The sequence below is a fragment of the Microseira sp. BLCC-F43 genome (assembly GCF_041929235.1).
Classification (GTDB): Bacteria; Cyanobacteriota; Cyanobacteriia; order Cyanobacteriales; family Aerosakkonemataceae; genus Microseira.
On sequence record NZ_JBHFNP010000209.1, the window covers coordinates 1 to 54,514 of the forward strand.

Annotated in this window: 54 protein-coding genes and 2 pseudogenes; 31 read left to right on the forward strand and 25 right to left on the reverse strand. The window is 44.7% G+C overall.

What is annotated here, in order from left to right:
• Positions 1 to 210: 210 nt before the first annotated feature.
• Together ACE1CM_RS28455 and ACE1CM_RS28460 are read right to left on the reverse strand one after the other, a co-directional pair.
• Positions 211 to 978, reverse strand: a complete 768-nt coding sequence (locus ACE1CM_RS28455) for a peptidase (RefSeq protein WP_374882274.1) — start codon at positions 976 to 978, stop codon at positions 211 to 213.
• 71 nt (positions 979 to 1,049) lie between these two features.
• On the reverse strand, positions 1,050 to 2,603 hold the full coding sequence (locus tag ACE1CM_RS28460; protein WP_374882224.1) for a hypothetical protein: 1,554 nt from the start codon (positions 2,601 to 2,603) through the stop codon (positions 1,050 to 1,052).
• Between ACE1CM_RS28460 and ACE1CM_RS28465 the strand changes: the two genes are divergently transcribed.
• The gene (locus tag ACE1CM_RS28465; RefSeq protein ID WP_374882225.1) at positions 2,575 to 6,012 is read left to right on the forward strand and encodes an alpha-mannosidase; all 3,438 of its coding nucleotides are present in this window, start codon (positions 2,575 to 2,577) and stop codon (positions 6,010 to 6,012) included. The two genes, ACE1CM_RS28460 and ACE1CM_RS28465, sit on opposite strands and share 29 nt — an antisense overlap.
• A 340-nt stretch (positions 6,013 to 6,352) precedes the next feature.
• Here ACE1CM_RS28465 and ACE1CM_RS28470 read toward each other — a convergent pair whose 3' ends face one another.
• Entirely contained in the window at positions 6,353 to 6,970 is a 618-nt protein-coding gene (locus ACE1CM_RS28470; protein ID WP_374882226.1) for a hypothetical protein, read from the reverse strand.
• A gap of 107 nt (positions 6,971 to 7,077) precedes the next feature.
• On the reverse strand, positions 7,078 to 7,887 hold the full coding sequence (locus ACE1CM_RS28475; protein ID WP_374882227.1) for a hypothetical protein: 810 nt from the start codon (positions 7,885 to 7,887) through the stop codon (positions 7,078 to 7,080).
• A 350-nt stretch (positions 7,888 to 8,237) separates the two neighbouring features.
• Here ACE1CM_RS28475 and ACE1CM_RS28480 point away from each other — a divergent pair, with 350 nt between their 5' ends.
• Complete coding sequence (locus ACE1CM_RS28480; protein ID WP_374882228.1) at positions 8,238 to 8,381, forward strand: hypothetical protein; 144 nt, start codon at positions 8,238 to 8,240, stop codon at positions 8,379 to 8,381.
• A 74-nt stretch (positions 8,382 to 8,455) separates the two neighbouring features.
• Here ACE1CM_RS28480 and psbN read toward each other — a convergent pair whose 3' ends face one another.
• Positions 8,456 to 8,587 carry a photosystem II reaction center protein PsbN gene (gene psbN / locus ACE1CM_RS28485; protein ID WP_226580412.1) on the reverse strand — a complete coding sequence of 44 codons (132 nt, stop codon included), beginning with the start codon at positions 8,585 to 8,587 and terminating at the stop codon, positions 8,456 to 8,458.
• 85 nt (positions 8,588 to 8,672) lie between these two features.
• Here psbN and psbH point away from each other — a divergent pair, with 85 nt between their 5' ends.
• The 3 genes from psbH (at position 8,673) to pth (ending at position 9,987) form a co-directional block, all read left to right on the forward strand.
• Positions 8,673 to 8,876 carry a photosystem II reaction center phosphoprotein PsbH gene (gene psbH, locus ACE1CM_RS28490; RefSeq protein WP_226580415.1) on the forward strand — a complete coding sequence of 68 codons (204 nt, stop codon included), beginning with the start codon at positions 8,673 to 8,675 and terminating at the stop codon, positions 8,874 to 8,876.
• Between the two features lie 171 nt (positions 8,877 to 9,047).
• A complete protein-coding gene (locus ACE1CM_RS28495; protein WP_374882229.1) occupies positions 9,048 to 9,320 on the forward strand; it encodes a TatA/E family twin arginine-targeting protein translocase in 273 nt (90 codons plus the stop codon).
• A gap of 10 nt (positions 9,321 to 9,330) precedes the next feature.
• Positions 9,331 to 9,987 (forward strand): aminoacyl-tRNA hydrolase, encoded by a 657-nt coding sequence (gene pth, locus ACE1CM_RS28500; protein WP_374882230.1) that lies wholly within the window; start codon positions 9,331 to 9,333, stop codon positions 9,985 to 9,987.
• 110 nt (positions 9,988 to 10,097) lie between these two features.
• On the opposite strand, the gene rpsU is transcribed toward pth, so the two are convergent.
• The gene (gene rpsU, locus ACE1CM_RS28505) at positions 10,098 to 10,277 is read right to left on the reverse strand and encodes a 30S ribosomal protein S21 (RefSeq protein WP_190471310.1); all 180 of its coding nucleotides are present in this window, start codon (positions 10,275 to 10,277) and stop codon (positions 10,098 to 10,100) included.
• Between the two features lie 526 nt (positions 10,278 to 10,803).
• Complete coding sequence (locus ACE1CM_RS28510; RefSeq protein WP_374882231.1) at positions 10,804 to 12,102, reverse strand: hypothetical protein; 1,299 nt, start codon at positions 12,100 to 12,102, stop codon at positions 10,804 to 10,806.
• A 688-nt stretch (positions 12,103 to 12,790) separates the two neighbouring features.
• On the opposite strand from ACE1CM_RS28510, the gene ACE1CM_RS28515 reads away from it, so the two are divergent.
• From ACE1CM_RS28515 to nrtS, 5 genes are all read left to right on the forward strand, one after another.
• The gene (locus ACE1CM_RS28515) at positions 12,791 to 13,582 is read left to right on the forward strand and encodes an alpha/beta fold hydrolase (RefSeq protein WP_374882232.1); all 792 of its coding nucleotides are present in this window, start codon (positions 12,791 to 12,793) and stop codon (positions 13,580 to 13,582) included.
• Positions 13,575 to 15,212, forward strand: a complete 1,638-nt coding sequence (locus ACE1CM_RS28520) for a Mur ligase family protein (RefSeq protein WP_374882233.1) — start codon at positions 13,575 to 13,577, stop codon at positions 15,210 to 15,212. The genes ACE1CM_RS28515 and ACE1CM_RS28520 overlap by 8 nt, the downstream gene beginning before the upstream one ends.
• Positions 15,213 to 15,413: 201 nt before the next feature.
• Complete coding sequence (locus ACE1CM_RS28525) at positions 15,414 to 16,592, forward strand: D-alanine--D-alanine ligase family protein (protein ID WP_374882234.1); 1,179 nt, start codon at positions 15,414 to 15,416, stop codon at positions 16,590 to 16,592.
• Between the two features lie 336 nt (positions 16,593 to 16,928).
• Positions 16,929 to 17,531 carry an exonuclease domain-containing protein gene (locus tag ACE1CM_RS28530; protein ID WP_374882235.1) on the forward strand — a complete coding sequence of 201 codons (603 nt, stop codon included), beginning with the start codon at positions 16,929 to 16,931 and terminating at the stop codon, positions 17,529 to 17,531.
• Between the two features lie 167 nt (positions 17,532 to 17,698).
• On the forward strand, positions 17,699 to 17,935 hold the full coding sequence (nrtS, locus tag ACE1CM_RS28535; RefSeq protein WP_374882236.1) for a nitrate/nitrite transporter NrtS: 237 nt from the start codon (positions 17,699 to 17,701) through the stop codon (positions 17,933 to 17,935).
• Here nrtS and ACE1CM_RS28540 read toward each other — a convergent pair.
• The 3 genes from ACE1CM_RS28540 to ACE1CM_RS28550 are packed head-to-tail and all read right to left on the reverse strand — an operon-like array spanning position 17,932 to position 20,772.
• Positions 17,932 to 18,612: a response regulator transcription factor gene (locus ACE1CM_RS28540; protein WP_374882237.1), complete on the reverse strand. Its 681-nt coding sequence runs from the start codon at positions 18,610 to 18,612 to the stop codon at positions 17,932 to 17,934. The genes nrtS and ACE1CM_RS28540 overlap by 4 nt on opposite strands.
• Positions 18,609 to 20,105 carry a sensor histidine kinase gene (locus ACE1CM_RS28545; RefSeq protein ID WP_374882238.1) on the reverse strand — a complete coding sequence of 499 codons (1,497 nt, stop codon included), beginning with the start codon at positions 20,103 to 20,105 and terminating at the stop codon, positions 18,609 to 18,611. Before ACE1CM_RS28545 ends, ACE1CM_RS28540 begins: the two co-directional genes overlap by 4 nt.
• Positions 20,089 to 20,772 carry a cupin gene (locus tag ACE1CM_RS28550; RefSeq protein ID WP_374882239.1) on the reverse strand — a complete coding sequence of 228 codons (684 nt, stop codon included), beginning with the start codon at positions 20,770 to 20,772 and terminating at the stop codon, positions 20,089 to 20,091. Before ACE1CM_RS28550 ends, ACE1CM_RS28545 begins: the two co-directional genes overlap by 17 nt.
• Positions 20,773 to 21,203: 431 nt before the next feature.
• Between ACE1CM_RS28550 and ACE1CM_RS28555 the strand changes: the two genes are divergently transcribed.
• From ACE1CM_RS28555 to ACE1CM_RS28575, 5 genes are all read left to right on the forward strand, one after another.
• Positions 21,204 to 21,725 (forward strand): TlpA family protein disulfide reductase, encoded by a 522-nt coding sequence (locus tag ACE1CM_RS28555; RefSeq protein WP_374882240.1) that lies wholly within the window; start codon positions 21,204 to 21,206, stop codon positions 21,723 to 21,725.
• Positions 21,726 to 21,971: 246 nt separating this feature from the next.
• Positions 21,972 to 22,544 carry a TlpA family protein disulfide reductase gene (locus ACE1CM_RS28560; RefSeq protein WP_374882241.1) on the forward strand — a complete coding sequence of 191 codons (573 nt, stop codon included), beginning with the start codon at positions 21,972 to 21,974 and terminating at the stop codon, positions 22,542 to 22,544.
• 135 nt (positions 22,545 to 22,679) lie between these two features.
• Positions 22,680 to 23,531, forward strand: coding sequence for a cytochrome c biogenesis protein CcdA (locus tag ACE1CM_RS28565; protein ID WP_374882242.1), 852 nt, complete (start codon positions 22,680 to 22,682; stop codon positions 23,529 to 23,531).
• A 4-nt stretch (positions 23,532 to 23,535) separates the two neighbouring features.
• Positions 23,536 to 24,501, forward strand: coding sequence for a thioredoxin-disulfide reductase (trxB, locus tag ACE1CM_RS28570; RefSeq protein WP_374882243.1), 966 nt, complete (start codon positions 23,536 to 23,538; stop codon positions 24,499 to 24,501).
• Positions 24,502 to 24,535: 34 nt separating this feature from the next.
• Positions 24,536 to 24,877, forward strand: a complete 342-nt coding sequence (locus ACE1CM_RS28575; protein WP_374882244.1) for a thioredoxin family protein — start codon at positions 24,536 to 24,538, stop codon at positions 24,875 to 24,877.
• Positions 24,878 to 25,009: 132 nt separating this feature from the next.
• Here the strand turns inward: ACE1CM_RS28575 and ACE1CM_RS28580 are convergent, their stop codons facing one another.
• Positions 25,010 to 25,285 (reverse strand): zinc ribbon domain-containing protein, encoded by a 276-nt coding sequence (locus ACE1CM_RS28580; protein ID WP_374882245.1) that lies wholly within the window; start codon positions 25,283 to 25,285, stop codon positions 25,010 to 25,012.
• A 59-nt stretch (positions 25,286 to 25,344) separates the two neighbouring features.
• On the opposite strand from ACE1CM_RS28580, the pseudogene ACE1CM_RS28585 reads away from it, so the two are divergent.
• From ACE1CM_RS28585 to ACE1CM_RS28620, 8 genes and pseudogenes are all read left to right on the forward strand, one after another.
• Positions 25,345 to 25,551: pseudogene (locus ACE1CM_RS28585) on the forward strand (transposase); the annotation flags it as partial.
• 1,452 nt (positions 25,552 to 27,003) lie between these two features.
• Positions 27,004 to 27,195: a hypothetical protein gene (locus ACE1CM_RS28590; RefSeq protein WP_374882246.1), complete on the forward strand. Its 192-nt coding sequence runs from the start codon at positions 27,004 to 27,006 to the stop codon at positions 27,193 to 27,195.
• Between the two features lie 144 nt (positions 27,196 to 27,339).
• Positions 27,340 to 27,543: a hypothetical protein gene (locus ACE1CM_RS28595; RefSeq protein WP_374882247.1), complete on the forward strand. Its 204-nt coding sequence runs from the start codon at positions 27,340 to 27,342 to the stop codon at positions 27,541 to 27,543.
• A 461-nt stretch (positions 27,544 to 28,004) separates the two neighbouring features.
• Positions 28,005 to 29,576 (forward strand): glycosyltransferase, encoded by a 1,572-nt coding sequence (locus tag ACE1CM_RS28600; RefSeq protein ID WP_374882248.1) that lies wholly within the window; start codon positions 28,005 to 28,007, stop codon positions 29,574 to 29,576.
• Between the two features lie 62 nt (positions 29,577 to 29,638).
• Positions 29,639 to 31,099, forward strand: a complete 1,461-nt coding sequence (locus tag ACE1CM_RS28605) for a radical SAM protein (RefSeq protein ID WP_374882249.1) — start codon at positions 29,639 to 29,641, stop codon at positions 31,097 to 31,099.
• A 210-nt stretch (positions 31,100 to 31,309) separates the two neighbouring features.
• Positions 31,310 to 32,143 (forward strand): class I SAM-dependent methyltransferase, encoded by an 834-nt coding sequence (locus tag ACE1CM_RS28610; RefSeq protein WP_374882250.1) that lies wholly within the window; start codon positions 31,310 to 31,312, stop codon positions 32,141 to 32,143.
• A gap of 495 nt (positions 32,144 to 32,638) precedes the next feature.
• Positions 32,639 to 33,085: a GNAT family N-acetyltransferase gene (locus tag ACE1CM_RS28615; RefSeq protein WP_374882251.1), complete on the forward strand. Its 447-nt coding sequence runs from the start codon at positions 32,639 to 32,641 to the stop codon at positions 33,083 to 33,085.
• Positions 33,086 to 34,206: 1,121 nt separating this feature from the next.
• Positions 34,207 to 35,679, forward strand: a complete 1,473-nt coding sequence (locus ACE1CM_RS28620) for an MATE family efflux transporter (protein ID WP_374882252.1) — start codon at positions 34,207 to 34,209, stop codon at positions 35,677 to 35,679.
• Positions 35,680 to 36,300: 621 nt separating this feature from the next.
• Here the strand turns inward: ACE1CM_RS28620 and ACE1CM_RS28625 are convergent.
• Positions 36,301 to 36,456 (reverse strand): hypothetical protein, encoded by a 156-nt coding sequence (locus ACE1CM_RS28625; protein ID WP_374882253.1) that lies wholly within the window; start codon positions 36,454 to 36,456, stop codon positions 36,301 to 36,303.
• Positions 36,457 to 36,928: 472 nt separating this feature from the next.
• Between ACE1CM_RS28625 and ACE1CM_RS28630 the strand changes: the two genes are divergently transcribed.
• Positions 36,929 to 37,498, forward strand: a complete 570-nt coding sequence (locus ACE1CM_RS28630) for a hypothetical protein (protein ID WP_374882254.1) — start codon at positions 36,929 to 36,931, stop codon at positions 37,496 to 37,498.
• 180 nt (positions 37,499 to 37,678) lie between these two features.
• Here ACE1CM_RS28630 and ACE1CM_RS28635 read toward each other — a convergent pair whose 3' ends face one another.
• The gene (locus ACE1CM_RS28635; protein ID WP_374882255.1) at positions 37,679 to 38,725 is read right to left on the reverse strand and encodes a pentapeptide repeat-containing protein; all 1,047 of its coding nucleotides are present in this window, start codon (positions 38,723 to 38,725) and stop codon (positions 37,679 to 37,681) included.
• A 14-nt stretch (positions 38,726 to 38,739) separates the two neighbouring features.
• Here ACE1CM_RS28635 and ACE1CM_RS28640 point away from each other — a divergent pair, with 14 nt between their 5' ends.
• The 3 genes from ACE1CM_RS28640 (at position 38,740) to ACE1CM_RS28650 (ending at position 40,284) form a co-directional block, all read left to right on the forward strand.
• The gene (locus ACE1CM_RS28640) at positions 38,740 to 39,294 is read left to right on the forward strand and encodes a GNAT family N-acetyltransferase (protein WP_374882256.1); all 555 of its coding nucleotides are present in this window, start codon (positions 38,740 to 38,742) and stop codon (positions 39,292 to 39,294) included.
• Between the two features lie 14 nt (positions 39,295 to 39,308).
• Positions 39,309 to 40,007, forward strand: a complete 699-nt coding sequence (locus tag ACE1CM_RS28645; protein WP_374882257.1) for a hypothetical protein — start codon at positions 39,309 to 39,311, stop codon at positions 40,005 to 40,007.
• A 100-nt stretch (positions 40,008 to 40,107) separates the two neighbouring features.
• A complete protein-coding gene (locus ACE1CM_RS28650; protein ID WP_374882258.1) occupies positions 40,108 to 40,284 on the forward strand; it encodes a hypothetical protein in 177 nt (58 codons plus the stop codon).
• 49 nt (positions 40,285 to 40,333) lie between these two features.
• Here the strand turns inward: ACE1CM_RS28650 and ACE1CM_RS28655 are convergent, their stop codons facing one another.
• The 3 genes from ACE1CM_RS28655 to mutL all read right to left on the reverse strand — a co-directional run bounded on the left by ACE1CM_RS28655 (position 40,334) and on the right by mutL (position 42,699).
• The gene (locus ACE1CM_RS28655) at positions 40,334 to 40,606 is read right to left on the reverse strand and encodes a hypothetical protein (protein ID WP_374882259.1); all 273 of its coding nucleotides are present in this window, start codon (positions 40,604 to 40,606) and stop codon (positions 40,334 to 40,336) included.
• A 3-nt stretch (positions 40,607 to 40,609) separates the two neighbouring features.
• A complete protein-coding gene (locus tag ACE1CM_RS28660) occupies positions 40,610 to 40,834 on the reverse strand; it encodes a hypothetical protein (protein ID WP_374882260.1) in 225 nt (74 codons plus the stop codon).
• Positions 40,835 to 40,896: 62 nt separating this feature from the next.
• Entirely contained in the window at positions 40,897 to 42,699 is a 1,803-nt protein-coding gene (gene mutL, locus ACE1CM_RS28665; protein ID WP_374882261.1) for a DNA mismatch repair endonuclease MutL, read from the reverse strand.
• 164 nt (positions 42,700 to 42,863) lie between these two features.
• Between mutL and ACE1CM_RS28670 the strand changes: the two genes are divergently transcribed.
• Positions 42,864 to 43,442 carry a rhodanese-like domain-containing protein gene (locus tag ACE1CM_RS28670; protein WP_374882262.1) on the forward strand — a complete coding sequence of 193 codons (579 nt, stop codon included), beginning with the start codon at positions 42,864 to 42,866 and terminating at the stop codon, positions 43,440 to 43,442.
• A gap of 432 nt (positions 43,443 to 43,874) precedes the next feature.
• On the forward strand, positions 43,875 to 44,255 hold the full coding sequence (locus ACE1CM_RS28675; protein ID WP_374882263.1) for a rhodanese-like domain-containing protein: 381 nt from the start codon (positions 43,875 to 43,877) through the stop codon (positions 44,253 to 44,255).
• 584 nt (positions 44,256 to 44,839) lie between these two features.
• On the opposite strand, the gene ACE1CM_RS28680 is transcribed toward ACE1CM_RS28675, so the two are convergent.
• The 5 genes from ACE1CM_RS28680 to ACE1CM_RS28700 form a co-directional block, all read right to left on the reverse strand.
• The gene (locus ACE1CM_RS28680) at positions 44,840 to 45,472 is read right to left on the reverse strand and encodes a ribonuclease D (protein ID WP_374882264.1); all 633 of its coding nucleotides are present in this window, start codon (positions 45,470 to 45,472) and stop codon (positions 44,840 to 44,842) included.
• Positions 45,459 to 46,067: a CAP domain-containing protein gene (locus tag ACE1CM_RS28685; RefSeq protein WP_374882265.1), complete on the reverse strand. Its 609-nt coding sequence runs from the start codon at positions 46,065 to 46,067 to the stop codon at positions 45,459 to 45,461. The genes ACE1CM_RS28680 and ACE1CM_RS28685 overlap by 14 nt, the downstream gene beginning before the upstream one ends.
• A 30-nt stretch (positions 46,068 to 46,097) precedes the next feature.
• On the reverse strand, positions 46,098 to 46,466 hold the full coding sequence (locus tag ACE1CM_RS28690; protein ID WP_374882266.1) for a hypothetical protein: 369 nt from the start codon (positions 46,464 to 46,466) through the stop codon (positions 46,098 to 46,100).
• Between the two features lie 36 nt (positions 46,467 to 46,502).
• The gene (trpB, locus tag ACE1CM_RS28695; RefSeq protein ID WP_374882267.1) at positions 46,503 to 47,759 is read right to left on the reverse strand and encodes a tryptophan synthase subunit beta; all 1,257 of its coding nucleotides are present in this window, start codon (positions 47,757 to 47,759) and stop codon (positions 46,503 to 46,505) included.
• Between the two features lie 546 nt (positions 47,760 to 48,305).
• The gene (locus ACE1CM_RS28700) at positions 48,306 to 48,713 is read right to left on the reverse strand and encodes a hypothetical protein (protein ID WP_374882268.1); all 408 of its coding nucleotides are present in this window, start codon (positions 48,711 to 48,713) and stop codon (positions 48,306 to 48,308) included.
• A 219-nt stretch (positions 48,714 to 48,932) separates the two neighbouring features.
• Here ACE1CM_RS28700 and ACE1CM_RS28705 point away from each other — a divergent pair, with 219 nt between their 5' ends.
• Complete coding sequence (locus tag ACE1CM_RS28705; protein WP_374882269.1) at positions 48,933 to 49,301, forward strand: translation initiation factor; 369 nt, start codon at positions 48,933 to 48,935, stop codon at positions 49,299 to 49,301.
• Positions 49,302 to 49,422: 121 nt separating this feature from the next.
• On the opposite strand, the gene ACE1CM_RS28710 is transcribed toward ACE1CM_RS28705, so the two are convergent.
• The 4 genes and pseudogenes from ACE1CM_RS28710 to ACE1CM_RS28725 all read right to left on the reverse strand — a co-directional run.
• Positions 49,423 to 49,818 carry a hypothetical protein gene (locus ACE1CM_RS28710; protein WP_374882270.1) on the reverse strand — a complete coding sequence of 132 codons (396 nt, stop codon included), beginning with the start codon at positions 49,816 to 49,818 and terminating at the stop codon, positions 49,423 to 49,425.
• A 94-nt stretch (positions 49,819 to 49,912) separates the two neighbouring features.
• Positions 49,913 to 51,778 carry a CheR family methyltransferase gene (locus ACE1CM_RS28715; protein WP_374882271.1) on the reverse strand — a complete coding sequence of 622 codons (1,866 nt, stop codon included), beginning with the start codon at positions 51,776 to 51,778 and terminating at the stop codon, positions 49,913 to 49,915.
• On the reverse strand, positions 51,775 to 52,395 hold the full coding sequence (locus tag ACE1CM_RS28720; protein ID WP_374882272.1) for a chemotaxis protein CheB: 621 nt from the start codon (positions 52,393 to 52,395) through the stop codon (positions 51,775 to 51,777). Before ACE1CM_RS28720 ends, ACE1CM_RS28715 begins: the two co-directional genes overlap by 4 nt.
• Before the next feature lie 83 nt (positions 52,396 to 52,478).
• Positions 52,479 to 52,645, reverse strand: a pseudogene (locus tag ACE1CM_RS28725) (transposase); the annotation flags it as partial.
• Between ACE1CM_RS28725 and ACE1CM_RS28730 the strand changes: the two are divergent.
• Positions 52,604 to 53,929, forward strand: coding sequence for an RNA-guided endonuclease InsQ/TnpB family protein (locus ACE1CM_RS28730; RefSeq protein ID WP_374882273.1), 1,326 nt, complete (start codon positions 52,604 to 52,606; stop codon positions 53,927 to 53,929). The pseudogene ACE1CM_RS28725 and the gene ACE1CM_RS28730 overlap by 42 nt on opposite strands.
• Positions 53,930 to 54,514: the final 585 nt, after the last annotated feature.

The window sequence follows — 54,514 nt, forward strand, 5'->3', positions numbered from 1 at the left end:
CAAGAAATTGTCAAATATGCTCGAGAAAACTTTGATTTTAGTCTGGTTATTCAAAATTATATTAAGATCGTAGAGGAGTTTAAAAACTTTTATTCTTAACAAGGGATTTACGATTGTTTCTGTGCCAGTACAATACACAAATTTGGCAAGGAGGAATTGGGGAGACCGCGAGCATAATTATTGCTAACCTATGTTGGCGATGCTTCCCCATCAATCAGTAGAAACAGCTTCCGTACCGTTTTCCCGATAATATTTCCACTCGACATCGGGCATATTATCAAACGCTTTTCTCAGGGATTCTTCCCACAATTTGCGAATTTTGAGCAAATAAGGATCTCCGGGTGGTAATTGCAATTGATGTTTGATCGTAAAAGTATCGGTTTCGTACATTATCATGCTAATCGGTGGCCCTACAGAAATATTAGATTTCATCGTAGAATCAATCGATAGCAACGCACATTTTGCCGCCGATTCTAAAGGGGTATCGTACTTCAACGTCCGGTCTAAAATCGGCTTGCCGTACTTGGTTTCACCTAACTGTAAAAACGGCGTTTCTGGCGTGGCGTGAATAAAGTTACCTTGGTTGTAAACTAGATAAATTTGCGGTTCTTCTCCTCTAATTTGACCGCCAACTAAGAAGCTACATTTATAATCAATTCCGTCTTTTTGCAGCCATGTTCCATCTTTTTGTTGAATTTGTCGGATTGTAGCGCCGACGTAGCTGGCGACTTCATAAAGCGTGGGTAAGGTATGAAGGTTGATAGTTTCTTGTGCTTTTAGATCCTTTTGCAGACAAGCGATAACGCTTTGAGTAATAGAAAGATTTCCAGCAGTACAGATAACAATAACCCTTTCTCCTGGTAACGAAAAATCGAACAGTTTTTGGTAATTGGAAACATAGTCAACTCCGGCATTGGTGCGGGAGTCGGAAGCCATAACCAGACCAAATTTTGTGATGATACCAAGGCAATAAGTCATATCTTTTGCATGAACGAACCGCAGATACGCAGAGGACTCAGAGAAAGAGGAGAAAGAGAAGATTTCACGGGTCATTTTTTATTATTAATATTATTAATTTGTTGCTCTAACCATTCCCAAGCTTTTATTAATAGATCTTCTAGCCAAACCATTGCCCGATCTAGCCATTCTAAGATTTGCTCTAATGGGTGTTTGACGTAACCGACTGGTTTTGCTTCGGTTTCTATCCATGCGGTTTCTGGATTTGCAGCGACGCGGGTGGATGCTACAGATTTTTGAGAGGTAGAAGTAGTATTTAAAGACGAGACGCTGTCGGGAACTTTTGTTATTTCCTTGGGTGATTTTTGATGCACCGCTAAATCTGATTGTTGTTGAGGTCTTACTGCAAGTGCTTGTTTGGGTTGCAGGTGACGCTTAATCAGGTTTTGGATGCTATTGACCCTAGGGATATCCGTTAGTGTAGAAGGCGGGAGAGCAACTGCTGAAGCCGGGTTTTTCTGGGCTAGTATTCGGTTATTATTTGGCTGTGGTTTGCCAAATAGGTCGTTTGTTGTCAACCAAGGGTCTTCTATATCTTCTGAAACCGCTGTTTGAGGATTAAGCAATCTCGTTTTTACCTGGTGCAGTAATTTTTGGGCGCTATGGACAACCGACTGGGTAATTTTGCCGGTTTCTATTTGAGCGATCGCTCTGTCTATGCTAGAAATCAAATCGGGTTTACTTTCATCTGAATTCAGATGAATTTTGTGGGTTAATTCCTCGTGCCGGTGTTTTAATTCCTCACTTTTAGCTTTTAACTGTTGCCGCCTATTTTCAAATTGATTCAGTTGCTGGTTTTCTGACTGTAATAAATTAACAACCGTCGCCACCGGGCCAGTTTTTACCCAATCGATCGCATTCTGCAATAGTCCTCCCGGTGCAATATTGGCTGGTTCTTCCGGTGGCGCTAAAGTAATGCTGGATGTTTCCTCTACTTGGTCGATTGAGTGGCGCTGGTGCAAGTAGCTTTCAACTTCAAAAATAATTTTCTCGTTGAGTTGTTGCTGTTGCTCTGGAGTTAAAATATCCAAAATTTCATTTTCGTCATTCACCAATACTAGATGGCGCTGTTCTTGCTGCGTAGCAATTCCAGTAATCGGGGATGGGTTTTTGCTTCCTTTAACCTGGAAAGAGATCGGTTTGGCATTTTCTGTCAAAGCTGCCTTGTTTGCTGGGGCACCAGGCAGGTAAAATGATTGGGCCACCTCTAGCACTCGCCTCACTGGCATATCCGAGGGTGGTAGTTGGGTTGGCGGGGGTGAATTAGAGAGTCCCAAGAATTGCTGCAAGCGCCTTCCCGCGAGTTGGGTGGATTGAAACAGCATGAAAACGGGGTAAAGTAGTACTTGCGCTCCCCAGGTCGTAGCAACTTGTCCGTGTCGAATCGCGCGATCGCGGCGATCGCTCCACCGGATATACTGCCGGTTAAGATAACTGAACAACCTGCTTTGATAGCGACCTGGGAATTTAGTAGGCATATATCTAGTCTGAAGGACGCGGTTTATTTTCCCCGCCGCATCCTGAAATAAAGATTTCTCACCTGATTGTACCGAAAAGATGAACCATCCCGTGACATCTTCTGCCACCAACCAAATTTCCGCATCTATCGCCAGACTGCGCCAGCTAACTCAAGTTGATACCTTAGCAAGTTGGCGATACTGTGCTGCTGACTTACCGATCGAGGAAATAACCCCAAGCAAGTTTTTGAACTGGTCGTTAGTCCAGCTTAATCCCAAAGGCCACATCGCTTGGTCTGGGGGTTGTCAAGTTTTATGGCTAGCTCAACAATTGGTTATTCCCTATGCTTTACAAGAATATCCTTTAACTAATTTATGCTTGCGGCTGGCATTGACTTGGTGGGTGGAAGATGTTCAGATTTTTATCAATGGTACTTTGGTACAATCTGGGGATTTATTAGATTATTTCACGCGGGTACTGTTGAGCGAATCCGTCACCCCAGGGGAAGAAATTATCGTCGCGTTGCGCCTGGTCAGTCCGAGTCATTGCGATGGGGCGTTGATGCGTTCTGTTTGTATTTATGAATCTACCACTCCAGACCGCCTCGAACCCGGTTTTATTGCCGATGAATTAGACGTATTGCAGCGTTATTTAGCAGCATTTAATCCAGAACATCTCGATATCCTGGCAGCAGCTATTTCCCAAATAGATTGGCAAGTGTTGCAGGATAGGGAATTGTTTGATCGCTCGCTTACCACCCTCCGCCAAACTCTCCAATCTTCAAAACCAGTCGCCGGACTATGGGATAAGGAAGATAAGGAAGATAAGGAAGACTTTTCTTGCCTACCAAATACTGGCGATCGCATCCAATCCAAAATATACTTACTCGGACACGCCCACCTCGACATGGCTTGGTTATGGCCTGTTGCAGAAACTTGGAAAGCCGCCCAACGTACCTTTGAATCAGTTCTAAATCTCCAAGCATATTTTCCCGATTTAATATTCTGCCATTCCACCCCCGCCCTCTACGCTTGGCTCGAAGAACATCGCCCCGATTTATTTGCAGCCATCCAAAACAAAGTCAAATCTGGAGAATGGGAAATCGTCGGGGGAATGTGGATCGAACCCGATTTAAATCTGATCGACGGCGAATCAATTGTCCGCCAAATTCTCTACGGTCAGCGCTACGTCCAAGCCAAATTTAATCAAATCAGTACTGTCGCCTGGGTTCCCGATACTTTTGGTTTCTGCGCCACCTTGCCCCAATTTCTCAAACAAGGGGGAATTGAATACTTTGTCACCCAAAAATTAGCCTGGAACGATACTACTAAATTTCCCTACGGTGCCTTCTGGTGGCAATCCCCCGACGGCACTCAAATATTTAGTTTAATGTCCGCCCTCATCGGTGAAAGTATCGACCCAATTAAAATGGCATCCTACGCCGTTGATTGGCAACTAAAAACCCAATTACCCGATGTTCTTTGGCTTCCCGGCGTCGGCGACCACGGCGGCGGCCCCACTCGCGATATGCTCGAAATAGCCCAACGTTGGCAAAAATCACCCTTCTTCCCCCAACTCCAATTCACAACCGCTAATACTTATTTATCAGCCCTCGCTGGTAAAAATCCATCCCATTCCCAATTCCCCATTTGGCAAGATGAACTTTACCTAGAATTCCATCGCGGTTGCTATACTACCCATGCAGATCAAAAGCGTTGGAATCGTCGCTGCGAAGGCTTACTCTACCAAGCCGAATTGTTCGCATCTCTGGCTACTATAGCCGCTGGCGCTACTTATCCCAAAGCTGAATTAGAAGATGCCTGGAAGAAGGCATTGTTTAACCAATTCCACGATATTTTACCCGGAACTTCGATTACTCAAGTATTTGTAGAAGCTAACCAAGTTTGGCAGGAAGTCGAACAAGTCGCGACGCAGATATTAGAAGCGTCTTTGGATCAGATCGCCACCCAAATTTCCCTACCCCCTCCCCCACATCCAGACGCCTTACCCATCATCATTTTTAATCCCCTAAACTGGCAAAGATCCGAAGTCGTTGCCATTCCCCTACCAGACTCCCTACCATACTCCCCCCCTTCCCAAGGGGGGGCAGGGGGGGATCTTTGGCAAGTTTTCGACCATCAGGGACAACCTTTAGTCACCCAATTAAGGAGGGAAGTCCTCACTACCAACCCATCCGCACTACTCTTTATTGCCCCCGATATCCCCTCTATTGGCTATCGCCTCTTCTGGTTATGTCCCCAAAACTCTCATATCCCCAATTCGATTAATTTCCCTTCCGAATCAGAGCTTATATGGGCGCACCTTTCCCATTATGAATATAGTATAGCACAAAAAATTGAAATTGCAACAACAAATTGGAATTTAGAAAACGAATATCTGCGGGTAACCGTAGACCCAGAAACGGGGAATTTATCCAGCGCCTTCGACAAAATCCACAATCGGGAAATCCTCGACAAAACGGGAGGGAATCAACTGCAAGCGTTTAAAGATAGCGGTCAATATTGGGATGCGTGGAACATCGACCCCAACTACGAACAACACCCGTTACCCCCAGCCGAACTAAAATCAATTGAGTGGATAGACTATGGACCAATAGAGCAACGGCTGCGGGTAGTAAGACAGATAGGACAATCGCAGTTTTGTCAAGATTACATCTTGCAAACAGGTTCCCCCGTCTTAAAAATTGCCACAAAGGTAGATTGGCAAGAACGCGGCGTATTGGTAAAAGCAGCTTTTCCTTTAAACTTAGAAGCCGAATCCGCAACTTATGAAATCGCCTGCGGTGCGATATGTCGCCCAACTCAACCTCAAAAGGCAGACGCGGGGATGGGGGGACACGGGGACGCGGAGATGGGAGAGGAAGATAATGCAACTTGCCAGCGAGAACTGAGAGAAAAAGCGAAATGGGAAGTCCCTGCCATACGTTGGGCAGATTTAACGGAAATGGGTAATGGGGAAGAAAATAACCAGTTGCCAATTTACGGCGTCAGCTTGCTAAACGATTGCAAATACGGCTACGACAGCAAACCGAATCAATTGCGATTAACCTTGCTCAGAAGTCCCAGTTGGCCTGACCCAGAAGCAGACCGGGGATATCATGAATTTACCTATGCCATATATCCTCACGCCAATAGTTGGCAGTCTGCCCATACCGTGCGACGGGGGTATGAATTAAACCAACCGCTTCAGGTAAGGGTAATGCCAGCGGGTCGCGAAGAGAAAGATGCATCTTTACCACCCGTAGGTTGCTTTTTAGATTTAGGGGCCCAAAATTTAATATTGATGGCGTTGAAGCAGTCGGAAGATAACCCGCAACAATGGATTTTGCGGTGTTATGAATGTCATGGAGAAGTAGCCGAGTTATCCTTGCGGGGAGATGGGGGGTTAGCAATCGCGCAGATGGTAGATTTGTTAGAGCGCGCGCTTCCCATCCCCGAAGCTAAAACCAGCCAAATTTCCCCTTGGCAAATCGTCAGCTTTCAGTGCCAAAAAAAACCCGCCCAAGAGCGGGAATAAAACACCCATGATTTTGGTCTAATATCATGTCCTTAGGCATCGGTAGTGTATGGATAGCTAATTGGTAATTGCTAATTGCTAATTGCTAATTGTCAATTGCCTCCAGAGCTGCTCAGTAATTATTGACTGTTTCTTTTTTATTTAGCCATTAGCGATTAGCTATTAGCAGTTACACAACCGTTGCCAAGGGACATGATATAAAACCATCCTCTTTTCCGACCAATCCTGTTCTTACAAAAATGCCGTTTATCCTAGGGAACATGAGTAATTTTGTTAAACAACCCCATATCTCCAGGTTGCCGTGCTACTACCGCTTTTGCCACAGGTCTACTGAAAAACCTTAGCCCGAACAGGATTCACCGGCGCACCCGCCTTTGTATACCGCAAATTCACCATCGTCGTAATCAAAGGCAGGGGTCGGGTGAAATCCCACCGGAGCGAAGGATTTGCCACATCCGCCATCCCAATCGTCAAAACAGGCGGGCCGATGTACCACACGATGTTTGTAACACTTCGGCCTCGTTATTACCACCGGCACATCTTTGTAAAAATACCTCGGCCTGGGTACGACAACGGGATAGGTGACGTGGACAAATTTTGGCCTGCGGATCACCACCGGGTAATATTTATACACCGGGTAATATTTGTAGCGATAAACAGGCCGATGAATCACGACTGGGTAGTGCTTGATGTAATACTTTGGCCTGCGTATCACCCGATGGTGAACCTGGCAAGGTCTGTAGCTGTAGGTATAGCAACCTCCTGCCTGTGCCTGTTCGGGGCTAACTACCATACCCAAAACAATGGCGACGGGCAATAAGGCAAGACAGACTTTACCTGAGAGTTGTTTCCAGTTCAGCCCGTTAAATGACGGCTGGGCGTCTTCGGCAGGCGTTGACTCTATGGAGGGAGCCTCGTCGTAAGCTGAAGCACAATGTAGGTAGGCGAGGTTTTCCATTCCTCTCTCTCCTTTTTGTGGATTTCTGACTCAGATTATCAGTTTTCGCATCTAAGTGGAATCTGTACTCCAGATTGAACAACTTCAGCCCCCATGGTTAGCGACGCCTACCCGTGGTAGTAATGCGAGTAATACTTGGGCCGATGGACTACCTTAAAGCGTTTGCAAGGCGAAGGCCGATGTACCACCTTGTAATAGTGATACTTCGGCTTGTAGAACACTACTGGATGCAACACTTTAATATATTTCACCTTGTGGAACACTACAGGATGAAATACGGTGATGTGTTTCACCTTGTGAACCACTATCGGATGGTACACCTTGATGAATTTCGCCCTATGGACTACGAAGGAGTAGTGTTTGTAGTGATACGCAGGCCGATAGATTACCTTCTTGTAGATACACTTCGACTTGTGGATGACTACGTGCTTGCAACAGCCTTTATAGCTTACCGTTTTGTAAGCGTAATACTTCGGCTTGCGGATGACGATGGGATGGTATGTTTTAACCAGTTTGGCCTTGTGGATCACCACCGGATGGACTACCTTCACGTATTTGTAAGCGGGTATCACCTTCCGATGGACTACCGTGATGTATTTCGGCTTGTACACGACTTTCTTATAGACTACCGGGATGTATTTCGCGTGATATACCACCTTCTTGTGGTAGCTAACAGTTTTGTATTTGCACGAAACTGACACAACATGTCCGCAGTGGTAACCTGCCTGTGCCTGTTGAGGAGTTGCCAACAAACCCACAACAACAGCAAAAGGCATCAAACCAACCAAGGCTTTGCTAGAAAATTTGTTCCAATTCAGGTCGTTAAATAAGGGTTCGAGATCTTCCCCTGGAACCAACTCGATAGGGGGAGCTTCATCGTAAGCTGAAGCACAGTGTAGATAAGCCAAGTTTTCCATCTGCTTCTCTCTCCTTTTTGTCGATTTCTGCGCAATAATATTCAATTTTGGCTGCCTATTGCATTTTATTCCTTATTTTCTTAAGCTCCTAGCATTTTGGCTCTACCTTTATATTTTTTTATCAAAGTATATCTATAGTATTAAATCGCAATCATGCATCATGTATTGCAAGTGTTAAAATCAAAAATAGTAACAAATTAAGACAAAAACTCCCCCACTTTTTATATGTTTGAAACAAACTGATACAATCATAAGGCTGTGTCCAAAAATGATAGATTTATTTATATATAAATTGAAAAAATAAGGATAAAATTATATGGTTAAATTAACTCTTTGTAGCGTTGCCATTTGTGATATATATATGCTATGCAATTAAAGATTTTAATGGGGTGTTTGTCTGGGGTCAAACCCCAGACCCGGAAAGACAAAAGCGATCGCTCTGTTCGCGAGTGGCATCAGAGCGATCGCCGCCAGTTTCTCCGCAAAAACCTTGACAAAAATTAAGGGTATAGCCGGATCTCGTGGCTATACCCTTGGCGTGCAGGCAGGATAAAGATGAGAAAACACTTTAATCTTCGTGATCTTCAAACGGATCGCGCAGTTCCTTTGCTGGTGGGCCAAACGCTGTATAAATCGTAAAACCAGTAATAGCAACGAGGATAGCGCCAATCGAAATGTTAAGAACTGTTGCGGGTTCCATATGTAAGGATAAATTATGAGTCCGATTCCTCTATAATATTACGGAACGTTACAAAATTGCGCTAGAGATTCATTTTAGGTCACTTATGGCACAACGGACTTGGTTAGGTGATGTCCTCAGACCCCTGAACTCTGAGTATGGTAAGGTTGCCGCTGGTTGGGGAACCACTCCCGTGATGGCTGTTTTCATGCTGCTATTCTTCGTGTTCTTGTTGATCATCCTTCAGATCTACAACTCCTCCCTAGTGCTTCAGGACTTTACCGTAGGCTGGAACGGCCTTGGTCGCTAGGGCAGATCCAACCCTTGCCCCAGCCGCAGATGGATTTTTCCGCTTTCCCGGCTAGTCCGGGTTTTTTTTGGGCTGTCGGGAGAGGGAAGATGGGGACTCTTCGCTCTGGGGGGAAAAGTCAGGGAAACGAAGTGTTATAAATAGTTTGAGGCGGTTTTTGGAGGGATTTTTGTGAATATTTTTGGCATTGGGCTGCCGGAGATGGCAGTAATTTTAGTATTAGCGCTGTTAATTTTTGGCCCGAAGAAATTGCCAGAAATTGGTCGCAGTTTGGGTAAGGCAATTCGGGGATTTCAGCAAGCATCTAGCGAGTTTGAGAATGAGTTTAAGCGGGAAGCTCAGCAGTTAGAGCAAGCGGTCAAAACCTCCTCTCCGGTGAAATCTGCGGAAGTCGCCGCCAATAAGGCAGAGAATAGCACGGCTAGCCCGTCTCAACCAGGTTAAGGAATAAAGTATGAAGTCGGCAGATACCGCACCTGCTTTGGTGATTCCCCAGTTAATTGTGGGCTTGGGAAATCCAGGATCTAAATACGAGCAAACGCGGCACAACGTTGGCTTTGCTGCGGTTGATGCCCTAGGGCGTGGATGGCAAATTTCTTTATCGGAAAATCGTAAGTTTCAAGGCACCTTCGGGGAAGGGATGGGGCCAGGGTCACAAAAAATACGCTTGCTCAAGCCACTTACCTATATGAATCTTTCGGGACAAGCGATTCGCGCGGCGATAGATTGGTATAAATTGCCACCAGAGTCTGTCTTGGCGATTTACGATGATATGGATTTGCCCTTGGGGAAGATGCGGTTGCGCTTGTCGGGATCGGCGGGGGGACACAACGGGATGAAGTCAGCGATCGCGCACTTGGGTACGCAAAACTTTCCCAGATTGCGAATCGGCATTGGCAAACCTCAAACCCCAGATGCCAAAAACGATAAAGACACAGTTTCCTTCGTTCTCGGACGTTTTAGCGCGGGGGAAACCGAGATGATGGGGGAAATCCTTCAACTGGTGGTGGAAGCGGTGGAACTTAGCCTCAAGCAAGGCGTGGAAAAAGCCATGAGCCTTTACAATAACCGCACCGTTGCTGCCAAAGTAGGTAGTAGGGGCGAAGCATGAGAGCAGCTATATTCTTTGTCAAGCTGAAATATCTTTAAGCTCATGCTTCGTCCCTCAAGTAAAAATTTAAATCGATTAGCTATTACCGACTAGGGAAATTCAGCCACGCCCTAGCGCATACGTTTTTTGCGTCTAGCTGCGGTGGCTTTGCGCTTGCGTTTCTCTAGCGGGGTTTCAAAGTGCCGATGATTTTTGACATCAGCCAAAATCCCGGCTCTTGAGACTTGACGCTTAAATCGACGCAATGCTGATTCAAGTCCTTCATTTTCACCTAAAACCACTTGGGTCATTCTTGCTACTCCGCTCTACGACACATTAGTTAAGCCCTGACCCCATTCTATGGGGCGCTGGAAGCTACCGTTAAAAAAGACTTACCCAAAGTTTGACAACTTTAGACCTTTCTTCCTGCTTCTACCAAGAAACTCGGCTCCTTTTTTGTGCAAGACAAAACTGACTCAAATCAAGTATTGCGCTTAATTCGACGTTTGCTTCCTGTGCAAGACAAAACTGACTCAAATCAAGTATTGCGCTTAATTCGACGTTTGCTTCCTGTTTCAGCCAAGGGAGTCGGCTCCTGCTTGTCCACAGGCGTAAATTCCGCGCTTGCCGCACGTACTCGCTCTCCACAGGGGTTGATTGGGAGGTAAACCATCCTAGTCAAAAGTTGTCAAGACTCTCCTGTGGACGCTTCAGTTTTTGCTGAGTTTAGACAACTTTGAAGAATTATAGCCAAAATTTTGACGACTTATTCAACCTGCCAAGAGGTTTTAGCCCGTGGGATGGGAATCGGCGTGGCGACTGGGTTATCCTTAAGGGTTAGACCTGTCTGAGTTGCTTGAGGTAGGACAAGTCTACCGCGCCAAAGTGGATGCTGAGGGCAACATTTAAGTTTTCTAGGGATTGGATCAGCCACTTCACACCATCGGTGCCGCACCCCTCGTAGTGGTTAAACAAAATCGAAAATCGCTTTTCTAGGTAGGGTTTGACTTTGCGGCAGATTAGCACAATTTTGAGTAAAAGACCAATTGTAAAATTAATGCCGGTGTTGGAAATTAGGTCAATAAATACAAAGTGTTGAGGCTGCTGGCGACTGTCTACCACCAAGAAGTTCAACAAATGGCTACAAGTTCTCAGCAGCAGGAATTCGTTAAATGGCTGGGAATCGTTGTGGGGCAGGATGTTTTGCAGGTGGTTGTACAGGCGATTATTAAACTGACGCTTGCCGTAGGCTGGATCGATAGAGGAAACAAGGTAGGAATACAGTTCGTCCTTAAACGTGCCGAAACAGGGGGTATGGCTGCTGTGAGTCAGGAAACTTTGGGCGAGATCCCGGTAGGTGTAGGAGCCTTCTACCTTGCCACTATATTGCTTAATTCCAGAGAAAAGTTCGCGATCGCTCAACAAAGTGGGATTTTTGACCGGCGCGATCAATGGTTTTACCGACACCCCATGATTTTGCACTCTCTGCTGACTTTGCCGCACCTGATAAGTGACGTACTGACTCAGATCGATTTCAAATTGCCGCTGCGCCTTGGCTTGCATTTGCCGGATAGCTTGTTGATGCTCGTAGGTACTGTCTTCGCTTAAAAGACAATGCTCGTACAAGTAGGGATAGCGACGAATTAACATGCCCAAATGGGATTTGCCATCGCCACTCCCGTCTGTTGTCGGATGGGAGATGGCATGAGATAACCGTCGTAGGGTTAAATACTGCTCGCTCTCGGTGAAAAGCTTTAAGAGTTCGTGCAAGCGTCTGATCGAGCGATAACGGGGAGAATAGATCCCCATACCCGCAGGGCGACTTTCAAACAAAGCCACCAATTCGGGAATAGCCGCTTGCAGTTGCGGTTGGATTTGCCAGCGGTTGATCAGAATATGGCAGCAGCGATTCAGGACATATTTAAATTCCTGATCGGCTAGTTTAGAGTCGGCAATCTCGTCGAGTGCCGTCAAGATTTCGGCATTTGGATAGCTTATTCCATCAACGAACAAGCTGCGAAAGCGCTCGATCAGCTGAGGTGGAGATTCCACCTGTACGCAATGGAGCAGGTGTTTGTACAGCTTTTGTTCTTCCGGGCGGCAAAGCCGCATGTAGGTATCTTTCCAGGCAATCACTTTTGTTCCCTCTTCCTTACCTGGGCGTATATTCTTGCGCTACCAAAGAACTTACTTGCGCCATATCCTGTTATCGCTCTATCGGTTGGGTTTGATCGGGTTTGAGCAAGCAAAATCATTACCAGCGGATGATGAATTGGCTTGCGATATGCCAAAGGAACGCTGCGCGAACGCAGCCGAATTAATCTGATTGCACCCTGTGACGCGCATTAACCACTTCTTGATACAACGAGGCTGATTTATAATACCCAGCCACCTCCTGTGAATTAATGCCAAATGTCCCTCATATCTTCAACTTGGACATTTTCTTCACCCTAACTTGACACTATAGCAGAAACCTGTGATTGGTATCACTGTAGTGCTATACAGTTTACCTTGCCCGATCTGACATCCCTGATCGGATCGATTGACTTGCTAGGTTCCATCCAGGTTTCCTAGTTCAACTCTAGTCCTTGATGGGCAATACCCCCTGTATTGCTTGTCACAATCTGCGTCTCTGTACTTCCAGAATTACACAAGCCTCAGGCGTTCGTCTGTTTAGGCTTTGTGAAGATCGCCACAAAAACTCTAGATTTTCGGTAAAGATTCTGTTAAGTTACGAGCGACCCCGAAGATCGAACGCGGGGAAAATCGCTTACTTTACCTTGGCAGGTCGCCCCAGGTATCCCCTATAAGAAGGATTTAGCGCATGGATAAAGAATCTTTAAACGTTATTAAGTTTGGCTCGAAGGGAAATCCGATTTTATTGCTCCACGGTTGGGGACAAACCTTACAATCCTTACAACCGCTGGGGGAATTGCTGGCAAGGGAGGCAGAGGTTCACCTGATTGACCTTCCCGGCTTTGGTAAATCTGCCCCGCCCCCTCAAGATTGGGATACCATCCAGTATGCAGAACGCATTCTCCAGTATATGGATGAGCAGGGATTAGAGCAGGTGGACTTGCTGGGGCATTCGTTTGGTGGTAGAATATCCATCCGGTTAGCAAGTCGATATCCTTTTCGGGTCAGAAGTTTGGTTTTAATCAATTCTGGAGGACTGCAACGGCAGCGAAATTTCCCCCAGCAGATGAGAAGTCAATACATCAGAACGCTGCGGCGAGTGTTAGGATTGATACCAGTATACGGAGAAAGGTTGAAACAGTGGCACAGCGATCGCTTTGGTTCGCGAGACTACAAAAACGCTGGCATTCTGCGGGGGACTCTGGTTAAAACCGTGAACGAAGACCTCACAGAAGAAGCATCCCGCATCCAAAAACCGACGCTATTAATTTGGGGAGAATCGGATACGGAAACGCCGATAGAAATGGGACACAGGTATAACCAAATAATCCCCAACAGCAAATTAATTTCGCTACCGGGACGAGATCACTTTCTATTTCGCGGCGAAGGATCGCACCTTTGTGCGTATTATGTCAAACAGTTTCTGCGAGAAATTGCGGAGACAGAATCATCAGTTGAAAAGCAACTAAGCCATGTTTGATTTAGACAGGGTATCTATAATAGCGATCGCAAGCGGCAGCATCTTATTTTTCCTGCGTCGTTCGTTGCGATACATGCGCTATTTCCAGCAAGAAGAATATTATCCCGATCGGTTTACCCGCTGGTGGCTGGAAAAACGAGCATTCGACTCTAGGGGAACCGTTGTAGCGATTGTAGCCGGGTTGGCGACTTTGGGAGTTGCCGAGTTAAACCTACCGCTTTCCTTGCCTATAAGTATCATTGCAGCGGCGATATTGGGAATCATCGCCTTCAGAGAAGAAGATCCTTGCAAAGTAGGCAAGCTAACGCTGAAAATGACCCAAAGGGTAACGCGGATATACAGGGTAGCGCTGGTGATTTACACAATCGGACTTCTCCTAGTTGCTGCTGCTTTCTTCCACCTCGCCACCCCAGTCGCCGTAGGGTTATTTTGGCTGGTGCAGATATTGTTTTTCCAGACAACATTTGCCTGGTTAATTGCTGCCAACGGTATTTTATGGCCAGGGGAAAAACGCATCCAAGATGGTTTTATGCAAGAAGCTAAAACTATTTTGGGAAAAGTCGATCCTTACGTAATCGGCATCAGCGGTAGCTACGGAAAGACCAGCACAAAATCGATTTTGGCGAAAATTCTAGAATGCGTCGAACCGACGTTTTGGCCTCCCGGAAGCATCAACACCCCGATGGGAATTACCCGCGAAATTCGGGAAAGATTGGTGCCAGAACATCATTACGCCGTGATTGAAATGGCAGCTTATAAACGCGGTTCGGTGGCGCGCCTGTGCAATTTAACCCCACCCAAAGCCGGAATTATTACTGCCATTGGATTGATGCATTTAGATCGGTTTGGCAGTTTGGAAAATATTTATTTATCCAAAACCGAACTCCCCCAAGCCGTACCTCAAGATGGCATCTTAGTTTGTAACGGAGATAACGAAGGTGCGAGACGAGTCTGGGGCGAATTTAAAAAGCGCATCACGTTATTGTATGGTCTGGAATTAGATAAAGGCCATTTAGATTGCTGGATGACCGATATTCAACCTTCCGAGTCGGGAACCCACTTTACAGTTCATTGGGAAGGGAAAGAATACAAAGGGTTTACCAAAATGCTGGGTAAACCGATGCTGTCGAATATTTTAGCCGCCTTTACGATGGCTTGCGCCTTGGGTTACGACCCAGAGTACATTTTGGCAGCAATTTACAACCTGGAACCGGAAAAACACCGCTTAAACTTGGTGAAACAAGGTGATGGGGTGTTATTGGATGATTCTTATAACTCGAATCCCACAGGTTTTAAAGCCGCTTTAGAGGTTTTAGAAGCGATTCCAGGCGGACGCAAAATCTTAGTCACTCCCGGCATGATTGAATTAGGAGAACTACAAGAAGAAGAAAACAGCAAAATAGCCAAAGAAGCGGCACAAGTTTGCGACTTAGTTGCCGTTGTTGGGGATACAAACCGCAAAGCGATAGTTGAAGGATTGCGCCAAGGTGGGATAAAAGAAGAACAACTGCTACAGTTTGAAAATCGAGATAGTGCCTTATCCTATCTCAAGGAAAACCGTAAGGAAGGCGATGTAGTTCTGATGGAAAACGACCTGCCAGATCTTTACGAAGCTGCGGTGAGATTCTAATAAAGAATGTAAGTTGCTAGTTACCCTTGGGACGTGGGGCTAATGGCTAATGGCTAATGGCTAATGGCTAATGGCTAGACCGGGAAAAATGCTATATTAGCAATTAGCAATTAGCAATTAGCAATTAGGAATTAGCAATCGGCAACGCCCTTGTTTATAACTAGCAATTAAATAGACATATATGGGAAGAGGGAAAAGAGGATGAAAGAACAGATAAAAAATTTAGCAGTATTATTCGGCGGCAGATCGGTGGAACATGAAATATCCGTCATTACTGCACTGCAATTGATCAACGTTCTGGATGTGGAACGATATCGCCCCATTCCCGTCTACATCGCACAATCTGGCAGGTGGTATACGGGGGATGCGCTGTTAAATAAGGAGTTCTACAAAAAATTACCCGCTTCCCTCTCCCAAGTTCAAGAAGTGACGCTTTTACCTGTACCGCGGATTGGTGGATTAACAGTATTGCAGCCAAAAAAACACGGTGAAGTGATTCCGGTTGATATTTATTTTCTGGCATTTCACGGCACTTATGGGGAAGATGGGTGCATCCAAGGGTTGATGGAAATGGCAGATGTGGCTTATACCGGGTGCGGGGTGCTTTCTGCGGCGTTGGGAATGAATAAATATCAGTGTAAAAAGCATTTAGCGGCGCATGGAATACCCGTTTTACCTGCGACGGTGGTGCATCGAGATGAAGGGAGAAAGAGTTTAACAGCTGTGCGCGATCGCATATTATCCACCCCCGGTTTAGAACAGTTTCCCCTATTTATCAAACCCTGCAATCTAGGGTCGAGTATTGGGATTTCTGTCGCCAGCGATATCGCTGGTTTAAATGCAGCGTTGGTGAATACTTTCCGATACGATGCCCAGGCAATTGTAGAACCCTGCGTCAAAGATATTTTGGAAATCAATGTAGCGGTATTGGAGGATGAGGAACCCGTTGCATCGGTAGTAGAAATGCCCGTATCGACATCCGGAGTATTGACTTATGAAGACAAGTATTTGAGAGGCGAAGGCAATAAACAAGCAGGCGAATCTCAAGGGATGGCGAGTTTAACGCGGGTAATCGATCCAAAAGATTTGAACGTGGAATTAAAGCAGGCGGCGATTGAATATGCGCTGAAAGCATTTAAAGTTCTCGGTTGTTCAGGCGTGGCGCGAATTGATTTTATTATTGATTCGACTACAGCTCAAATTTATTTTAACGAGATTAATACGCTGCCTGGGTCTTTGTCGTTTTATTTGTGGGTGAAATCAGAACCGCCGTTACTTTATACAGAGTTGCTGAATCGGATTATAGAACGCGCTGAAATGCGTCAGCGGACAAAGGTAGCCTTGCGGAGAAATGAGGGATTGAGGGCGTTGTTTAAATAGTGCATGAGAAACCCGGTTTCTTAAAGGCTGTTTGTGAAGAAAATCTTCAATGTGTAGGGTGCGTTAGCCGAGAGTACGGCACCGTCTAAAGCCAGCGGTGCGTGACGGCGAAAAAGGATGAAAATTAAGGCTGTCAATCGAGTAGCGCCGTCACACACCCTACTTACTCGTTTCCCACCGAATATCTATTAACGAACCGCAGAGGCGCAGAGAACGCAGAGGCAAGACAAAAGAAGAAATACATAATTTTGGAGTGGGAAGCGAGTAATCTTTAGTTGACAAACAGCCTCTTAAAAAAATTGGGTTTCTAGAGCTAGAATCGAGCTAGCAGAAATTTTGTATTGGCAGCTTTTAGGGAACGAGAGATCAAAGGATGAATGTACCTTGGCTAAGAAACTAGATCAAATCCTTGTTATTGATATCGAAGCTACTTGCTGGGAGGGATCTCCGCCCCCTGGAGAAAAGAATGAAATTATAGAAATTGGCATCTGCACTTTAGATATTGCTGCGGGAGAAAGGCTAGAAAAAAGAAGTATTTTAGTTAAACCAGAACGTTCAAAAGTTAGTGAATTCTGCACTAAATTAACTACTTTAACTCAAGAACAAGTTGAGCAAGGAATTAGTTTTGCCGAAGCTTGTTCTATTCTTAAAGAAGAATACGGTTCTCAAGAGAGAGTTTGGGCAAGTTACGGCGATTACGATCGGCAGCAATTTGAAAGACAATGCCAATATCGCCCAAATATCTATCCGTTTGGAACTAGGCATATTAATGTTAAAACTTTGTTTGCGATAATTCATCTATTACCGCGTGAAGTTGGCATGGCAAAAGCTTTAGAATTACTCGATATGCCACTCGAAGGAACTCACCATCGCGGAGTAGATGATGCTTGGAATATTGCGGGTATTTTGTCAGAGTTAGTTTTAAAAAGAAGATGTTGATCGATGATAGATACCCGGCTTATTATAGAAGTCGGGGATTTGATTTCACTTTCTCTGGCAAAAGCGGAAAAGCAGCTAAGCATAATCTCGCTCTGGAATCGACCTAGCAGAAAAGTTCTAGAGGGCGGAACGTTTACAAATCGAGATTGTGCTATTCTTAAACAAGAATGACTAAATTTATCAAAGGGTTTTGTGGCAGTTTGTTCAATCCTAAGTTTGTACCCACTGGGTTGAGAGTCGCATTGTTTGTCGGTACAGTTCTCTTGATGATTAATCACGGAAATGCGTTGTTACAAGGGCAGATGAGCCGCGCTCGCTGGATCTCTGCGGCACTAACCTACTGTGTACCCTATCTGGTCAGTATCCACGGTCAATATGCCAGCGACTCGCGGAAAAGAAGCTAAGCATAATCTCGCAACACATATCCTACTCCGCGAACGGTATGCAATAGCCGTTTTGGATTGCTTGCTTCTAGCTTAATCCGTAAGGCACGAATGTAGACTTCAATGATGTTTGACTCGCCCATAAAATCGTAACCCCAGACTTGTTCTAGAATGCGATCGCGCGTAATCACTTGGCGGGGATGCCGAATTAGAAACTCTAACAAATCGAATTCTTTTGCGGTTAATTCAATCAGTTTAGTTCCCCGATAAACTTCGCGGGTGAGGCGATTCAAAGTCAAATCTTCAAACTCTAGAAAATCTGGATCTTCACGATGAGTGCGGCGCAAGCGGGCTTTCACTCTTGCTAGGAGTTCTTCTATACTAAAAGGCTTGGTGACATAATCATCAGCACCAGCATTTAACCCAGCGACGCGATCGGGTACTTCATCTTTTGCTGTCAACATAATTATGGGTACTTGAACGCCCGTTTTCCGCAGCCGCAAACACAAGTCTAATCCAGAAATGCCGGGAAGCATCCAGTCTAAAATTAACAGGTCTGGTTGTGCATCGCGAGTCATCGTTAATCCATCCATTCCATTGTAGGCAACGGTGACGCGATATCCTTCCAAACTGAGTTCTGATTCGATGAATTTTGACAGTTTGGGATCGTCTTCAACTAAGAGAATGCGTTCAGTCATAGGGGCGGTTTCCAAACAGGTAAAGTGATGGTAAAAATGCTTCCTTCGCCCGGTTTGGAACGGAGGGTTATTTTACCTTCCATTCCTTCGATCAGGCTTTTAGCGATCGCTAACCCCAATCCCGTACCATCTCTAGAACGAGTCATAGACTCATCTACCCGATAAAACCGCTCAAAAATGCGGTTTTGATGTTGAAGGGGAATGCCAATACCGCGATCGCGCACGTGAATCAAGGCATCCTTTTCGGTCTTTTCTAATACTAAATCAACCGATTGTTCCGGTGCAGAATACTTAATTGCATTATCTACCAAATTAATTAAAACTTGCTGTAAGCGGTCTTGGTCAGCACAAATGACAACATCCTCATCAGTTGTCAATACGTTAATTTTGCGATTGCTCACCTTTTCACTCATTGCCGCCACTTCTGCTATCAGAGTATTTAGCATAATTGGATTAAGTCGAAAGTGCAAGTTACCGCTATCTGCCCGCGCCAGATCGAGCAAATCTTGCAACATGCGAATTGTGCGTTCTGTTTCCGCTGTTGCTGTTTCTAAAGCTTGCTGTTGATAAGCACTTAAATTAGTTCCCCGTCGCAATAAACTTTGTAAATAACCCACCACAATTGTTAAGGGCGTGCGTAATTCGTGGGAAACATTGCCGACAAACTGGCGTTGTTGTTCCCAAGCAGCAGATAATCGAAATAACATTTGATTAAAAGCTTGAGCCAATCCCAAAATTTCATCTGGTGCGCGATGCAGTTGCAGTTTTGCCGCTTTCAAATTGCCAGCCAGATCGTCAGCAGAAATAGCACCGGCAACCTGGCTCATCTGTTCCAGGGGTTTTAGAGCTTTGCGAATTCTTGTAGAGATGGCAACAATTAATATGAAGATTGTCAGAATGCTAACTAGCAGCAATCGCCATAACCCAGCATTTAACTTTTGCAGATCTTCCGTAATATCTTGAGAGAGATACAGCTTACCTAAAGACTTGCCATTCAATACCAATGGACTGCCGCACAATACGATATCGCGATCGCCAAAGCGAACAATCTGCGGCTTTTGTGGCATTTCGGTGAGTGCAGACACATTGCGAATTTCAGGGGAAGAACTGTGCAGATTAGGAGACTGTGCCAGCAGCATCCCATCAGGGCTTTTAACCCACGCCATCAATCCCGGCGTCGAAACTTTATTGATAGTTCGTTCTAACCCAATTTCGATCGCACCCATCTCGCTGTAAAGCTGAATTTGATCGGGAAAACGCATCGCGATATATTCCAGCGTTTGTTTGTGGGCAGCAACCAGATTTTGCTCCATTTGCCAGCCAGCCCAAAACGCTACGCTACCAAGTCCCAGAATCGAGATTCCCACTAATTCCAGAGTTAGGCGAAACTGAAGCGAGGATGTAGAAATTCGCTTACCTGTGAAATAGTTGATAATAGATCGAATAGGGCGACTCAGTTTCATTGATTCATCAAGATTAAAAGTTTTTTGCATTGCCTTGAATAGGGTCAAACTCAAACCGCAGATCGTAGTTTGTTTCACCGTACAAATTCAAGCTAATTGTTGGTTGAACGCCGATTGCTTCTATATGGTGAATAGTATCGGGCATTAAGCACAGGATATCGCCAGGATTGAGCAAGCGATCGCCGACTGGTTCGATCCTATCTGGAAATTCAGCAGTCGGAGAACGCCGCCAAAAGGTGTTTTTTTCCGGCCCACTTAGCAAAGCCACCAGCCCCCAACTACCATGATTGTGAATAGGAGAAACTGCCCCCGGTGCCCAAGCAACCAACTGCACTGTTAAAGGAAAAAACGGTTCATCGTACAGCATCAAAACTTCCCAACCCGTCTCCGAGTTAGGTTCGAGGGGAGCGATTTGCAGCCAAGAGGAACTAATCAACAACTTGCGAACCAAGGGACAAATCGCCTGGAGTCGCAAGCGGTCATCGGCAATTCGATCTAATACATCTTCCAGAGCGGTTAAAAAGCGGTAAAGCCGATAGGGATGGGTCAAATCTCGATCGTAACTGGCAACCTCAAAAGCATTGCACTGCCCATCATTTGTCACGAACCAGTCTTGTCCTGTCATATCGTTGACCGTTGCATCTAAATGATTAAATTGGTTGTAGGGAACGGCAAAAAACCTTCTCGTTAGCGACAAAGCTTATTGATGCCGTGTCCCTACTGCGTCACACTCAAAGTCCCCCTTTTCAAGGGGGATTTAGGGGGATCTCCAACCAGTAACGTTCAAATTACGACTCAAAGTCCCCCTTTTCAAGGGGGATTTAGGGGGATCTCCATCAAACACCCTATAATCTTCACTGTACTAGAAAGCCCTGGCATCAAGATGATTTGTTTCTGATGCCAAGATGAATTTTTGCTGAAAAAACCGAATCATAAGCTTCCAGCCAGTTCTGAGGTTTTATCCAGTATCCATCTGGCATTCATCTGGCGCTCATATTTCTGGAATTTAATGCAAATAACCTCAAGCCAGAGAAACATGAAATTCTGTTCTACTGTTTTCTGACTTGAGATTTAAGCCGTACTTTACTGCTTTTTTGCAGGTACAGTCCTAGATTTTTGAGGGTGAATATGCCTAAACAATCAGCATTATGGCTCAGTTTGTGTCTGAGTAGCCTAGCAATCGCAGTCTCCCTTGTAGCTGCAACCTCGGTTACAACTGCCGCTACTCCCAAACAGGCGATCGCTCAAGTAAATCCCTGTGCTTCCAGCAATCCTTGTGCATCTAAGGTAGGGAATGTCGGCGCACCTCTGGCAGAACAACTGCAAGGAAAGCCGGTTGTAGTTGACATTTATGCCACTTGGTGTTCTGCTTGCAGAAATATTGCTCCCACCCTTTCCCAACTCAAACGGGAGTATAACGGCAGAGTTAACTTTATCGTTCTCGATGTTAGCGATAGAGCCAAAGCCAGCCAAGCAGAAACCAGAGCCAGAGAACTAGGACTCGGTGAGTTTTTCGCTCAGAACCGATCCCAAACAGGAATGATTGCCATCATCGATCCGGCAACGGGTAATATTCTGGCGCAGCATCGTAATAATGCCAACCGATCTGCTTATACATCCGTACTCAACTCTGCTCTAGCTAAAAAATAGTTGATACAGGACACAAAAAATCCAGAGGGCACGGCAAGCATAAAACCTTCGCTGGAATAGAATATTTCGCCCGCCGTGCCCCTACCCAGAAACCCATTTTCTCAGATCGTGCATCGGAATTGCGACCTATAGGAGCAATTACCAATTACCAATTACCCATTACCCATTACCCATTGTCTCTTCAGGGTTTGCACTCAAGTATTGCAGAACCAGCAAAAATTTACAGTTTCTTGAGGAATTAATGACATGAAGATTCAATATCTCTCTGTACTGGTAATTGTCTCGATCCTGAGTCTCGGAGCGGTTGCTAGTTGTTCAAACCCCGATGCGGCGACAACCAACACACCTAGTAATACCGGAACAGAAGTTAAGGCAAATCCCTGTGCATCTAAAGCCAATCCTTGCGCTTCAAAAGCAAATCCTTGTGCATCTAAAGTCAATCCTTGTGCATCTAAAGCTAAATCTGTAGGAGGTCCATTGGCTAAAGAACTTCAGGGTAAACCAGTCGTAGTAGATGTGTTTGCTAGCTGGTGTCCGGGCTGCCAGAATATTGCTCCTACGCTGTCGCAATTGAAACAGGAATACTCCGATAAAGTCAACTTTGTCGTTTTAGATGTAACAGATCAAGCCAAGCTCCAAGAAACAGCAGCCAACGCCAAAAAATTAGGTCTGGGGCAATTCCTGGAAACTACCAAGAGTCAAACTAGCACCGTGGCTATTGTTGACCCAGCTACTGGCAACATTTTAGCGATGTTCAAAAATAATCCCAATAAGGCTGACTACACCAAAATACTCGACGCTGCTCTGGCAAAAAATTAGTTTCATGGTGCGTTACGCGATCGCTAACGCACCCTACATATAGTCCCGATCGTTTACGGTTGCATCGGAATTACTGCGCGTAGGAGCAATTACCAATTACCAATTACCAATTACCAATTCATTAAGGAGAATTTCATGACACGAATACCTCAGTCATCAACTGAGAATACCGCTTCCCGACGTTCTAAAGCGTCAAAAAAATGGCTAATTTACGGTGGATTGGGATTGCTATCTCTGGTTCTGGTTCTAACCTTGGGTCCGGTAATCAGTCATCCCATTGAACGAGTCATTTCTATCGTCGAAAACAATTATCAGCAGTGGTTTGACCAACAGGACAAGGCAAATCCATTTGTATTGTTGCCTTTGGCATTTGTTGGCGGGTTAATTGCCAGCGTATCTCCTTGTATTTTGGCATTGTTGCCAGTCAACCTTAGTTACATCGGCACGCTGAAAATTAAATCTCGTTGGGATGCTTTTACCAAGGCTGGCTTGTTTGTCCTGGGGGCAGTGACGATTTTGAGTTTGTTTGGTTTAGTCTCATCCTTCGCTGGCGCGGTCATGGTGGACTACCGAGGCTATATCAACATCGTCGTGGGTTTGATTATGGCTGTGATGGGTTTGTGGTTGATGGGGGTGGTGAAGTTGCCCTTACCGCAAATGGATGTGAATCTACCCCAGGCTGGACCTTATGGAGTGGGGTTGACCTTTGCCTTGGTGAGTTCTCCTTGTGCCAGTCCGGTGTTGTTTGCGGTGCTGGCGGCAGCGGCGGCGACGGGTTCTCAAATTTTAGGCACGCTGACGATGGTTAGCTACGCCTTGGGGTATACCATCCTGATTTTTCTGGCGAGTTTGTTTACCGGACTGGCGAAACAAAGCAACCAGTTGTTGAAACATTCCGAGGGGATTATTCGCTTTGGCAGTCTGGCACTGATTCTGACTGGGGTGTACTACCTATTTACTGGCACTCGATGGTTTTTGGGAGGTTAGGTCGATGCTGGTAGAAAATTTGGTGATTATTGGCTCTGGTCCAGCGGGCTATACGGCTGCAATTTATGCCGCACGTGCCCAACTCAAACCTGTTGTTTTTGAAGGATTTGAAGCAGGGGGTATTCCGGGTGGTCAGTTAATGATTACAACAGATGTGGAAAACTTCCCCGGTTTTCCCGAAGGAATCACCGGACCTTCGTTAATGCGTCAGATGCGCCAACAGGCGTTGCGCTGGGGTGCCCAATTGATTACTGATGATGTGGTTAGGGTCGATTTTAAGCAGCGCCCGTTTGCGATCGCTTCTGCGGAACAAGAGATTCAAACCCACGCCGTCATCATCTGTACCGGCGCAACTGCCAAACGGCTGCATCTTCCCGGTGAGGAAACGTTTTGGAACAATGGTATTTCTGCCTGTGCAATCTGCGATGGGGCAAATCCATTGTTCCACGATGCCGAGGTTGCCGTAGTTGGCGGGGGTGACTCTGCTGCTGAAGAAGCTTTGTACCTGACGAAATATGCCCGCAAAGTTCACCTGCTGGTACGGCGCGATCGCCTGCGAGCATCCAAAACCATGCAGGATCGACTTTTCAACCACGATCGAATTCAAATTCACTGGAACTGCTTACCCCTCAGCGTCCACGGAGATGAGGTGTTGCGCTGGATTCTGATTCAGGATGCGATCGCGGGAGCTGTTTCTGAGTTGCCAGTGAATGGCTTGTTTTATGCGATCGGACACACCCCAAATACCCAACTATTTCAAGATCAACTGAACCTGGATCGGTCTGGTTACATTCAAACTGAAGCCAAGAGTACCGCCACAAATATTCCAGGGGTTTGGGCAGCTGGAGATGTGCAAGACTCTCATTACAGACAAGCGATTACAGCAGCTGGAACCGGCTGTATGGCAGCACTAGAAGCCGAGCGCTGGTTGGCAGAGCAACAGCCCCTGGCAATTCCTAACGCAGCATAAACCATAATTTATCAACCAACTAGGAGACAGAAAAATGTCAGACTCCACAAACGAGATCTTTTGTGCTGCTTACCAAGGACACGCTCTTAAACAATTGATCCATGATTCTGAAACCCCCATCCTGGTTAAATTCGTCGCACCCCACTGCCCCTCTTGCGAAACCCTGACGCCAGTATTAGAGCAGTTGGTGACTGACCATATTGGAAAGATTCATCTGGTAACAATCGATATGACAGAAGACCCGGATCTGGCGATTGAATTGGGTGTGCGGAGTGCGCCTACCGTTGTTTTGTTTAAAGGGGCAATAGTCGTGGAACGTATCGCCGGTTTGAAACCTAAAAAGCTGTATTCAGAAGCAATCCAGAAAGCTCTCTAGCTTAACAGAAAAAACCCGGTTTCTTTGTAGAAACCGGGTTTCTAGCTAGAGTAGATGATGCTGGGAATTTTTGTCTGAGTTACTTTTGACATCCTCCCCACCCTATAGAGGGATGGGGATTCCTCAGAATCACTACTTAGGCTTCCTGGTTGCTCCCTTACGGGCTTTCGGCACTTGCCTAGCCGTTTCCGACCCCGGTAGTACGCCTGCACAGGCAGTTTCCGTTCCCCGATTGTCCACGGGTACTAGATTGAGTCCACGCAACAATACCATCTCAGCAGCGGCATGATCTCGATGAGTCTGATAACCACATTCAGGACAATGATGCTCCCTCTCTCCGAGGGGCTTACGCACCGTTGCGCCGCAATGTGGACAGGTTTGGGACGTGCCATTCGGATTGACGCGCATGAAGAATACGCCTCGTTTCCAGCACACCCATTCCAACAAACTCAGGAATGCACTCCTCGACGCATCAAGCCCAAAAAAGGGAGTTTAGGAACTATATAAGCGGATTATTAGGGGAAAGTGAAGGAAAAAACTTGTCTCAAATCGCTTCTAACGCTGTGGGAATGACTTACCACCGATTACATCATTTTTTGACGGAAGCGCCCTGGTCAGTCCCAGGGGTAAATCAGCGCCGCCTGAAGGTGATGAATCAATGTAGCCAAACCCGATTTGGGCTTGATATTTGTTTAAGTCCCGCTATCAGCCCCAAAACCTTAATGATTCGGCCTTTTTCTATCGGAATGCTAGCAGCTGCCATCAGCATCAGCGGTCAACTTGATGCTTCCATCATCTACTGCCAGCAAGTCCAAAATCAAGCCTGCACCCGTCAACGCACCGTCCCGAATGGTGGACTATCAACAACGCCGCTGGCACAGTTACTACCCAACAGAGGGAAGCCGTCCGTAAACTAGTCTGGATTTTCCTCGCCGCCGGAGGCTTTGGCTTCGCCATGCATCCAGCACGGCAACTAGAATCTCCAGAACCACTAGCCCAGAAAGCCAGAGTCATTTGGGGCAGTGCGTGGCTACCACCAGAACCATGTTTTGCTGCAAGAGTTGCCCTTACCTTTTTGACTGATTGATTATCTTTACTTATATTATTTTTATCAAAAATTTAGCAAAATGATGTATAAAACAAGACATGTTTTTGTACAACAATCAGATAGTTTCTCTTTTTACTTGACTTGGAACGAATGATTAATCAAGTACGGAGTTAAGGTTTTGACATTCATGTTTCCAGGTGCCAGATATGAGGTATACTAAAATTTATGAATTGCATTCATGAATTTTTCCTGCTAATCTTAAACTCAACATGATGGAAGTGCAGTTTCATGGGTGAAATAGCTCACCTGTACGTCCCTTGTTTCCTATCGCTGCTAGAGTTTCTTGTTCGATATCTTTGGGAGTAAGTAAGGCTGTGCCACATCCCGCGCTCGCCAATCAGCTGAAAGTGCTATATAAAGCATCAAAGCTTCGATTCATAACCTTCTAATCAGAGGAGGAGGAAAGGTTGTTAGGCAATCCATGACGTTGCCTAATAACTGGTAAATGACTGCAAAAGTTTGTAACACGTCTTGGAGAATGTTTGAGAAGTAAGAAAGCTTCTTTTATAGAGCTTTGCGACTGAGTGAGGTACACCTGGAATTTGAAACTGGGTGAGAGCAACATCCTGCATATTGAGTCGTACCTCATCCGAAGGAAAACCGCTAGAATTTTACGAATCTTTGCGTTCGTCAGTGGAATGAAGTTTAGCCATCAATAATCGCTTTTAGGTATGGTTAACAAACCCTGCGGAATTCCCCATCTGCCTGTGCGGTGGGGATGGATAGCAGGGGAAAAATTAGGGATTCTTAGCCCCTAATTTTTCCCCTATACCTGAGTGACCTATTCTGAATAGATATTTTATATGTTTAAGAAAAAAAAATCATGAAATAAGCAGGCGCTAACGTAAAATTTTGTAAAATATTTGCTAAGGCAAAGAGACCATGTTAGAGTATTCCAGTGATTGATTGAGTTAGGCAAAAAAGTAAAGGAGGTGAGCAACACATGGTAATAAAAAGGCAGACATTTGGAATGTAACCGAACAAGCAGCAAATAAGCTGTTAGAGGCACGTAGAAACAATGCGTGTATTTATAATGCTTGTGTTCCTCATCGTCGGTATTAGTTTCGCTCGGACAAAAAAAACCGTTAGTGATTTTGAACAGCAGAAGTGTTTACCTGCATTCAAAAAAGAATGGATTGAGTTCGATAAGATGCATTCACAAGCAATGCAAGCCACAGTCAAGCGCGTTGATTTAGCCTATGGAGGATGATTTCAAGGATTAAGAAAGAAACCTAAGTTTAAGTCGATTAGCGACTACTGCGGGTGGAATTATCCAGCTACATATGGCTGGATAATAAACAGCAAAGGCAGGCATGGAAGCGTTACCTTAAACGATCTGGGCATCACCATTAGGATGCGCGGTGAAGCAAAACAATGGGGCGTTACTACTACCTTGACTATTGTTTACAGGCGGGGTAGAAACCAGTGGTGTGCATCGTTGACGATTGAAGTTCCTACGCCGGAAACTAAATTCGGTTCCGGGTCGGAGCTGAAGCTAGAATCAATAGTAGCTTTTGATTTAGGAAAGGAGACGGCATTAACCCTATACGATGGTTGATGCAACCTACAAAACAAATAAAACCATGACAGCGCTGCCCTAATTGTGGAACAATTCACAAAGATTGGGCAGAGCGATCAAACCGCGATCGTGTTTGTGATGAATGCAGATTTGAAACCCCTCGTGACAGAGGCTGTGCAATGCTTTTATATAATGTTGCAACTCTCTTCGCAACCGGGGCATTGAACTAACCTCGTAGACTACGGATGTCTTAGCTCTACCAATTCGACAAGTAAGCGCAAGCATACTGGCAAGGGTGCGGCAACTGGGGCAAAATCCAAGGTTGCCGGGGAATCAGAAACCCCGTCAATTGAGGTGGGGTAGTTCATCAGCAATTTGTGGCTGAATTGTTATTAGGGCAGGACTCTAGCACGCAGGTCCAAAAACAAAGGTGTTGCGTCAATCTCGCGACTGTCAACCCACGATTTTTCAGATTCGCCCTTTGTTTTTTTGCGTAAGTCATGGAAGATTTTTTGACAAAGTTTTTCAAGAAACCTAAGAAACAAAAGAAATCAGTAGCTCAGCAAGTCAACAAAAATAAACACAACCATGTAAAGGGGAAAAAAATGAAAGCTCAAGCTATGAATACGATGAAATATAAGTCGGTGTATGGTATTTCTTTTGATGGAGTTTGTATTTCTGGAGTCACGGCAGAATATATTAAGTTGACCAGGTATTTTCAAAAAAGTGGATATAAAATTTACCTGGACTTAGGTTATGATATTAAAGCAGACAAAGGGAATTTTTTCATTCCCTATACACAGGAAATCGAGTACTTGCCAGACTGGATAAATTTAGAGCGTCTTTCAAGTCTAAGCAAAATACCTGAATATAATCCTAGTCTGGTAGAAAAGCTTCTGAGTGCTATTTGCCAAGATTCAGATTTGGCTTATAATTCTCAAGATTGGCGCTTAGTAGAAGAGATTTCTGAATCCATTGCTCAATTATTAATAGAGAAATGGTATTCATTAAATGTGGAAATAGTGATTGTAGAGAATGGAACTCTACCAGAGAACATTATTTTCACAAAAGCAGTTTATAAAGCAATAATCAAGTATGGAGAGCAAAGAAATTTAGGAAAGTATGCGTTCTGGAGAGATCATGATTTGATGTGGTTTAGCGAGGTGGATAAATACGGGGAGCGAGCCATAAAAATTGCTGTTAAACCTGTAGGTCAAAAATATATACATCATGTTGTATTGCATGATGCGGCTAAGAAAAAAATGATGAGTTGGTCTAAAGATACTGATTTTCATGTATTACCCAATTGCTTTAATTTTTCGCAGAAGTTAAGTAAGAACTGGAAATTCAGGAAAGACTATAATATACCGCATGACGCAATCGTGATTGCCCGCTCCACAAGGCTGATCAGGCAAAAAAGAATAGATAGAGACATTTATATCACAGGAATGCTAAATCAGCAGCGGGAATCAAAAGAAAAAGAAGTCTACCTGTTCATAGCTGGCAAAAATAATGAAGACAGGCAGGAGTACGAAAGATTAAAGAAAATGTCTCAGGCTCTGAACGTGGAAGATAAAATTATATTTGGTGATGGATTAAAAACTTTAGAAAATTATTTCAAAATCGCCGATGTGGGAAAAAGTAAATATGGCATCGGAGATCTGATGGCTGACAGTCAATTGAGTTCGTTTCTGACAGCATTTGGGTACGATGGCTATGGAAACCCGCCAGGGGAAGCGATCGCCTCCAAAATTCCCTTTATCAGCACAAATTATGAACTTTACGATAGTGTCTACGGAGTAGATACTTATAAGACAAATCTGCTTGAGGTGTCGAAGGATAAGGATGATTTACCATCGCATGAGTACATTAATGAAGTCAACAATTTGCTGAGAGATGAGAGGAAGTGCCGTGAAATAGCTAACTATAACTATCAGGTGGGTATTAAAAAAATATCTACCATCACTTTTCAACAAAAATTACTTGAATTATTCCCAAACCACCTGTCTTGTTTAGATAAGATGGCATCTAGGGACATACTTTTGCGGTCAGAAGCGGAAGTGCTTGTATAATTCAGGTAACAGACAAACAACAGACAAACAATGTAACTCACATCATAGGAGATCGTTGCAAAATGGAAGCAGTGTCTAATCAAGCGAATTGCTCTCAAGCCTTGAAATCTCTCAATACATTCGATCCTAATTATCCACCAGCCAAGGTTGTGGAGCTGCTGAACAGAGAAGAAAATGTAAAATTGTACAACTACATCACCGAAGATCCTTTTGGCGCACATCATTATCCGGGGACAACTGCATTGGAGGTATCGGATTTTCATTTCTATGTAAATGAGGAATTGGAAAAAGGAGAAGAACTGTTTTTATGGGCGTATATTCCTTTGTGCAATTACAAATGCTATTATTGCCAGTTCCCCGTGGTGTTGCAATCAAGCGATCCAGCCAATGCAAAATATAGAGCGAAGAGTTGGGTGGACTATAACATTAAAGAAGCCATGTTATGGCAACAAAAGATTCCCAAATTAAAAACGGCACCAATCGGTGAATTTTGCCTGTTTGGAGGAACACCCACACAAATACCTATGGAGGAGTTGGGTCGATTAATTGATTTATACAAAGAAAACTTTAACTTTACCCAGAACTCAACTATTCGCGTAGAAGGAAGTCCAGACAGCCTGAATCAAGAGATGCTCGAGTTTTTATATGAAAAGGGCTGTAGAAAGATCTCATACGGAATACAAAGTTTTAATGATGAATTGATTAGTTTGTCAGGACGTGGCCATTCAGGGCAACAAGCAATAGATACGCTCTTGAATGCCCGTAAAATAGGCTTTGAGAGAATCACAGGCGATCTGATCTATGGTTTAGTCAACCAAACTATATCGGATTTTGAGAAAGATGTTAAAACAGCCTTGGAGTATAAGTTTGATACAGTGGTGACGACCAAACTCCATCTAGGCGCCTACGAGAAGACAGGTACAGCTATATCTGGCATCTCACCTGCCAAATGGCAAAACAGCGAGTATCGGGAGAAATTAACTTTGAAAGGTTTGCGTTGGCCTACATTAGGTGAGCAATACCAAATGAGAGAATTGGCGGTGAAACTCTTTGCTCAAGATGACAGATCAGAGTATCCGACCATGTATTTTCAAAAAAAAGCAACGGGACCGGAAAGGTGGAAATCCCTTCAGGTAGATCAAAATAAACAAAACGTTGAAATTGGCATCGGTCTGGGGGGCAGTTCCCACTGTTCCAAAGCAAGTGGAGTTGTGGAAGTGAATCCCAAGTTTTACCAAGCAGCCATTGAGGAGGGAAAAATACCGCTTACCGTTAAAGGCTACGATCAAAGCTCGCAGGAGGCAAGTTCGCTCAGAAAATCGCTTTCTACCTGCCAGCCAGTATTCAACTCCTATCATGTCAATCGCTTTCCACACAGCAATCTCTTAAAAGGCCACTGGGGTAAAGTATTCCGAGATTTAGAACGAAGAGAATTGCTTTCGATTGATGAGTCAAGCGAGTCGATAACGCTGTCACAAAATGGGAAAACACTTGTAGAAGCGATAATGAACACGGAAATATAATAAAAGTCAATAACCCAGCAGTCAGCCGAGGGAATTTCTAGAGGAAACCCCTCGGCCTTTATGGGCGATGGCGCAGAGGTTAGTACCTTACCCACTGATGTTAGAATTGCTCAATCCTCAAAACTTTTACCAAAGTATTGCCAGTTTTTACAACACAACCAAAAGGGAATTATCCACCACCTTATATCTCGATCGCTCAGGGAGATTTCTATGACCAATACAGCTCAGCTAAATGAACATAAACAGCAGGTAACATATGGTTTTAATCTAGCGGCAGCAGGCTACGACAGACCGGCACTGCGGCACCTGAGAAACTGTGCCCAGCAACTTGTGGAATTGGCAAAGTTACAAAATGGGCAAAAGGTGCTGGATATTGCTACAGGGACGGGAACGGCAGCGATCGCTATCGCCAGTAAAGTTAGCTCTACAGGTCAAGTTGTTGGGATCGATCTTTCCCAAGATATGCTGGCACAAGCACAGCAAAAGATTAAGACAGCAGAGATAACTAATATTGAGCTACGACAGGAAGATGCAGAAAAACTGAGCTTCAGCGACAATAGCTTTGATGCTGTAATCTGTGCGTCAGGCATTTTCTTTTTGCTTGATATGCTAGGTGGATTGCGGGAATGGCAGCGTGTCACCCAGCCAGGTGGAATAGTCGCATTTTCCAATTTTGGTGAGACTGCTTTCCAGCCAATGGATAAAATATTCTATGCACAAGTCAAAAATTATGGTGTCCAAATTCCATCCGCATGTGGATTGCTTGACACACCAGAAGCATGTCTTAACCTCATGCATACGGCAGGGTTTGAGGACATCGAAATCCAGACTAAGCAACTAGGCTACTATCTAGATAACACAAACGAGTGGTGGGAGATGCTTTGGAATAGTGGCTTTCGGATTGAGCTGTTGCAAATCTCAGAGGAGAAATTAGAGCAGTTCAAAGCAGAACATTTGGCAGAAATCGAGAAACTCAAGACAGACAGAGGTCTTTGGCTGGATGTGGAAACTATTTTTGTCATGGGGAAGAAACCAAACCCATAAAGTTTGTGTTGCCAAAAGTTATTGAGGAAAGAAATATTCTGAGGACCAGCCCTTTCAAGGTGTTGTGTTATTAGTTGATTGATTGTTTGTTTTCAGGTGTAATATGAAAATCCTGATACTGTTGGCGAATTATTTCTTTATGTCTGAAACCCTGATTCTAGCTTTGTCTGATTTACAAAAGTCAATCAGTTCCAACAAGGGTACGATTACGAGCGTCTACCGGAAATGAGCGCAGCTGCTATATAACTCAAGTTGCTAGTTATCTCTCTCACAGCGGCTAATGGCGTTACTAGGCTCTGCCGTGGTCACGAGGCTAATGGCGAGATTGGTAAAAATCCTCTATTAGCAATTAGCAATTAGCAATTAGCAACCCCCTTGTTTATAACCAGCAACTTGCGTTATATATGCTGTGATGACTCGTATTATGCTACCTCGTCTTGTCGTTTAAAGATTTACTTTATAAATGGTCTCTTAGTAGATAGGATTGTTGTGGTTATGGGGCTGTCGGATTACGAGTCAGAAGAGATGGGTATACAAATACGTTATTATCAGGATGCTGATTTTCCTCAATACGAACAATTATTGAAAGACATAGGAATTTATGATGAAATTCTAGATAAAAGAGAGATTATCCAAAAAAAAATCCAGTACGATCCAGAATCTATTCTGGTAGCTGAAGCTCGGGGAAGATTAATAGGAACTGTTTATATTCTTTACGACCCTTGGCGTTCTTTGATTTACCACCTGGGAGTTCATCCCGATTACAGGAGGAAAGGCTTAGGCAATAAATTAATGGATGAAGCTGAAGGAAAACTGAAAGCCAGAGGAATAAACAGAGCGATATTGTTTGTAGTAGAAGATAACGAACAAGTAGTCGAGTTTTATCAGAAAAGAGGTTGGTTTATACTCGGACAACCATTTTATATGGAAAAAGAGCTTTAACGGATTTCATGCCAACTGCCGCTGTGTGCTTAGTTTATCCACGAGATGCTTGAGGAATTTCACCGGAGATGAATCAGGACTTACGCAGGGGGCCAAAAACAAAGGTGATGCGTCAATCTCGCGACTCTAAACCCACGATTTTTCGGATCGCCCTTTGTTTTTTTGCGTAGGAGGAGGGCAGTTGAATGTGAATTTTTTGAGCTGCATCGATGGCGATCGATAGGGAGCAAGCGTTGCAATCCCCCACTGAAAAAATTCAGCTAATCCCCGCCGGATCCTCCGATCCCCCCGGGGGGATCAAAGCGTCAGACGGCGGCTTACGTTTCGGACGCTCTTTGCGAAATCGCCTGAAGCAATGCGGGTAAAAATTGGGGGTACTCCCACGAGTTCGCTTCGCCTACGATGCCCCCAATTTTTACAATTTCAATCGTTATTCGTTGTTTCTTGGCAACCAAAAAATATTAACCAATACCCACTTGTATTACATCAAATATTCTCTTATAATATTCCCATGGAAGACAAATTATAGTACGCAGTGCCAACAACAAAGCAAAAGCTAGAACTCAATCTATGGTTGAGAATTTGCCAGTACTGGTTTAACCGCCAATTAGGTGACAGGTTTGATTGGTAAGAGTATAACCGCTCTCCTGTTAACGCTTGTCCGTTAGTAACTCACCTGCCGGAATTGCGGCATAAACCAAATTACTACAGCCAGAAGAAATATCTGCAAAACCTCAAAAAAGATCCCGTCGTGTGCCCCAGAAGCCTACACCTACCCGTGAGGAAGGTGTAGGAGCGTCACGGGGAGCGCATAAGATCGATAATCCCAGAATCTTGTCAATTGGCTTTCCTACCTTATGTATAAAATGCATAAAAGTCTCCTGCCCTCTGCCTTGTCTCCACCCCGCCCTGGAAACAATAGTACCTCAGGTGGATTATAGGCTTCTAAATATCCGATAAGCTTGGGGTTCATGGGCAAGGTACTACTGCCAGCCTTGGCTTTGGTAGAGGCTTTCCTTAAAGTCAGCTACCGTTCGAGCAACATAGCTGTAATTACCTACTCAGAAGTTTGACATGCACCCGAAATATTTACAAACCGTACACAAGTAACGACGACAGCTATGAATATGTTTTCTAACAACAAGGATGCCCTATTGGACAATTTATCAGTTGGCAGTGATGGTTCTGCTGGTGAGTCTGCCAACTCTAGTGCGAGTCCCCTTGCCGTACTTCAGGTAGAAAATTCCTATATAAGTACAATAGCCGCACTTGCCATACCGGCAAGTGCGGAAGTATTTCTTCAAACCCTATTTGTTTTTGTTGACTCAGTAATCGTTGCCGGACTGGGAGATTTTCAATTGGGAGGGGTCAATCTCGCCAGTAAAATATTGGCACTGGTACTAATAATATTTGAGAGTATCGGCATTGGAGCTTCCATATTAATTTCTCAATATCATGGGCAATCAGATGAGGAAAAAATATCTAGAGCGTCCCTAAATATCATTTTATTTGGATTTATTTTTTACTTGATACCAACTTTTATATTATACTTATTTAAAAACTATTTATTTTCATCGTTTGGCGCTTCCGAGTCTTTACTTACATATACCACGCTTTATTTTGATATCGCCGTGTTCATCATACCTTTAAACATGGTTTATGTGATATGTGCATGTATATTGAGGGCAACTGGGGATGCTAAAACGCCATTAATACTAAGTTTAATAGCACTCTTTCTTAATACCGCAACCACTTATTTATTAACTTATGGTGTTGGTTCGCTAACTGGACTGGGAGTAGAAGGCGCTGCTTATGCAACACTATTTTCCAAATGTTTAGCCGTGGTAGCTATCTTGATAACTTTAGCAAAAAGAAATTACCTGAATATTAAAGAAGGCGCACATTTATTTGAGAGGGAAACTTTCAATTTTTTAGATGAATTAGTAAAAATAACTATCCCTGTGGGTCTGGGAGAAACGATCCTGTCCACCACAGAATTTGCTTACATATATCTTTTGACTAATGTCTCGGAAACTACTTTGATATCATTTCAAATGACTTCTACAATCGAAACGTCTTTGATTATGTTGACCTATGGATTGGGAGTGGCTGGACTTAATCTTTCAGGAAATGAGATAGGCAGAGGAAGTATCGACAATCTCCTGAAGCTGTGTCAGACTATCATCAAATTGTCCCTGGCAGTGTCGCTAATTCTCTTGCCTTTATACATGTTGATTTCAAATAATTATTTTCTCAGTTTAGTTTTCCCCAAGGTGGATGGTGAAATAATCAAATTAGCGGGTATTTTCTTAATATATTTTGGCTTTATTCAACCTGCACGAGTCCTAAATATTACCTTCGGTTATGGAATCTTAAAAAGTGATGGAGATACAGGATTTGTATTGTATATCGATGCATTAACGAGCCTAGTTGGAATCTTGAGTGCTTATATTTGTATAAATTTCATGGGTGTTGGTTATATAGGAATAATCGTAGGATTATTTGTAGATCAGTATCTGAGAAGCCTAATTTTTTATATAAAATATAGCTCCAGAACTTGGATAAAAACAATATCGACTTCAGAGGTTGTTTGAAAAGTTCAGACTTGAGGCAATCCTCGCTCTAAGCAGGACTTACGCACGACGAGAAAAGAAACCCGGTTTCTTCTTTGATCTCTCACAACCAAACCAACGATTTTTCGCATCACCTTATATTCTTTGCCTAAGTCCTGACTGATTAATAGCATCCTGCAATAGAAGCGTATCGTCATTGACATGTCTATTCAGGTAAGCAGCGAAAAGAGCGCGGTGCATGACAGTTTGTTCTTGATACGTTCACCAGTCAAATGGGTTTGCGACAGTGCAGTAAGTCAAGTAGAAAACGCAGATATTTTGTCCGCCAGCACTTACAGCAAGATCGAGCTAATTCAGACTGAACAAAACCGGGAGACTTAGCAGAAATAGCTTTATCATAGCGTTTCTGCCTGGGGGTCACCGATATATTTTCGGTTTTAATCTGCTTACCATGTCTCAAAACCCCGTTGACAATTCTCCGGTTTTGAGACTTAGCATACCGATCTAATTTTCGCTTTTTGCCAGCTAACTTTTGATATGTTTTAGCTTTCTTCCATTGTTGGAATACGATTGTTTTACTCAGTGCTTAACGAACTGAGGTAGGAAAGTTATGTCTATTTTTATGGTGAAGTAAATAATCTGCTAAAAACTCCAGGACTTACGCAAGGGCGTTGCCAGAAACAAAGGTGAAGACCGTCGTTCGCTCAGCGTCGGGTATGCATATCTCTGGTTGCCTTTCCCAAGGATTTTTCGGATCGCCCTTTGTTTCTTTGTAAGTCCTGCAATTGCTATCGTCATGAATGCCTCAACCTTCAACCAAGCGAGTGAGCTTGACTATGGCTAATGGCTAATAGCTAATGGCTAATAGCTAATGGCTAATGGCTAATGGCTAATAGATAATGGCTAATGGTAGAACCGAAAAATATTCCCATCAGCAATTAGCAATTAGCGATTAGCAATGCGAGCAACCCACGATAGTTATAACTAGCAACTTGGGTTATTTAGCTATTTAGTCATGCTCCATCTTGGGCCGATAGCAGACGTTGGTCAAGTCCAGATGCCCGACTTCTCGAACAAGTCGGGCATCTGATTTCACTTCCCCTCGCGAAAATCGCAACTAAGTTGTGCATTTTTTGCATTTTGAGCCAAAAAATGTGATAAAATTTACAAAATTACCCAAAATTAACAAGTTAATCTTCCCAAGGATAGATGACCGGCTTGAACTAGAGAGCGCGGTCGAGACAAAAATCTAAGCCGGAGAAGGATGAAGATGAATAAGTTAATTTTGGGTGTAAGTGCTACTCTGTTGGCAACGGGGTTGTTTGGTAGCGTTAGCGCGATTGCACAAGCATCCAACACTCAAGCGCAATCAGGGGTAAATTCCACGTTAATTGCCCAAGCTGGCGATCAAGCACTGATTCAGCAAAACCGAGGACTGCTATTACAAAATGGTCAAACTGCCAGGAATATTGCCACCAAAGTAGGCGCAGCAGTCAGCAACAGTGAAACTCCCAGCGGTGGTAACCCGCTGCAAGTGAACCAGCAATTAATCTTGCAAAATCGCGCTACTTTTATGAGTATTGCCAAAAAGGTAGGCGCTACAGTGCCTAACGTCCCTGGTCCCGGTGGCGGCGACTTGGCGACGCAAAACCACGAGCTGCTGTTGGGAAATCGGCAAATTGTGCGAGCGATCGCGCAAAAGTTGGGCGTGCAACTGCCCGCACCTCCCCAACTCAGCGGTAACATGGTGCAGCAAAATAACCAATTGCTGTTGGGAAATCGGAATGCATTGCAGGCAATTGCTGGCAAAGTGGGTGCTGCTGTAGCACCTGCTCAGTAATTCTACGGTTGTGGGAAGAAAGAAGCGATCGCGTAATTGGGAAGTCGCGCGATCGCCTGCAATTAGAAACTTGTCTCTAGCTTAACCGATTATTTACAGAAACCCGGTTTGTGAAACAAACCCGGTTTCTCATACCCTTTATAGACCGCGCAGGCGGTCTTTGTTTGTGTAGCCGCGACTTCAGTCGTTAGGCAAGCCCAATCCAGTGCCTCTTAAGTCCGTATCTCTGATAATCGCACCCGTTAAATTAGCCTGGGTTAAGTTAGCATTTTTCAAAATCGCACTACTCAAATCGCTATTGGTAAGAGTGGCATTTCTCAAATTGGCATTTTCCAAATTAGCACCCGTTAGATTTGCATTGCTCAGGTTGGCACTGTCTAAATTTGCCGTAAATAGATAGGCATTTATCAACTTTGCACCCGTTAAGTTGGCACGAGTTAAGTTAGCCATTGTCAGAACAGCTTTAGTTAAGTCGGCATTTTCTAAATTGGCACCGCTTAAGTCGGCATTATTTAAGCTAACGCCTTGCAAGTTGGTATTGTTGAGTTTAGCGTTATTTAGTTTAGCTGTAAGTAAGCTCGCATTCATCAAGTTAGCACCTACGAGGTTCGCGCCGGTTAAAATAGCGCCCCGCCAAGTCGTATCGCCTAAATAAGACTCGGTTAAATTCGCATTCGTGAGGTTGGCACTTTCTAAATTAGCGGTTTCTAAACGTGCTTTGTTGAGGTTAGCAGTTGTTAAATTTGCACCCCGCATATCCGCACCGCTGAGATTAGCTTCGATTAAAACAGCTTCGAGCAATAAGGTAGCAATCAACCTTGTTTCTCGCAAGTCTGCACCTCGGAGTCTCGCCCCCCGGAGTCTGGCACGTTTGAGGTTAGCGCCTCTAAGTTTTGCGTCTCGCATCATCGCCCCCCGCATTCTAGCATCTTCCAAATCGGCGGATTCTAAGATGGCACTTCTGAGGACAGTTTGCTGGAGATCTGCACTTTTTAGCTTTGCGCCCCTCAAGTTTGTTCCCTCTAAATTCGCTCCTGTTAAAATAGCACTGCTCAGATCTGCGCCGGTGAGGTTTTTACCGCTCAAGTTGGCATTCTTCAGGTCGCATTTTTGACATTGATTCGTTTCTAGCAATTTTTTGATGTGTTCTGGATTCGCTGCTGTTGCTGGTGTAGCTAAGTAGAGTGACGTTAACAGGAGTGTTGTTGCAAGGAGTTTTTGTTGCATTTTAGATTTTAGCTATGAAAATCATCGATCTTTGTCCTGATGACGAAAAAGCCATTATACAGGTTGCCAAGTTGCTTGTAGAAAGCTTTCAACAAAATTGGCCTGATGCTTGGCCTTCCCTAGATAGCGCGTTACAAGAGGTAAAAGAATCTTTTGGTGCAGATAGAATTAGCCGAGTTGCAGTTAATGATAATGGTGATATTTTAGGATGGATTGGCGGCATTAGCCAATACAATGGGAATGTATGGGAACTCCATCCACTCGTCGTGCGTGAGGATTCTCGGCGCAAGGGAATCGGAAAAGCACTGGTATTTGATTTAGAAGCACAAGTGAGGGAACGCGGCGGCATCACGCTTTGGGTTGGCACTGATGATGAAAATAATATGACAACTCTGGCGGGTGTAAATCTCTATTCCAATGTGTGGGAACATGTTACTAATATCAAAAACTTGCACGGTCATCCTTACGAATTTTACCAAAAATGCGGTTTTGCAATCGTAGGCGTGATGCCGGATGCCAATGGAATAGGTAAGCCGGATATTTATCTGGCAAAGTCAGTGAAATTTTAGATTTTGGAGGTTTTATGAACGTGAAGATTTTTTCCACAATAGCGACATCTGTTTTACTAGCTACTTTAGCTTTAGCTTGTAGCCCTATTTGGGAAAACCGATTAAATCGGACAGCGCAGGCACAGGAGGAAGACACCGAACTTATTTATGGTGAAATCGTTGACGCTTCACCTGAATATATTATGATTCCTGTACAAGTTGCGGGGAACAAAGGTCTTTTGAGTCAAGATTCTTCTTCCGAATATCGCGGCAAGGGTGCTGTTCCTGTCAATATGGTTTTTCATAGTTTAAAAACGGGGCAATCTCATCTTTTGTTAAACAAGAAAGCTGTTATATCTCAATGGGAGTTCTTAGAATTGAAAAAAGAGAAGGATAAACCAGCTAGAAAGGTTTTATTCTTGCGTCTGATAGAAACCGATACCAACGGAGATGAAAAATTTGATTGGAATGATGCTGCGGTTGGTTATTTAGCCGATATATCTGGTAAAAACATTCAGCGAATCACTCCGTCGAATGCCCAATTGAGCGGTTGGAAATATGACAAGAATCGCGATATTATTTTTATGCGGGTTATGAAGGATTCTGATAATAACAAAAAATTTAACAGCCAAGATGAGGTGAATTTTATTAAGGTTAGCCCGAACAATCCGGGGCAAGGAAAGGAAATTATTAACGATAAAATTCAGCAGCAGCTTAAGTCATCGCTCAAGTGATAATATGGGCAGGATTTAGGCATCGATCCCCCCCAACCCCCAATGCCTTGGGGGGCTTAAGAGGGAATAGACACTACTATGAGAAATGGTGGAGGTATTAATGGATGCTTTAGTGGAGCAACTAGAGACGAAATTGCGCCAGTGGAATCCCGATATTGCGGAACAAGTGCGGCAATACATAGCATACATTATCGAAATGGCAGACCAGGATGCGCTGGATATTCTGCGTTCAAGAGTTGTCGAGCAAGAAGTGTTGGATTTATTAGATGAACCCTAAACCTGGTGAAGTCTGGCTTTTGGATCTGGGATTGGTAATACTCCAACGCTTACAACCGTTTAAGCAACTCATCGTACTCATTATGTGTGCCAATCCAAAACCAGTAGATGTGGTCTTCTGGCTCCAACAAACCCAAAACTCTATAATTAATACTCACACGAGCAGAATAAATTGGTTGTCGTTGACTAACTCTTTTAAACTGAAGGCTAGTATGATAGGGATCTTCGCGCCAGAGAGCATATGCTTTAGCTGCTTGCTCTTGCACTGATGCGGGTAGTTGATTAAGTAGCTTACGGAATCCCTTGGTTACACTTGATTTCATTGTTCAAACTGGAAAAACATCATCGAGTGGAACTGTTTCGCCGTCAGCAATTTCCTTTCGCACCATTTCAGCAATAAGATCCCACTGTTGATCTGTTGTTGCTTCAAAGCGCGTTGCCCAAGCTTGCTCATCTTCTAAATCGGCTAGAAGGCGCGCTGCGATCGCATCTTGGATCTCGTTTGGCAGTTTTTGAATTTTTTCAATAACACGTTGAAGTAATTCAGTCATGTTTTCACCGTGAAGATATAACAGCAATCAATGACATCTCAATTTTATCGTGACAACTGTTTTCATATCCCGTGGCTTTTACCGATTACCCAATGACGGCGGAAGAAACGGGATAGGGCAGATTCTTCTAAAGATAAATAAATCGGGCGTCCGTGGGGACAGGTGCGGGGATGGCGGGTGCGTTGCCATTGGTCGATTAATGTTTGCATTTCACTCAAGGTAAGGGGTGTGCCGTTGCGGATGGCACTGCGACAAGCTGTTGCAACTTGTGCGGCTTGCAAGTCGCCGCCTAAACTAAGTTCTAAGAGTGCAGCTGCACAGTCATTTCGTTGGGCGAGGAGTGCTGGGGCGGTGCGGGAAGCCCACAATCCTTGACCAAAAGATTCTACCTCTAGGCCGATGTGTTGTAGTTGTTCTAGTTGCGCGGGTGAGAGGTTTTGCAGGACGATCGCAGGTTCTAAACGCACGAGTTGCCAGCGATCGCATAACTCTTCATACAATACCCGTTCGTGGGCTATATGTTGCTCGATTAACAATACCCCATTGCTATGTTCTGCCACAATATAAGTATTATTCACTTGCGCTACTGCCCGCAGTTTCAGCGGTGCGATTTCGTTTTGGTTGACGGTTGGTTGAATCTCGCGACTAACGTTATAACCGCTGCTTGCTTCTGATGCTTTAATCAGTTGTCCTATGCGCCCTTGATGCGCGGTTTCTGAAAGGGTTTCTGAATTGATACGCAATGCAACTCCCACTGCTTTAGTAATTTCTTCTTGCCAATAACTCAGTTGGTGCAAGTAAATTTCGGCTTTGGCAGGATGGCGATTCCAGTCTATTTGGTCGGGAGAAATTTGCAGGTGCAGGAAACAAACCGGGAAGCGATCGCGCGGCAATGTCCGCTGAAACGATGCCAAAATTGTTTGTTCTAATTCCGGCGCTTTTACCATTCTGCCATTGGTTGCGACTCGCACCCAATCCGGACGGCGGCGATGGCATCGATCTGGCAATCCTAAAACTAATTCTATATGCTGGGGATTGGTAATTGGTAATGGGTGATTGGTAATTGGTAATGGAAGAGATAGTTCAGCGTTCAAATGCTGTAAGTCGCCTATTTTAATATCGCGGACAAATTGAGGCAGAATTTGTTGGGCTGTTGTTCCGGGACTAATCGTAAACCAGGGGCGGTCATTTTGTTGCACTTGCCAGGTAATTTGAGGATGGCACAGGGCAATTTGCTGGATGATATTTTGTACCGCTTTTAATTGTTGGGCGGGGGAAGGTAACCCTTGTCGCCGCACTGTCCAAGTGCCGAATAAATTAGATGCGTTGACAACTGTACCGGGTGCGATCGCAACGGTTTCTTCTAATACTGGTTCCCCCAAACTATCGTAAACAATTCGCCAACCCGATCCCCCCCCTAACCCCCCCTTGCCAAGGGGGGGAGCGGGGGGGATCGCCCCCTTGCCAAGGGGGGGAGCGGGGGGGATCGCCCCCTTGGTAAGGGGGGGAACGGGGGGGATCGCCCGACTAGCTATTTCTAATTCTGCCAACTGAGCTAAACTGTGCAATGCTTCGCCGCGAAACCCCAAACTGGTAATTTTCCACAAATCTTCGCAGCGACGAATTTTACTGGTGCTGTGGGCAGTTGCTGCGAGTCGCAAGTCTTCTAACTCCATGCCATTGCCATTATCTGCTACCCGCACGCGCCATTGTTCGGGCCATAGGGAAACAACTATGCGCGTTGCCTTTGCATCTATGGCATTTTCTACTAATTCTCGTACAACGGCAGCTAAAGAATCAATCACTTCACCGGCGGCGATCAGATGCACCACTTCTGCGGGTAGGGTTTGGATGCGGTCGAACATAATATGTTTAGAAAACGGCGATCTAAATTGGTAACTCAACTCTGTCTGAGGACGTATAAGAACTCTATCAAAAGATGCATCTTTTAAACGTTCTTTCCCAAGAAAGATAAGTAGGACACAAAAGCCTTGTTAGATTTACTGGTGGTGTAAGACGGTATAAACTCATGGACATGGAAGATAAAGTTCAACAAGCAAAAGAAAGTGTTTCTCTTGGCATGGAAAATGTCAAGGATAAGCTAAAAGAGGACTATCACCAATCTGGCGATAAGGTGTCAGAGGCCATTTTAACGATTAAAGACAAGCTACCGAACATTACTCCTACCCCTCCAGGATTCAAACCGCAATCTTCTGCAAACGACCTGAAAGCGCGTTTGGAATGGGGCGAACCTGGTTTTACCATTCTTGATGTACGCGATCGCGACACCTTCAACAACGGTCACATCATGGGTGCAATGCCTATGCCTATCGACGAACTCGTAGACCGCGCTAAACCCGCGCTTCCCCTCAACCGCGATATCTACGTCTACGCCGACAGCGACGACGAGACCGCTCAAGCTGCCAACCAGCTGCGCGATGCTGGGTTCTATAACGTGGCAGAACTCAAAGGCGGTTTGCCTGCTTGGAAAGCTATTGGCGGCCCCACCGAAGGCGTTATGGAAGCGCTGACGCCTCCCGATGCCGGTGAATATAATATCTTATCCCGCCTCGCTACTGAGAAAAAGCTCAGGGAGCAAGCGAAGTAGATTCATATCAAATCCTGTTGCATCGGAATGATCGGCCTTTCTTGGTAATTGCTAATTGCTAATTGCTAATTGCTAATTGCTAATTGCCCCTACAGGTCGTAATTCTGATGCCTAAGGAAACGATATCAGTAGGGGCACGGCATCATACAACCTTTGGGTACAAACTCTTTGTTAGTGTCAGCCTTGCCCCTACAAAACCCTTTAAAACGGGTTATGACACGGCTTGCTATTGCAACTATGCGTCGCCAATAGATAGCGGGATTGCCACTGGGGGCAATCTTTTTGGGGTTGCCCTCTACTTTATTTCGCCACTTGCAGCCGGACTTTGATTCACAGCTTGCCTCTTATGTCAAGGTTTGCTAAATAAAAATTTGCTATTTGGGAAATTACTTGTTACATTGCGCTTAACCCGATCCAAGGTTAAAAAGACTAATGAAAGGATTGCTTAGTTTAATTCCCACGCCTCCACCTTTGAAGGCGCGATCGCTTGTTTATGACTTGAAAATGCGACTCGACTGGGGAGATCCGGCGCTGACTATTGTTGATGTACGCGATCGCACAGATTTCAACATCAGTCACATCACCGGCGCGATTCCCATGCCGATGAACGAATTAGTTGAACGTGCCTTGTCAAGTCTGGAACTGATGAGGGATATTTACGTTTACGGCGATACCGACGAAGATTCAGCAAGAGCAGCAACTAAGCTGCGCCAAGCTGGATATCTCAACGTATCTGAACTCAAAGGTGGTCTTCCAGCTTGGAAAGCATTCGGTTATCCAGTGGATACGGTTGTTACCGCCACTGTATTTTAGAACGGGGTCTTCTACCAAACCATCATAGAAGCTGAGAAGCCCCGTCTTTTAAGCGGTGGATGAAAGCGACAAAAAGGATTTATCCTTTTGTTTCCTTTGGCTTAATTTGTGATACAATTGTAAGAGGGTTAAACCGCACTAACTATTACCGGGAAGCAAGAGCCCCATCATGGATCGTCCTTACAAATATCAACCTAGAAATCAGTAACGGTGACGCGACCTGCACGGGTATTGCACGAAAGTGTAGAGTAAATGTTCCATAAAACTTTCATTGCGATCCGTTTGGGGAGTAGCACATCCTGAAGGTTAAACAAAATGCTTGTGGAGGCGGTCTGGCTCTGACGCAAGGCTTTAGTCAAAACGTCTAGTTAAGCAGCCCAGAAACAAGAAGAAAAGGTTCCGCAGCACGGTTTCAACCTGCTGCGGAACAACCTTTTTGAATCCCCCAGATAAATCAGGGGGAGTATGTCAATATTTTCTGTAATGATTGATACTCAAGGGAAAATTGGGAATTGGGAATTGGTAATTGGTAAGAATATAAAAATCCCATTACCTATTACCAATTACCCATTACCCATTACCAATTAATGTTCAAAAATATCTTTATATTGCAGTAAGTCTAGGGAAACTATTACTGGCAAACATTGAAAACACTGCTGGGCGAGTTCCCATCTTTCTTCGCGTTTTAACATTTCAATTAACTTTTTTTGCACGCTTAGTAAGTAGCGGACATCGTTGGCGGCGTAGCGGAGTTGTTCGTCTGAAAGGTTAACTGGATTTCCCCAATCGGAACTTTGAGCAGATTTATCCAGTTCTACTTTTTCTAACTCTTGTACTACCTCTTTTAAACCGTGGCGTGGGGTGTAGGTTCTGGCTAATTTACTCGCTATTTTTGTACAAAATATCGGTGCAACTTGAATACCCAAATGATGGCGTAACATCGCCACATCAAAGCGGGCGAAGTGAAATACTTTTTCCACCGAAGTTGCTGCCATTAATTGTTTTAAATTTGGGGCTTCGGTTTGTCCTTTGGCGATGCGAATTGCTGTCACTTGTCCTTGCGGATCGCATAGTTGGACGAGACACAAGCGATCCCGCATCGGTAGCAGTCCCATTGTTTCCGTATCTACCGCGATCGCATCTGCTTGCAAATACCCGGATAATACCTCATCGGGAATGTCGCGATCGCATACTTGAAAATTGTCAGAAAATTCCATATTTTGCACGGCGGATAAATATTTGGGTGAAATAGTACCGACCTTGGGGAGTTTTGACGACGCCCACGCCGGTCAAATCGAAATCCCCTACGATATTTTTGTAGTGACCGGGACTGTTTAACCAACCTTCAACGGCTTGATCTACCGGAGCGCGATATCCTTGGTTATAAGCTAAGTTTTCCCCTGCACTGCGGTACGGAATTGATTTTGCGATCGCATCGACTCGCTTTTCAAATCCATCGTGGCTAAATGTTGCTTTTCCACTTGCCATTGCCTGACTGTGTAACCTCGCCTGTTCGCTAATCCGCGGATCTAAGGTCAAAGGCGGTAAATTTTGCGACTGGCGATACTGGTTTATTTTTGCGTGGATTTCTGCTTCCAAGGCAGCATAGCGACTTGTATTAACCGTTTTATTGGTATTTTTTGGCGGAGGGACTGAGGCAATCGGTGTTGCCGGTGTCACTAAAATATCTTTCGCCCCGCTGACAACAGAATCGCATCCGCTGGTGAAAGCTAAAAGTAAAAAGTAAAAAGGAAAAAAACCCACCCGCCCGGAAATAAATTTGCCCGCAAACAACCCCACCCGCCCGGACATAAATTTCCGGGCTAATAGCCGAAGTCCACTTTAGTGGACTGAGTGCTTGACACTCCCCGTCCTAAAGGCGCGGGGATTCTTAAGACCTATAAATTCAGTCCTCTTTAGAGGACTTGCGCTATTAGCCAGGGAATTTATTCCCTGGCGGGTAATTCCCTGGCGGGTAATTCCCTGGCGGGTAATTCCCTGGCGGGTAATTCCCTGGCGGGTAATTCCCTGGCGGGTAATTCCCTGGCGGGTAATTCCCTGGCGGGTAATTCCCTGGCGGGCGATTCCCTGGCGGGCGATTCCCTGGCGGGTGATTTCCTGGCGGGTGATTTCCTGGCGGGTGATTCCCTGGCGGGTGATTCCCTGGCGGGTAATTCCCTGGCGGGTGATGGGACTGGTGGAATGTTTCATCTCACAGAAAACAAAATTTTCGCCTCTGCCCCTGGGCTACGATTGTTGGTTAAAGAATTTAGCAACAGTTTGGACATCTTTATCGCCGCGTCCAGAACAATTAATGACGATGCGAGGACTACCTTCGAGTTGGGGACAGAGAGTTTCCAGGTATGCGATCGCGTGCGCCGTTTCCAATGCCGGTATAATTCCTTCCAATCGGGAAAGACGCTCCAAAGCGGCTAAAGCTTCTTTATCCGTAATGCTGTAATATTCAGCTCGCCCGATATCCTTAAGATAACTATGTTCTGGACCTACCCCAGGATAGTCAAGCCCAGCACTAATAGAATGGGGTTCTATTACCTGACCTTCTTCATCTTGCAACAAATAGCTCATCGCCCCATGCAACACGCCGACTCGTCCTTTAGTGAGAGTAGCAGCATGTTTACCCGTATCGACACCTTCTCCTGCTGCTTCTATGCCAATTAAACGCACCGAAGGTTCGTTGACAAATTCGTGAAACAATCCCATTGCATTCGAGCCGCCGCCGACGCAAGCTAATAGAATATCCGGTAAACCGCTCCATTTTGCTTGTGCTTGGGCGCGCGTTTCCTTCCCAATAATTGCTTGAAAATCGCGCACAATCATCGGATAAGGATGGGGACCCGCCACCGACCCTAAAATATAGTGAGTCGTTTCTACATTCGTCACCCAATCCCGAATTGCTTCTGAAGTCGCATCTTTGAGCGTACCCGTCCCAGCTGCGACGGGTCGAACTTCTGCCCCCATCAAGCGCATACGAAACACGTTTAAAGCTTGGCGTTCCATATCGTGGACGCCCATGTAAATAACGCAGTTTAACCCAAACCGGGCGCACACCGTAGCCGTCGCCACGCCATGCTGACCTGCACCCGTTTCGGCGATAATCCGCTGTTTTCCCATTCTTTTCGCCAGCAAAACCTGTCCCAAGGCGTTATTAATCTTATGCGCCCCCGTGTGGTTGAGATCTTCCCGTTTCAGATAAATTTGCGGCCCGGTGCCATCGGGGCGGGTATAATGTGCCGTCAAGCGTTCGGCGAAGTACAAAGGCGTCGGGCGTCCCACATAGTCCCGCAGCAGATATTGCAATTCCTCTTGGAACGCCTGGTCATTGCAGTACTGCTCAAAAGCCGCCTCCAGTTCGCTCAACGCTGGCATGAGCGTTTCGGGTACGTACTTACCCCCGAAGCGTCCAAACCGTCCCAAAGCGTCTGGACGTTGTTCTTTTGCGTTTACACTGATTTGGGAACCCGAAGGCAGAGGAGTCGTGGTCACAAGCTTTTGTTGCAATTGTTGAAAGGCATTTTATATATTAACATCCATAGCCAGATTTCAGATTGCAGATTTCAGATTTTATATTTTAGTCGTAGGGTGCGTTAGCGATAGCGTAACGCACCAACATTTAAAATTATCTGAGTGATAATTATAGTTTTACTCATCTAGTCTCAAGTTGCTAGTTATCTCTCTTGGAGCGGCTAATGGCGTTACTAGGATCTGCCGTGGTCACGAGGCTAATGGCGAGATTGGTAAAAATCCAAGATTAGCAATTAGCAATTAGCAAGCTGGCAACGCCAAAGTTTATAACTAGCAACTTGCGTTAGTACTCCTCACACACTCAGAACCCATTCTCAACCCAGATTTGATTTCAGATTTCAGATTTCCGATTTCAGATTAGTGGGTTTTTCAATTAACCACAACCTAATCTGCCATCTAAAATCTCAAATTTAAAATTCCGATTTCAGATGGCAGATTTCAGATTTCTAGTGGTTTCTCTATTACCCACAACCAAATCTGCAATCTACAATCTAAAATCTAAAATTATTAAATGATTCCCTGACCTTTGGGGCGCTTGTCTTCTGTCATTGTCAGCTTGCCTTCTTCATCGTCGCGCAAGTTTCTCAGTTCGCTGACGCGCTCTGTTTTTTCCGCTTCTTCTTTTTCCCTGGCGTCTCCGGGTACTTCGTAATACATTTCCGGTTCGATGGCAAAGTTATCGATCAAACCTTCTTTGTCTACTGTATAACCGCCGGTTGTATCGATGCTTTCGTCATCGGTTTGATCGTCGGTTGGTGCGTCTTCATCTCTTTCTTTTGAAGGGATGGTGCGAAATGTTTCGTGTTCCCGCTCCATGCGGGCTGCGGTTTCAGCCGGAATAATATGGGGGTCGTACTGAGGTTCTGAGTTACTTACACCAACTTCGGGCTTATTTTCAATCTTTTGGTTATCCACGATCTTGTCCTGTTTAATTCTAACTGAACATTAGTTTAGATTTATTAAAATTTAAAATTCTACTATCTTTAGTTGGATTATTGGTTTAAAATAAATAGTACTATCGGTAGATAGATCGGTTTTCGCTACCCCAAAAGGAAGAGCGGGAGGGACGAGATCGCTCTATCGTGATAACATATCATATCTACCCATTCATCGTTGTTATGGCTTCTAGTTGTTATGGCTTCTTCTAAGCGCAAGTCCTCCGACGCCAAAACCCCAGGGGAAAACCGCGTCATTTACTCGGAATTCGGCAATGCCGACAACTCGCATGCTTTAGAAAGAGGCGTTCCCGATTTGCCTCCACAGCAGCAAAATCTGAGAGTACAAGCATCGAGTAAAGGTCGCAAGGGCAAAACCGTGACGATAATCAGCGGTTTTCAGCATAAACCAGAAACTTTAGAAGCGTTGCTGAAACAACTTAAAACCCAATGCGGTGCTGGTGGTACGGTTAAAGAAAATACGATTGAAATTCAAGGCGAACACAAGCAAAAGTTAATTCAAATTTTAACTGAGTTAGGTTATAAAGCCAAAATTAGCGGCGGCTGATATGGATTGGAGAGTTATAAACTTGGGCGTTGCTAATTGCTAATTGCTAATTGCTAATTGAGAGAGGGGGCGGGTTTAAATAAACCATTAGCCATTAGCGATTAGCCATTAGCTGCATTTATTAGTCCGGGTGTATATTTAGTCGAGCGAGATTCTGTTTTGATTTGGCTAAAATTTCCTTAGATTTTTCCAGTTGCTCCTTGGTTGCTTGCACGTGTTCTGCTGCTGCTTTCACGTGTTCTTCTGTTGCTTTGATGTGTTCTTGTGTTGACTCGATTGACAGGTGGGATGACTTGCCATACTCCTCTGCTGCTTTCCCGTGCGCTAGGGATGCTTTTGCATGTGCCTGGATTGACTTCCCTCGTGCTTCGATTAGCTTACCGCGTTTTTGATCCTCGATTGATTCTGCGTGCTGTTGAAGGAACTGTCCCATTTCTTCAACCATTTTGCCGTGCTTGTGGGATTCCTGCGCGTGTTCCTGTGCTTCCTTGGCGTGCTGTTGTTGTTCTTGAGACATAATGGCTAATTGGTAATTGCTAATTGCTAATGGCTAATTGGTAATTGCTAATTGCTAATTGCTAATTGCTAATTGGTTTTGTCCCCATTAGCCATTACCCATTTTCCCTAATTTCATCCTGCCGCTCATCCATCAAAAGGATGACGCCTTGCTGCTGATTTATCACAATCAATGGGGTGCAAATAAGGCGACAACGAATTGCTTTACCGCGACGGTTAACGGCATTTAATACAATTTCGTGTTCGTCGTGATTCCGAGTTTGGCAGGCGCGGATGAATTCCCGCAACTCTTGCAGGGGTAAACCAATATCTAAATCAAAAAAGAAGTGTCCAATTGCTTCTTCGCTACGCAATCCCCATAATTCCTCTGCCCTACCGTTCCAAAGTTGGATGCTGAGCCTATTATCTAAAACCACCATCCCAATCCGCAAGCTGATAAGAATTGCCTCCATGAATACAGTAACGCGGTTTAGTTCTTCAGTCCGCTGGCGCAGTTCTTCGTTTGTTGTTTGCAGTTCTTCGTTAGAAGACTGGAGTTCTTCGTTCATTGTCTCCAGTTCTTCGTTGGTAGATTGGAGTTCTTCGTTGGTGGTTTCTAATTCTTCGTTGGTAGATTGGAGTTCTTCGTTGGTGGTTTCTAGTTCTTCATTGGTAGATTGGAGTTCTTCATAAGCTGTTTCCAGTTCTTGGGAGCTGCGCTGAAGTTCTCGCTGTAATAAATGATAGCGCGTCACGTCGTTGAAAATAATGCTGACACCTTGGGCATCGGCATTGGTATCCAGCAGGGGAAGTACCTGAATTTCTAGGTGTAAAATATTTTCCTCTCCCTGGGGGTATTCCACGTTGAGAACCGCGATCGCGCGGCGTTCGACGTAAGCTTGTTCGATGCGCGATCGCAATTCAGTCGGACGGTAAGAAATTTCTAGCTCCTGTATGGGACGACCTATATCTTGGCTATTTAGATTAAACAGAATCCTCGCTTCGCGATTTGCTAGCGCTAAGTTGCCTTGAATATCTACAACAATTTGGGCAACTGGTAGAGATTCAATCGCTTCGTCCCGTAAACGCATATTTGCTACTATATTGTTGCTGGCTTCGGTGTTACCAGATTCTGCCATAATTAACAAGCGATCGCGCAAGCTGATTCTCGGTATTTTGGTAAAGATGCGATGCTTCAAGTTCGCTGGATTGAATAAGTTAGCATGAGTCAGTAACATCTCTGCTTTACCTACAAACAGATAACCCGTATCGTTGAGGGCAAAGTGAAACCGTGCCAAAATTCGCGCTTGCGTTTCCGAATTAAAATACATTAATGTATTGCGACACACGAGCAAATCTAGGCGGGAAATTGGCGCATCGTGGGTCAAGTCGTGGCGACCAAAAATCACGCATCGCCGCAAGTCTGGGCGGAACATGTAGTTAGTTCCGGCGCTTTCAAAGTATTTGTTTTGCAGTTGTTCGGGTACGTTTTGTAATGCTTTGGCTGAATAAGTGGCTAGACGACCTTGAGCAAGTGCTTCATCATCTAAATCCGTCGCATAAATTTTTACCCGCTCTCGAAACTGTTCTATCCCTAAGACTTCCGCCAATATCATTGCAATCGTGTAAGCTTCTTCCCCAGAGGCGCACCCAGCACTCCAGGCGCGAATCGCATCTTTGTTTTGCTTGACGGCGATAATGCGGGGGATAATATCATTTTGGATTACTTCCCATGCTGGTGCATCTCGAAAAAAAGTCGTGACGTTGAGTAATAGGGTATCGAATAGCTGATTGACTTCATTGGGATATACCTGTACATAGTCTAGATAATCGCTAAACGAGTTAACGCCGACTCGTTGCATCCGTTTGGTAGTTAAACGCTTAAGACTGGGGCGTTTATAGCCTGTAAAATCAAAGCCGCGAATTTGTTTGAGGTACTCTATTAAAGCTTCAAAACTTGGATCTATCGGAGCATTTGTCAAGACAACCTTCCTGTGATTACTAAATTGGCGATTGCTCCTGCTATTTCCGGCAACGGTAATACGAAATCCACACACCCCGTCGCGATCGCAGCAGCGGGCATTCCAAACACTGTCGATGTTGCTTTATCTTGGGCGATCGCTATCCCTCCCATTTTTTTAATCGCTTCTACCCCCTTTGAGCCGTCGCTATCACCGCCTGTTAATACTACAGCGATCGCGCGCTCTTTGTAACTTTGAGCCACTGACTCAAACAGTACATCCGCTGAGGGGCGGACAAAATGGACTTTTGGCGACTGGGATAGGGAAATCATACCCTTTGGTTTAACTAGCAAGTGATAGTCTGGCGGCGCAATATAAACCACAGATTGGTATAATTTTTCTCCATCCTCAGCGGGTTTTACTGTTAGCGACGTGTGGCGATTGAGAATTTCCGTCAAAAAGCTGGGATACTTGGGTGATATATGTTTCACGATTACAATAGGTACGGGAAAGTTAGACGGTAGCGCCGACAAGATTTCTATTAAAGCTTTAAGTCCATCCGCCGATGCTGCGAGGGCGACAATATCAAAAGCCCGAATGTCACTCGAATCAATAGGGTTATCTTCCGTTGTTTCCATCTAGAAAAGCTGAAAGGGTACTGCCACTATAACCCAAGCTCAGTGGCAGGGGAATTGAAGCCAGTATAAAAAGCGCAGCAACATTATTTTTCTGGAGCTGCTTGGTTCTGGACATCAGCCTTAAGTTGCGCTAGCGCGTTACACCGCCACAACTGGCAACAAAGTAAGCTCCTGTCCAAAATACTGGCTGGTAGTAAAACTGCTCAACATGGCTGGCAAATTCTTTTCTAATCAGCCGACTGCTAACGGTTGTAAAATATATCTCATGAAGCTAACACACATCTACAGAATCAAGCCCTCTACTGAACAAGTCGCCATCATGGACGACTGGTTAGAGTTGCTGCGACGGCACTTCAACTACGCGCTCGGTCAAAGATTTGACTGGCTACGTAGAACACGGTGTCAGATTGATAGATGCAGCTTAGTTTCAGAACCGATTGGCGACATACCGGACCAGTTTCCTGGATATAATTTCCAGGCTGGAGAACTAAAGCAAACCAAAGAATTATTCCCTGTCTATAAAGAGATTCATGCTGAAGTTCAGCAGCAGAATCTCAAGCGAGTGGATCGGGCTTGGGATAGGTGGATAAAACCAGATAAGTCTGGGAAAAAAGCAGGAAGACCCAAGTTTAAAAAGAAAGGGGAAATGCGATCTTTCACTTTCCCCAGGATTAACTGTCCACTGGCTGGGGTGAACAAGATTGAGGCGGGTATATTAACCTTGTCCAAAATAGGTTCAATGCCAGTTATCATGCACCGTCCCTTTCCTGATGGGTTTGAACTAAAAACTGCAACTATCGTCAAGAAAGCTGACGGCTGGTACATTGCTGTTTCTCTGGAAGATGATTCGGTTCCAAGTCCGAAACCTATTGATAAAATCAAGAGTGCAGTAGGTGTTGACCTCGGACTCAAATTTTTTCTGGTGACATCTGAGGGTGAAACTGTAGAGGTTCAACAACAATACAGAAAAACTCAGAAACACCTGCCAGGTCAGCAACAGCGCTTAGCCAGAAAAGAACCAGGTTCTAAAAAATCACAAAAACAAAAAGAAAAAATCTCTCGCATCCACCAACGTATAGGTAGGAAGCGGGAGATTTTTCATTATAGTGTTGCTCATCAGCTCGTCAAAAGCTATGACTTAATAGCTGTTGAAGATTTGAACATTAAGGGATTAGCTAAAACACGTTTAGCTAAATCAATTTACGATGTGGCTTGGAGCAAGTTATTGAAAATATTGGAAGCAGTGGCTTTAAGAAGCGGCGTACATTTTGTTAAGGTCAGTCCTCACAACACCACAGTAAATTGCTCTAGATGCGGCACTAAAGTACCCAAAACACTATCTGTTCGACTTCATGAATGCTCAAAGTGCAATCTGGAAATGGACAGAGATGAAAATGCTGCAATCAACGTTCTGCATAAAGCGTTAACTGCCGTGGGACTCACGGTGGCTGCCTATCGACGGTTAAGTGGTTACACTCCGGGTGAAGTAGGAATTCCTGATTGTGAAGTCGGGAAGCTGTCGCTATATTCGTAAGAATTAGCGACAGAGGATGTCACTTTATTGCCTCTATTTTTTTCGCCTCTGCCAAATCCCAATTAATTTTTATCAGTTATACTGTTAACAAATTATTACAAAAAAGCCGTCAAGTATTGATTATAGGACTGACGCAAAGAAACTAAGGGCGAGCCGAAAAATCGTGGGTTTGCCGACCAGAGATATGCATACCCTAGCTGGCGGGCACACGCGCAGGCACTCGCGAAAGCGAACGACGGTTGAAACCGGGTTTCTGGCCTTTTCTGGCGTAAGTCCTGGATTACCTCGCGAAACGAGCGCTAATGATATATTATCTTGAAACGATTGATAGCCAAAAATCATAGTGCTACTTTCACCAGCAAATCCGCTACTTTTAGCAGATGAAACTTTACTAATGCAATCCCTCGCTTATTGTCCGGATTTCTCATAATAAGTAGGTACAAGCAAATAAAGTGAAAATAGTTATGCAAGTCTGGGGCGGGGCACCCCACCCAACCCACAAAAATGAGAAAATAATTTGGGGGGGGCGGCGGTGGCCCCCCCGGGGTGAAAATAATTTTAAAAAACAAAATAAAATGGCTTTAA

What these genes read in the sequence shown, in the direction of transcription:
- ACE1CM_RS28600 (WP_374882248.1), top strand. Translation starts at nt 28,005, where the DNA reads ATGGAAGATTTTTTGACAAAGTTTTTCAAGAAACCTAAGAAACAAAAG.
- ACE1CM_RS28545 (WP_374882238.1), bottom strand. Translation starts at nt 20,105, where the DNA reads ATGCAAAAAACTTTTAATCTTGATGAATCAATGAAACTGAGTCGCCCT.
- ACE1CM_RS28685 (WP_374882265.1), bottom strand. Translation starts at nt 46,067, where the DNA reads ATGTCCGGGCGGGTGGGGTTGTTTGCGGGCAAATTTATTTCCGGGCGG.
- ACE1CM_RS28710 (WP_374882270.1), bottom strand. Translation starts at nt 49,818, where the DNA reads ATGTCTCAAGAACAACAACAGCACGCCAAGGAAGCACAGGAACACGCG.
- ACE1CM_RS28525 (WP_374882234.1), top strand. Translation starts at nt 15,414, where the DNA reads ATGAAAGAACAGATAAAAAATTTAGCAGTATTATTCGGCGGCAGATCG.
- ACE1CM_RS28560 (WP_374882241.1), top strand. Translation starts at nt 21,972, where the DNA reads ATGAAGATTCAATATCTCTCTGTACTGGTAATTGTCTCGATCCTGAGT.
- ACE1CM_RS28455 (WP_374882274.1), bottom strand. Translation starts at nt 978, where the DNA reads ATGACTTATTGCCTTGGTATCATCACAAAATTTGGTCTGGTTATGGCT.
- ACE1CM_RS28690 (WP_374882266.1), bottom strand. Translation starts at nt 46,466, where the DNA reads ATGAAACATTCCACCAGTCCCATCACCCGCCAGGGAATTACCCGCCAG.
- ACE1CM_RS28520 (WP_374882233.1), top strand. Translation starts at nt 13,575, where the DNA reads ATGTTTGATTTAGACAGGGTATCTATAATAGCGATCGCAAGCGGCAGC.
- ACE1CM_RS28610 (WP_374882250.1), top strand. Translation starts at nt 31,310, where the DNA reads ATGACCAATACAGCTCAGCTAAATGAACATAAACAGCAGGTAACATAT.
- ACE1CM_RS28705 (WP_374882269.1), top strand. Translation starts at nt 48,933, where the DNA reads ATGGCTTCTTCTAAGCGCAAGTCCTCCGACGCCAAAACCCCAGGGGAA.
- ACE1CM_RS28675 (WP_374882263.1), top strand. Translation starts at nt 43,875, where the DNA reads ATGAAAGGATTGCTTAGTTTAATTCCCACGCCTCCACCTTTGAAGGCG.
- ACE1CM_RS28650 (WP_374882258.1), top strand. Translation starts at nt 40,108, where the DNA reads ATGGATGCTTTAGTGGAGCAACTAGAGACGAAATTGCGCCAGTGGAAT.
- ACE1CM_RS28580 (WP_374882245.1), bottom strand. Translation starts at nt 25,285, where the DNA reads ATGCGCGTCAATCCGAATGGCACGTCCCAAACCTGTCCACATTGCGGC.
- ACE1CM_RS28630 (WP_374882254.1), top strand. Translation starts at nt 36,929, where the DNA reads ATGAATAAGTTAATTTTGGGTGTAAGTGCTACTCTGTTGGCAACGGGG.
- ACE1CM_RS28595 (WP_374882247.1), top strand. Translation starts at nt 27,340, where the DNA reads ATGCGCGGTGAAGCAAAACAATGGGGCGTTACTACTACCTTGACTATT.
- pth (WP_374882230.1), top strand. Translation starts at nt 9,331, where the DNA reads ATGAAGTCGGCAGATACCGCACCTGCTTTGGTGATTCCCCAGTTAATT.
- ACE1CM_RS28540 (WP_374882237.1), bottom strand. Translation starts at nt 18,612, where the DNA reads ATGACTGAACGCATTCTCTTAGTTGAAGACGATCCCAAACTGTCAAAA.
- ACE1CM_RS28565 (WP_374882242.1), top strand. Translation starts at nt 22,680, where the DNA reads ATGACACGAATACCTCAGTCATCAACTGAGAATACCGCTTCCCGACGT.
- ACE1CM_RS28730 (WP_374882273.1), top strand. Translation starts at nt 52,604, where the DNA reads ATGGCTGGCAAATTCTTTTCTAATCAGCCGACTGCTAACGGTTGTAAA.
- nrtS (WP_374882236.1), top strand. Translation starts at nt 17,699, where the DNA reads ATGACTAAATTTATCAAAGGGTTTTGTGGCAGTTTGTTCAATCCTAAG.
- ACE1CM_RS28555 (WP_374882240.1), top strand. Translation starts at nt 21,204, where the DNA reads ATGCCTAAACAATCAGCATTATGGCTCAGTTTGTGTCTGAGTAGCCTA.
- mutL (WP_374882261.1), bottom strand. Translation starts at nt 42,699, where the DNA reads ATGTTCGACCGCATCCAAACCCTACCCGCAGAAGTGGTGCATCTGATC.
- ACE1CM_RS28670 (WP_374882262.1), top strand. Translation starts at nt 42,864, where the DNA reads ATGGACATGGAAGATAAAGTTCAACAAGCAAAAGAAAGTGTTTCTCTT.
- ACE1CM_RS28475 (WP_374882227.1), bottom strand. Translation starts at nt 7,887, where the DNA reads ATGGAAAACTTGGCTTATCTACACTGTGCTTCAGCTTACGATGAAGCT.
- ACE1CM_RS28635 (WP_374882255.1), bottom strand. Translation starts at nt 38,725, where the DNA reads ATGCAACAAAAACTCCTTGCAACAACACTCCTGTTAACGTCACTCTAC.
- ACE1CM_RS28615 (WP_374882251.1), top strand. Translation starts at nt 32,639, where the DNA reads ATGGGGCTGTCGGATTACGAGTCAGAAGAGATGGGTATACAAATACGT.
- ACE1CM_RS28655 (WP_374882259.1), bottom strand. Translation starts at nt 40,606, where the DNA reads ATGAAATCAAGTGTAACCAAGGGATTCCGTAAGCTACTTAATCAACTA.
- ACE1CM_RS28640 (WP_374882256.1), top strand. Translation starts at nt 38,740, where the DNA reads ATGAAAATCATCGATCTTTGTCCTGATGACGAAAAAGCCATTATACAG.
- trxB (WP_374882243.1), top strand. Translation starts at nt 23,536, where the DNA reads ATGCTGGTAGAAAATTTGGTGATTATTGGCTCTGGTCCAGCGGGCTAT.
- ACE1CM_RS28465 (WP_374882225.1), top strand. Translation starts at nt 2,575, where the DNA reads ATGAACCATCCCGTGACATCTTCTGCCACCAACCAAATTTCCGCATCT.
- ACE1CM_RS28625 (WP_374882253.1), bottom strand. Translation starts at nt 36,456, where the DNA reads ATGACGATAGCAATTGCAGGACTTACAAAGAAACAAAGGGCGATCCGA.
- psbH (WP_226580415.1), top strand. Translation starts at nt 8,673, where the DNA reads ATGGCACAACGGACTTGGTTAGGTGATGTCCTCAGACCCCTGAACTCT.
- ACE1CM_RS28515 (WP_374882232.1), top strand. Translation starts at nt 12,791, where the DNA reads ATGGATAAAGAATCTTTAAACGTTATTAAGTTTGGCTCGAAGGGAAAT.
- psbN (WP_226580412.1), bottom strand. Translation starts at nt 8,587, where the DNA reads ATGGAACCCGCAACAGTTCTTAACATTTCGATTGGCGCTATCCTCGTT.
- ACE1CM_RS28720 (WP_374882272.1), bottom strand. Translation starts at nt 52,395, where the DNA reads ATGGAAACAACGGAAGATAACCCTATTGATTCGAGTGACATTCGGGCT.
- ACE1CM_RS28660 (WP_374882260.1), bottom strand. Translation starts at nt 40,834, where the DNA reads ATGACTGAATTACTTCAACGTGTTATTGAAAAAATTCAAAAACTGCCA.
- ACE1CM_RS28645 (WP_374882257.1), top strand. Translation starts at nt 39,309, where the DNA reads ATGAACGTGAAGATTTTTTCCACAATAGCGACATCTGTTTTACTAGCT.
- ACE1CM_RS28575 (WP_374882244.1), top strand. Translation starts at nt 24,536, where the DNA reads ATGTCAGACTCCACAAACGAGATCTTTTGTGCTGCTTACCAAGGACAC.
- ACE1CM_RS28680 (WP_374882264.1), bottom strand. Translation starts at nt 45,472, where the DNA reads ATGGAATTTTCTGACAATTTTCAAGTATGCGATCGCGACATTCCCGAT.
- ACE1CM_RS28620 (WP_374882252.1), top strand. Translation starts at nt 34,207, where the DNA reads ATGAATATGTTTTCTAACAACAAGGATGCCCTATTGGACAATTTATCA.
- ACE1CM_RS28605 (WP_374882249.1), top strand. Translation starts at nt 29,639, where the DNA reads ATGGAAGCAGTGTCTAATCAAGCGAATTGCTCTCAAGCCTTGAAATCT.
- ACE1CM_RS28590 (WP_374882246.1), top strand. Translation starts at nt 27,004, where the DNA reads ATGCGTGTATTTATAATGCTTGTGTTCCTCATCGTCGGTATTAGTTTC.
- rpsU (WP_190471310.1), bottom strand. Translation starts at nt 10,277, where the DNA reads ATGACCCAAGTGGTTTTAGGTGAAAATGAAGGACTTGAATCAGCATTG.
- ACE1CM_RS28470 (WP_374882226.1), bottom strand. Translation starts at nt 6,970, where the DNA reads ATGGAAAACCTCGCCTACCTACATTGTGCTTCAGCTTACGACGAGGCT.